At 38.0% G+C, this 57,671-nt stretch carries 61 protein-coding genes, 1 tRNA gene, 2 pseudogenes, 1 CRISPR repeat array, 1 riboswitch and 2 other annotated features; of the genes and pseudogenes, 49 read left to right on the top strand and 15 right to left on the bottom strand.

Annotated elements, in window-relative coordinates; translation table 11 throughout:
• The first annotated feature begins 13 nt into the window (after window positions 1-13).
• The gene (locus tag M2919_RS04120; RefSeq protein WP_248849384.1) at window positions 14-697 is read left to right on the top strand and encodes an O-methyltransferase; all 684 of its coding nucleotides are present in this window, start codon (window positions 14-16) and stop codon (window positions 695-697) included.
• 69 nt (window positions 698-766) lie between these two features.
• A complete protein-coding gene (locus tag M2919_RS04115; RefSeq protein WP_237662130.1) occupies window positions 767-1,198 on the top strand; it encodes a universal stress protein in 432 nt (143 codons plus the stop codon).
• 94 nt (window positions 1,199-1,292) lie between these two features.
• On the opposite strand, the gene M2919_RS04110 is transcribed toward M2919_RS04115, so the two are convergent.
• Window positions 1,293-1,366: transfer RNA gene (locus M2919_RS04110), tRNA-Arg, on the bottom strand.
• A gap of 279 nt (window positions 1,367-1,645) precedes the next feature.
• On the opposite strand from M2919_RS04110, the gene M2919_RS04105 reads away from it, so the two are divergent.
• From M2919_RS04105 to recN, 14 genes are all read left to right on the top strand, one after another.
• A complete protein-coding gene (locus M2919_RS04105) occupies window positions 1,646-2,269 on the top strand; it encodes a TetR/AcrR family transcriptional regulator (RefSeq protein WP_248849383.1) in 624 nt (207 codons plus the stop codon).
• A gap of 55 nt (window positions 2,270-2,324) precedes the next feature.
• Window positions 2,325-2,400: a sequence feature (ribosomal protein L21 leader region), on the top strand.
• A gap of 18 nt (window positions 2,401-2,418) precedes the next feature.
• Window positions 2,419-2,727, top strand: a complete 309-nt coding sequence (gene rplU, locus M2919_RS04100) for a 50S ribosomal protein L21 (protein WP_023606014.1) — start codon at window positions 2,419-2,421, stop codon at window positions 2,725-2,727.
• A gap of 14 nt (window positions 2,728-2,741) precedes the next feature.
• Complete coding sequence (locus tag M2919_RS04095; RefSeq protein ID WP_248849382.1) at window positions 2,742-3,080, top strand: ribosomal-processing cysteine protease Prp; 339 nt, start codon at window positions 2,742-2,744, stop codon at window positions 3,078-3,080.
• 21 nt (window positions 3,081-3,101) lie between these two features.
• Entirely contained in the window at window positions 3,102-3,386 is a 285-nt protein-coding gene (gene rpmA, locus M2919_RS04090) for a 50S ribosomal protein L27 (RefSeq protein ID WP_023606016.1), read from the top strand.
• Window positions 3,387-3,525: 139 nt separating this feature from the next.
• Window positions 3,526-4,590, top strand: coding sequence for a M24 family metallopeptidase (locus M2919_RS04085; RefSeq protein WP_248849477.1), 1,065 nt, complete (start codon window positions 3,526-3,528; stop codon window positions 4,588-4,590).
• 33 nt (window positions 4,591-4,623) lie between these two features.
• On the top strand, window positions 4,624-5,181 hold the full coding sequence (gene efp / locus M2919_RS04080; protein WP_023606018.1) for an elongation factor P: 558 nt from the start codon (window positions 4,624-4,626) through the stop codon (window positions 5,179-5,181).
• Between the two features lie 27 nt (window positions 5,182-5,208).
• Window positions 5,209-5,637: an Asp23/Gls24 family envelope stress response protein gene (locus M2919_RS04075; protein ID WP_126762610.1), complete on the top strand. Its 429-nt coding sequence runs from the start codon at window positions 5,209-5,211 to the stop codon at window positions 5,635-5,637.
• Window positions 5,630-6,052: a transcription antitermination factor NusB gene (nusB, locus tag M2919_RS04070; RefSeq protein WP_248849381.1), complete on the top strand. Its 423-nt coding sequence runs from the start codon at window positions 5,630-5,632 to the stop codon at window positions 6,050-6,052. Before M2919_RS04075 ends, nusB begins: the two co-directional genes overlap by 8 nt.
• A 125-nt stretch (window positions 6,053-6,177) precedes the next feature.
• Window positions 6,178-7,527, top strand: a complete 1,350-nt coding sequence (gene xseA / locus M2919_RS04065) for an exodeoxyribonuclease VII large subunit (RefSeq protein WP_248849379.1) — start codon at window positions 6,178-6,180, stop codon at window positions 7,525-7,527.
• A 3-nt stretch (window positions 7,528-7,530) separates the two neighbouring features.
• Window positions 7,531-7,764 carry an exodeoxyribonuclease VII small subunit gene (locus tag M2919_RS04060; protein WP_023606022.1) on the top strand — a complete coding sequence of 78 codons (234 nt, stop codon included), beginning with the start codon at window positions 7,531-7,533 and terminating at the stop codon, window positions 7,762-7,764.
• Entirely contained in the window at window positions 7,761-8,669 is a 909-nt protein-coding gene (locus tag M2919_RS04055; RefSeq protein ID WP_248849377.1) for a polyprenyl synthetase family protein, read from the top strand. Before M2919_RS04060 ends, M2919_RS04055 begins: the two co-directional genes overlap by 4 nt.
• 4 nt (window positions 8,670-8,673) lie before the next feature.
• Entirely contained in the window at window positions 8,674-9,504 is an 831-nt protein-coding gene (locus M2919_RS04050) for a TlyA family RNA methyltransferase (protein WP_248849376.1), read from the top strand.
• Window positions 9,505-9,518: 14 nt separating this feature from the next.
• Window positions 9,519-9,974, top strand: a complete 456-nt coding sequence (locus tag M2919_RS04045; protein ID WP_126762604.1) for an arginine repressor — start codon at window positions 9,519-9,521, stop codon at window positions 9,972-9,974.
• 8 nt (window positions 9,975-9,982) lie between these two features.
• Window positions 9,983-11,662 carry a DNA repair protein RecN gene (recN, locus tag M2919_RS04040; protein WP_248849374.1) on the top strand — a complete coding sequence of 560 codons (1,680 nt, stop codon included), beginning with the start codon at window positions 9,983-9,985 and terminating at the stop codon, window positions 11,660-11,662.
• Window positions 11,663-11,719: 57 nt separating this feature from the next.
• Here the strand turns inward: recN and M2919_RS04035 are convergent, their stop codons facing one another.
• Window positions 11,720-11,824 carry a DUF4044 domain-containing protein gene (locus M2919_RS04035; RefSeq protein ID WP_023606027.1) on the bottom strand — a complete coding sequence of 35 codons (105 nt, stop codon included), beginning with the start codon at window positions 11,822-11,824 and terminating at the stop codon, window positions 11,720-11,722.
• A 215-nt stretch (window positions 11,825-12,039) separates the two neighbouring features.
• On the opposite strand from M2919_RS04035, the gene M2919_RS04030 reads away from it, so the two are divergent.
• The 23 genes and pseudogenes from M2919_RS04030 to cas3 all read left to right on the top strand — a co-directional run bounded on the left by M2919_RS04030 (window position 12,040) and on the right by cas3 (window position 36,218).
• A complete protein-coding gene (locus tag M2919_RS04030; RefSeq protein ID WP_126762600.1) occupies window positions 12,040-12,402 on the top strand; it encodes a DUF3397 domain-containing protein in 363 nt (120 codons plus the stop codon).
• A 149-nt stretch (window positions 12,403-12,551) separates the two neighbouring features.
• Window positions 12,552-12,983 carry a division/cell wall cluster transcriptional repressor MraZ gene (gene mraZ / locus M2919_RS04025; RefSeq protein WP_023606029.1) on the top strand — a complete coding sequence of 144 codons (432 nt, stop codon included), beginning with the start codon at window positions 12,552-12,554 and terminating at the stop codon, window positions 12,981-12,983.
• A 16-nt stretch (window positions 12,984-12,999) separates the two neighbouring features.
• Entirely contained in the window at window positions 13,000-13,953 is a 954-nt protein-coding gene (rsmH, locus tag M2919_RS04020; protein ID WP_248849476.1) for a 16S rRNA (cytosine(1402)-N(4))-methyltransferase RsmH, read from the top strand.
• Window positions 13,954-13,968: 15 nt separating this feature from the next.
• Entirely contained in the window at window positions 13,969-14,337 is a 369-nt protein-coding gene (locus M2919_RS04015; protein ID WP_023606031.1) for a cell division protein FtsL, read from the top strand.
• A complete protein-coding gene (locus tag M2919_RS04010; protein WP_126762598.1) occupies window positions 14,337-16,187 on the top strand; it encodes a peptidoglycan D,D-transpeptidase FtsI family protein in 1,851 nt (616 codons plus the stop codon). The genes M2919_RS04015 and M2919_RS04010 overlap by 1 nt, the downstream gene beginning before the upstream one ends.
• A 12-nt stretch (window positions 16,188-16,199) precedes the next feature.
• Window positions 16,200-17,165, top strand: coding sequence for a phospho-N-acetylmuramoyl-pentapeptide-transferase (gene mraY, locus M2919_RS04005; protein WP_248849372.1), 966 nt, complete (start codon window positions 16,200-16,202; stop codon window positions 17,163-17,165).
• 12 nt (window positions 17,166-17,177) lie between these two features.
• Window positions 17,178-18,566, top strand: a complete 1,389-nt coding sequence (murD, locus tag M2919_RS04000) for a UDP-N-acetylmuramoyl-L-alanine--D-glutamate ligase (RefSeq protein WP_248849370.1) — start codon at window positions 17,178-17,180, stop codon at window positions 18,564-18,566.
• Window positions 18,563-19,657 carry an undecaprenyldiphospho-muramoylpentapeptide beta-N-acetylglucosaminyltransferase gene (murG, locus tag M2919_RS03995; protein ID WP_248849368.1) on the top strand — a complete coding sequence of 365 codons (1,095 nt, stop codon included), beginning with the start codon at window positions 18,563-18,565 and terminating at the stop codon, window positions 19,655-19,657. Before murD ends, murG begins: the two co-directional genes overlap by 4 nt.
• A 15-nt stretch (window positions 19,658-19,672) precedes the next feature.
• The gene (locus M2919_RS03990) at window positions 19,673-20,854 is read left to right on the top strand and encodes a cell division protein FtsQ/DivIB (RefSeq protein WP_248849366.1); all 1,182 of its coding nucleotides are present in this window, start codon (window positions 19,673-19,675) and stop codon (window positions 20,852-20,854) included.
• A 166-nt stretch (window positions 20,855-21,020) separates the two neighbouring features.
• Window positions 21,021-22,358, top strand: coding sequence for a cell division protein FtsA (ftsA, locus tag M2919_RS03985; protein ID WP_222317260.1), 1,338 nt, complete (start codon window positions 21,021-21,023; stop codon window positions 22,356-22,358).
• 24 nt (window positions 22,359-22,382) lie between these two features.
• Window positions 22,383-23,390, top strand: a pseudogene (gene ftsZ, locus M2919_RS03980) (cell division protein FtsZ); the annotation flags it as partial.
• Between the two features lie 54 nt (window positions 23,391-23,444).
• Window positions 23,445-23,627: pseudogene (locus M2919_RS10095) on the top strand (cell division protein FtsZ); the annotation flags it as partial.
• Between the two features lie 6 nt (window positions 23,628-23,633).
• Window positions 23,634-24,299 (top strand): YggS family pyridoxal phosphate-dependent enzyme, encoded by a 666-nt coding sequence (locus tag M2919_RS03975; protein WP_248849365.1) that lies wholly within the window; start codon window positions 23,634-23,636, stop codon window positions 24,297-24,299.
• Between the two features lie 33 nt (window positions 24,300-24,332).
• Window positions 24,333-24,947: a cell division protein SepF gene (locus M2919_RS03970; protein WP_051352992.1), complete on the top strand. Its 615-nt coding sequence runs from the start codon at window positions 24,333-24,335 to the stop codon at window positions 24,945-24,947.
• A 24-nt stretch (window positions 24,948-24,971) separates the two neighbouring features.
• Window positions 24,972-25,223, top strand: coding sequence for a YggT family protein (locus M2919_RS03965; protein ID WP_283163084.1), 252 nt, complete (start codon window positions 24,972-24,974; stop codon window positions 25,221-25,223).
• A 31-nt stretch (window positions 25,224-25,254) separates the two neighbouring features.
• Window positions 25,255-26,049, top strand: coding sequence for a YlmH family RNA-binding protein (locus M2919_RS03960; RefSeq protein ID WP_248849363.1), 795 nt, complete (start codon window positions 25,255-25,257; stop codon window positions 26,047-26,049).
• A 13-nt stretch (window positions 26,050-26,062) separates the two neighbouring features.
• Window positions 26,063-26,755 carry a DivIVA domain-containing protein gene (locus M2919_RS03955; protein ID WP_248849362.1) on the top strand — a complete coding sequence of 231 codons (693 nt, stop codon included), beginning with the start codon at window positions 26,063-26,065 and terminating at the stop codon, window positions 26,753-26,755.
• A 268-nt stretch (window positions 26,756-27,023) separates the two neighbouring features.
• Complete coding sequence (ileS, locus tag M2919_RS03950; RefSeq protein ID WP_248849360.1) at window positions 27,024-29,804, top strand: isoleucine--tRNA ligase; 2,781 nt, start codon at window positions 27,024-27,026, stop codon at window positions 29,802-29,804.
• Between the two features lie 181 nt (window positions 29,805-29,985).
• On the top strand, window positions 29,986-30,711 hold the full coding sequence (gene cas6, locus M2919_RS03945; protein WP_248849358.1) for a CRISPR-associated endoribonuclease Cas6: 726 nt from the start codon (window positions 29,986-29,988) through the stop codon (window positions 30,709-30,711).
• 12 nt (window positions 30,712-30,723) lie between these two features.
• On the top strand, window positions 30,724-32,394 hold the full coding sequence (gene cas8a1, locus M2919_RS03940) for a type I-B CRISPR-associated protein Cas8b1/Cst1 (RefSeq protein WP_248849357.1): 1,671 nt from the start codon (window positions 30,724-30,726) through the stop codon (window positions 32,392-32,394).
• A complete protein-coding gene (gene cas7i, locus M2919_RS03935) occupies window positions 32,391-33,266 on the top strand; it encodes a type I-B CRISPR-associated protein Cas7/Cst2/DevR (RefSeq protein WP_248849356.1) in 876 nt (291 codons plus the stop codon). The genes cas8a1 and cas7i overlap by 4 nt, the downstream gene beginning before the upstream one ends.
• 19 nt (window positions 33,267-33,285) lie before the next feature.
• Window positions 33,286-34,002, top strand: a complete 717-nt coding sequence (gene cas5, locus M2919_RS03930; RefSeq protein WP_248849355.1) for a CRISPR-associated protein Cas5 — start codon at window positions 33,286-33,288, stop codon at window positions 34,000-34,002.
• A gap of 14 nt (window positions 34,003-34,016) precedes the next feature.
• Window positions 34,017-36,218: a CRISPR-associated helicase Cas3' gene (gene cas3 / locus M2919_RS03925; RefSeq protein WP_248849354.1), complete on the top strand. Its 2,202-nt coding sequence runs from the start codon at window positions 34,017-34,019 to the stop codon at window positions 36,216-36,218.
• 232 nt (window positions 36,219-36,450) lie between these two features.
• Window positions 36,451-37,139: direct repeats of the CRISPR family, unit length 30 nt; unit sequence GTATTTAATCTAAAATAGTGGAATGTAAAT.
• Between the two features lie 168 nt (window positions 37,140-37,307).
• On the opposite strand, the gene cbpA is transcribed toward cas3, so the two are convergent.
• Window positions 37,308-37,961 (bottom strand): cyclic di-AMP binding protein CbpA, encoded by a 654-nt coding sequence (cbpA, locus tag M2919_RS03920; protein WP_023606050.1) that lies wholly within the window; start codon window positions 37,959-37,961, stop codon window positions 37,308-37,310.
• Window positions 37,962-38,111: 150 nt separating this feature from the next.
• On the opposite strand from cbpA, the gene rpmG reads away from it, so the two are divergent.
• From rpmG to nusG, 3 genes are all read left to right on the top strand, one after another.
• On the top strand, window positions 38,112-38,264 hold the full coding sequence (gene rpmG, locus M2919_RS03915) for a 50S ribosomal protein L33 (protein ID WP_023606051.1): 153 nt from the start codon (window positions 38,112-38,114) through the stop codon (window positions 38,262-38,264).
• A gap of 16 nt (window positions 38,265-38,280) precedes the next feature.
• Complete coding sequence (secE, locus tag M2919_RS03910; protein WP_248849353.1) at window positions 38,281-38,451, top strand: preprotein translocase subunit SecE; 171 nt, start codon at window positions 38,281-38,283, stop codon at window positions 38,449-38,451.
• Between the two features lie 111 nt (window positions 38,452-38,562).
• On the top strand, window positions 38,563-39,105 hold the full coding sequence (nusG, locus tag M2919_RS03905) for a transcription termination/antitermination protein NusG (RefSeq protein ID WP_126762551.1): 543 nt from the start codon (window positions 38,563-38,565) through the stop codon (window positions 39,103-39,105).
• 82 nt (window positions 39,106-39,187) lie between these two features.
• Here nusG and M2919_RS03900 read toward each other — a convergent pair whose 3' ends face one another.
• The 6 genes from M2919_RS03900 to hypD all read right to left on the bottom strand — a co-directional run bounded on the left by M2919_RS03900 (window position 39,188) and on the right by hypD (window position 46,364).
• Entirely contained in the window at window positions 39,188-40,483 is a 1,296-nt protein-coding gene (locus M2919_RS03900; RefSeq protein ID WP_248848390.1) for an ISL3 family transposase, read from the bottom strand.
• A 183-nt stretch (window positions 40,484-40,666) separates the two neighbouring features.
• Window positions 40,667-40,981, bottom strand: coding sequence for a pyrimidine/purine nucleoside phosphorylase (locus M2919_RS03895; RefSeq protein ID WP_248849352.1), 315 nt, complete (start codon window positions 40,979-40,981; stop codon window positions 40,667-40,669).
• Window positions 40,982-40,994: 13 nt separating this feature from the next.
• Window positions 40,995-41,798, bottom strand: a complete 804-nt coding sequence (gene proC, locus M2919_RS03890; protein WP_248849351.1) for a pyrroline-5-carboxylate reductase — start codon at window positions 41,796-41,798, stop codon at window positions 40,995-40,997.
• Between the two features lie 18 nt (window positions 41,799-41,816).
• Window positions 41,817-42,593: a glycyl-radical enzyme activating protein gene (locus M2919_RS03885; protein WP_248849349.1), complete on the bottom strand. Its 777-nt coding sequence runs from the start codon at window positions 42,591-42,593 to the stop codon at window positions 41,817-41,819.
• Window positions 42,594-42,657: 64 nt separating this feature from the next.
• Window positions 42,658-43,896: a CD0519/CD1768 family membrane protein gene (locus tag M2919_RS03880; RefSeq protein WP_202585160.1), complete on the bottom strand. Its 1,239-nt coding sequence runs from the start codon at window positions 43,894-43,896 to the stop codon at window positions 42,658-42,660.
• 65 nt (window positions 43,897-43,961) lie between these two features.
• Complete coding sequence (gene hypD, locus M2919_RS03875; protein WP_248849347.1) at window positions 43,962-46,364, bottom strand: trans-4-hydroxy-L-proline dehydratase; 2,403 nt, start codon at window positions 46,362-46,364, stop codon at window positions 43,962-43,964.
• 417 nt (window positions 46,365-46,781) lie between these two features.
• Between hypD and M2919_RS03870 the strand changes: the two genes are divergently transcribed.
• Window positions 46,782-47,330, top strand: a complete 549-nt coding sequence (locus M2919_RS03870; protein ID WP_023606059.1) for a helix-turn-helix domain-containing protein — start codon at window positions 46,782-46,784, stop codon at window positions 47,328-47,330.
• 45 nt (window positions 47,331-47,375) lie between these two features.
• Here M2919_RS03870 and sdaAA read toward each other — a convergent pair whose 3' ends face one another.
• Together sdaAA and sdaAB are read right to left on the bottom strand one after the other, a co-directional pair.
• A complete protein-coding gene (gene sdaAA / locus M2919_RS03865) occupies window positions 47,376-48,242 on the bottom strand; it encodes an L-serine ammonia-lyase, iron-sulfur-dependent, subunit alpha (RefSeq protein ID WP_248849346.1) in 867 nt (288 codons plus the stop codon).
• A 12-nt stretch (window positions 48,243-48,254) separates the two neighbouring features.
• Window positions 48,255-48,923 (bottom strand): L-serine ammonia-lyase, iron-sulfur-dependent subunit beta, encoded by a 669-nt coding sequence (gene sdaAB, locus M2919_RS03860; protein WP_126762541.1) that lies wholly within the window; start codon window positions 48,921-48,923, stop codon window positions 48,255-48,257.
• Between the two features lie 208 nt (window positions 48,924-49,131).
• On the opposite strand from sdaAB, the gene rplK reads away from it, so the two are divergent.
• From rplK to rplL, 4 genes are all read left to right on the top strand, one after another.
• The gene (gene rplK / locus M2919_RS03855) at window positions 49,132-49,554 is read left to right on the top strand and encodes a 50S ribosomal protein L11 (protein WP_023606062.1); all 423 of its coding nucleotides are present in this window, start codon (window positions 49,132-49,134) and stop codon (window positions 49,552-49,554) included.
• Between the two features lie 104 nt (window positions 49,555-49,658).
• Window positions 49,659-50,348: a 50S ribosomal protein L1 gene (gene rplA, locus M2919_RS03850; RefSeq protein ID WP_126762539.1), complete on the top strand. Its 690-nt coding sequence runs from the start codon at window positions 49,659-49,661 to the stop codon at window positions 50,346-50,348.
• 53 nt (window positions 50,349-50,401) lie between these two features.
• Window positions 50,402-50,528 (top strand) — a sequence feature (ribosomal protein L10 leader region).
• A gap of 43 nt (window positions 50,529-50,571) precedes the next feature.
• Window positions 50,572-51,072 (top strand): 50S ribosomal protein L10, encoded by a 501-nt coding sequence (gene rplJ / locus M2919_RS03845; protein WP_023606064.1) that lies wholly within the window; start codon window positions 50,572-50,574, stop codon window positions 51,070-51,072.
• Between the two features lie 46 nt (window positions 51,073-51,118).
• Window positions 51,119-51,490 carry a 50S ribosomal protein L7/L12 gene (gene rplL, locus M2919_RS03840; protein WP_126762537.1) on the top strand — a complete coding sequence of 124 codons (372 nt, stop codon included), beginning with the start codon at window positions 51,119-51,121 and terminating at the stop codon, window positions 51,488-51,490.
• A gap of 95 nt (window positions 51,491-51,585) precedes the next feature.
• On the opposite strand, the gene M2919_RS03835 is transcribed toward rplL, so the two are convergent.
• Window positions 51,586-52,362 (bottom strand): hypothetical protein, encoded by a 777-nt coding sequence (locus tag M2919_RS03835; RefSeq protein ID WP_248849344.1) that lies wholly within the window; start codon window positions 52,360-52,362, stop codon window positions 51,586-51,588.
• Window positions 52,363-52,490: 128 nt separating this feature from the next.
• Window positions 52,491-52,578, top strand: a riboswitch (SMK box riboswitch).
• Here M2919_RS03835 and metK point away from each other — a divergent pair.
• Together metK and M2919_RS03825 are read left to right on the top strand one after the other, a co-directional pair.
• Complete coding sequence (gene metK / locus M2919_RS03830; RefSeq protein ID WP_248849342.1) at window positions 52,576-53,760, top strand: methionine adenosyltransferase; 1,185 nt, start codon at window positions 52,576-52,578, stop codon at window positions 53,758-53,760. Its footprint overlaps the riboswitch before it by 3 nt.
• An 89-nt stretch (window positions 53,761-53,849) precedes the next feature.
• Window positions 53,850-55,331, top strand: a complete 1,482-nt coding sequence (locus M2919_RS03825; protein ID WP_023606068.1) for an MDR family MFS transporter — start codon at window positions 53,850-53,852, stop codon at window positions 55,329-55,331.
• A gap of 62 nt (window positions 55,332-55,393) precedes the next feature.
• On the opposite strand, the gene mnmM is transcribed toward M2919_RS03825, so the two are convergent.
• The 3 genes from mnmM to M2919_RS03810 are packed head-to-tail and all read right to left on the bottom strand — an operon-like array spanning window position 55,394 to window position 57,604.
• Window positions 55,394-55,957 (bottom strand): tRNA 5-(aminomethyl)-2-thiouridylate-methyltransferase MnmM, encoded by a 564-nt coding sequence (mnmM, locus tag M2919_RS03820; RefSeq protein ID WP_023606069.1) that lies wholly within the window; start codon window positions 55,955-55,957, stop codon window positions 55,394-55,396.
• A gap of 11 nt (window positions 55,958-55,968) precedes the next feature.
• Entirely contained in the window at window positions 55,969-56,925 is a 957-nt protein-coding gene (gene mnmL / locus M2919_RS03815; protein ID WP_023606070.1) for a tRNA modification radical SAM protein MnmL/YtqA, read from the bottom strand.
• A gap of 16 nt (window positions 56,926-56,941) precedes the next feature.
• Window positions 56,942-57,604, bottom strand: a complete 663-nt coding sequence (locus M2919_RS03810) for a phosphatase PAP2 family protein (protein WP_248849340.1) — start codon at window positions 57,602-57,604, stop codon at window positions 56,942-56,944.
• Between the last annotated feature and the right edge of the window lie 67 nt (window positions 57,605-57,671).

The following is a 57,671-nucleotide window of genomic DNA, read 5'->3' as shown; positions in this document are numbered from 1 at the left end:
AGGAGTGAATAATATGAGAAATCCGATGATGCGTCGACCCGTTGTGAAACAGGAAGTGGTCGATTTTATTAGATATGAACAAAAGCCGTTACCAGGCTTGCTTGGAGAAATTGAACGAACAGCGTATGAAAATAATGTGCCAATTATTCCGCATGAAACAGTTGTTTTTTTACAATTTTTACTCGGTCAGATAAAACCGCGTGAAGTACTAGAAATAGGCACAGCGATTGGTTTTTCATCTAGTTTGATGAGTCAATATGTAGGGAAAGACGGGCATGTGACAACGATTGACCGTTATGACGTCATGATAAAAAAAGCACGTGAGAATTATGAAAAGCTGGGACTGACGGAGCGTGTCACCCTTTTAGAAGGCGACGCAGCTGATGTGTTACCTACTTTAACCGGGCCTTATGATTTTATTTTTATGGACAGTGCGAAGTCGAAGTATATCGAGTTTTTACCAGAGTGTTTACGCCTTGTACCAAAAGGCGGGGTTATTATGATTGACGATGTGTTACAAGGCGGAACTGTTACACATCCACGCGAGGCGATACCTAAAAATCAACGAACGATTCATCGTAAACTTAATTTGCTATTTGAAAAGGTTTTAAATCATCCAGATTTAACGAGCTCTATCGTGCCTTTGGGAGATGGCATTTTATTAATCACTAAAGAAAGTGATGACGTCGTATTATAAGATAGGAGTGTGCTGAAATAGGCATGCTCTTTTTATTTGTGTTATAATACAGATAAGGAGGCGATGACAATGAAAGGATATCAGCATATTCTAGTCGCGATTGACGGATCTCATAGTGCAGAGAAAGCATTTCAAGAAGCGTTGTTTTTAGCCGAGTTGCATCACGCCCATTTGTATATTGCCTGTATTGTTAATGATGTCGAGATTGCCTATAGTTTGTATAACTATGCGACCATGTTAGCGGATGAAAAAGAAAACGTGGAAAAAGAAGTCCTGAAAAAACTGTACGATGCTAAAGAATATGGCGTTGAGAAGATGACTGGGATAGTCGAGTTGGGGAACCCTAAAGTATATCTTGCAAAGACCATACCAGAACAGTATCCTATTGATTTAATCGTTGTCGGTGCTTCAGGAAAAGGCGGTATCCAAAAATGGACAGTTGGCTCGACCACTGACTATATTGTTAAGCACGCGCCAGTTAATGTATTAGTTGTTAAATAAAAAAAGGCAAACGAACGTCTCTGTTCGTTTGCCTTTTTAAGAATTAAATATGAGATAACAAAAAAACCACTAGAAGTATTCTAGTGGTTTAGGACGTCACAGGAGGGATTCGAACCCCCGACCGTTCGCTTAGAAGGCGAATGCTCTATCCTGCTGAGCTACTATGACTTATGGCACAACACTAATGATTATATTGAAATTGCAAGTAAAAGTCAATGCCAAAATTTAAAAAATACTATTTAAAAATATACGTAGATTTAATAAAAATATCCCAAAAGTTAATAAAAAAGTTGATATAATAATATTTATCGAACCAAATAATCTTTTTTTGGTCGATATTATCAAGAGAAAATAAAATATCAGGGATAGACAATTAAAAAGAAAAAAGCTAAACTTACGCTTGTTATTAAATGATGAAGCTAAGCCATATATTTAGGAGGTTTTTGCATGGAAAAAGTTGATCCGCGTGTTTTAAAAACGCGTAGTAAATTAAAGGCAGCGTTTCTTACGTTGTTATCAAAAAATCAAATTCAAGAAATAAACGTTAAAAACTTAACAGAAACAGCAGAAGTCACAAGAGGGACATTCTACCTTCACTATCGTGATAAAGAGTTTTTTGTTGAAACGATGATGAGCGAAATAATAGATGAGTTCTTTTACGAAACAATGATTCCCGATACAGAAGACGAAACAGTCTATCGTTTTTCTTTAATGAAATATTTAGAATTTGCTGAGGTTCATATTTCTTTCTTTGAAACACTTATTTATGATTCTAATTCAGAATTATATCGTCAGCAACTTATGGAGCGTTTGTCAGAAGAGATCCAAACGTATCAAAAGCATTACAAAAAAGATCGTACGCGTATTCCGCAAACAATCTTAATGAACTACTTGATGTATACATTGTTAGGGTACGTCGATGGATGGGATGCCAATGGTAAGATTTATGCTACACGATACATGGCAGAGAACTTAAGTAAGATATTAGATTCTCAATTTATAGAAGAAGCTGGGATTGTAGACTTCTTTTATGGACCAGAAAATCAAGAAACTGTGAATAAAGGACAATAAAAGATTGACCTTGTGTCTATAATTTGGTACACTATTTCTGTTGTAATTGTGAGCACCACAACTACAACCGCTCAAAGTAAGTTTTAAGTATCTGTTATTGATCGCTTACAATGGCGAGTCTAAGTCTAATGAAGGAGGTGCTTTATAGCATGTACGCAATTATTAAAACTGGTGGTAAACAAGTAAAAGTAGAAGTAGGTCAAGCGATCTACATTGAAAAATTAGATGTTGCTGCGGGAGAAAAAGTTGTTTTTGATGAAGTGGTATTAGTAGGTGGCGAAGACACAAAAGTTGGAACACCATTAGTAGCAGGTGCAACTGTTGAAGGAACTGTTGAAAAACAAGGTAAACAGAAGAAAGTTGTTACGTTTAAATACAAACCTAAAAAACATACTCACCGTAAACAAGGTCACCGTCAACCATACACAAAAGTGATGATTGATGCGATTAATGCCTAAAAGAGAGGTTAGCCATGATACACTGTCGTTTTAAACGAGATAAGCAACAAACGATTACCATGCTAGAAGTATCTGGTCATGCGAACGCTGGCCCTTATGGAAGTGATATTGTTTGTGCTGCAGTATCCGCGATTGTCATCAGTACAATCAATGGTATTGAAAAGTTATCAGGTGTGGCACCTATTTTAGATATTGATAATGACAATGAAGGCTACATTTATCTGTCTGTTAGAGAAGATTTGACAACAGATGAAGCGTTAGTGACACAAATACTCTTGGAAAATGTTGTTTTAGGACTGCAAGATATTCAAGAAAACTATGGGGAATTTGTAGAGGTTTCTCATATCGACTAAGAAAATAGGAGGTGCGAACTCATGTTAAAAATGAATTTACAATTCTTTGCGACGAAAAAAGGGGGCGGTTCTACTGCCAACGGTCGTGATTCACAATCTAAACGTTTAGGTGCGAAAAGTGCTGATGGACAAACTGTAACAGGTGGTTCTATCTTATATCGTCAACGTGGAACAAAAATTTACCCAGGTGAAAACGTAGGTAAAGGTGGCGACGATACACTTTATGCGAAAATCGATGGAGTGGTTCGCTTCGAAAGAAAAGGCCGCGACAAAAAACAAGTCTCTGTCTACCCGGTAGCACAGTAATCATTTGAAACTCTCTGTTAACAGAGAGTTTTTTTGTTTCTTGAGTAGAATTCATGAATATAAAGGATTAATGTTTAATTTCAACTTTTTATTTGGTATAATGGCATTGGAATTCTATTCTAGAAAGAAGGTTGATGTTGTGAATCAACGTGTAGAAAAATTAAGAAACTGGATGAAAGAACAAGATCTCGATGCCTTTTTAGTGACAAGTACTTATAATTTACGATATGTATCAGGCTTTACTGGCACGACAGGCTTGGCTGTTATTACGTTAGAAGATGCTTATTTTGTGACGGACTTCCGTTATACTAAACAAGCTAGCACACAGTGTGTTGGATATGAAGTCGTTCAAAATGTTGGACCTATTTTTGAAGAAGTAGGAAAAATTGTTAAAGAGCAAGGGTTAAAACGTTTAGCTTTTGAGGAAATGTACGTCTCTTATCAGCAATATGGCGTGCTAGACGAAGTTATCCCATGTGAGCTTGTGCCAGTTGCTGGGGCAATTGAAGCGTTACGTGAGGTAAAAGAACCTGGTGAAATTGAAATTATTAAACAAGCGTGTGCAATTGGTGACAAAGCCTTCACTCATATTTTAGATTTTATCAAACCAGGCATGACAGAAATCCAAGTGGCGACAGAGCTTGATTTTTATATGCGTTCACTAGGTGCTTCAGGTATTTCGTTTGATACGATTGTTGCAAGTGGCTTACGCTCATCTATGCCGCATGGTGTTGCGAGTGACAAAGTTATTGAAAAAGGCGACATGATTACACTAGATTACGGATGCTATTTTAATGGCTATGTATCAGATATGACGAGAACTATTGCTTTAGGCGACCCTGGAGAAGAGTTAAAAGAGCTTTATCAATTGGTATTAGACGCACAGTTAAAAGTTAATGAAGTAGCTAAACCAGGTATGACAGGCGTTGAGTTAGATGCTGTGGCACGCGATTATTTCCGTAGTAAAGGTCATGCAGATGCATTTGGTCACTCTACCGGACATGGTATTGGTTTAGAAGTCCATGAAGGGCCAAGTGTTTCAAAACTCGCTCATAAAAAGTTTGTACCGGGTAACGTGATTACAAATGAACCTGGTTTGTACTATCCAGAAATTGGTGGCGTACGTATTGAAGACGATTTGCTTGTGACCGAAACAGGTGTTGAAATTTTAACGCACTCACCAAAAGAATTAATTATATTATAAAATGAACGATTGTATTTAATAGGAGGACAAGAGATGATTTCAGTAAACGATTTTAAAACAGGTTTAACAGTAGAGATTGACGGAGGCATTTGGCGAGTTATTGACTTCCAACACGTTAAACCTGGTAAAGGTGCCGCATTTGTGCGTACAAAATTAAAAAATTTACGTAACGGGAATATTCAAGAAAAAACATTCCGTGCAGGCGAAAAAGTAGGACGTGCCCAAATCGACAACCGTAAAATGCAATATTTATATGAAAGTGGCGGCAGCCATGTCTTCATGGATACTGAAACATACGAGCAAGTAGAATTGCCAACAGAGCAAATTGAAGAAGAATTAAACTACCTATTAGAAAACAGCGTATGTAACATTATCATGTATGGTGCTGAAACAATTGGAGTAGATTTACCACATACGGTAACATTAGAAGTAAAAGAAACAGAACCTGGTATCAAAGGAGATACAGCATCAGGTGGTTCTAAACCAGCTACTATGGAAACAGGCTTAGTTGTACAAGTGCCTTTCTTTGTGAATGCTGGCGATAAATTAATTATCAATACTGACGATGGCTCATATTCTTCACGTGCTTAGTCAAGCAAGCGAAAGGAGAACAGTGTAATGGAAGAAACAGCAGAGTTAATTTTAGAAAATGTCGACAATGGCGACTTCGGTGGCGAAATTGTAATTGCACCAGAAGTTTTAGAAGTGATTATTGGGATTAGTGCCGCTAAAATTGACGGTGTTTATGGTATGCGAGGTAACTTAGCTTCTAACGTTAATGAGTTGCTTGGTAAAGCGGATCATCGTAAAGGTGTCTCTTTAAACATTGATGAAGACGGTATTAAAGTTGATTTATACTGTTATTTAAATTATGGTGTATCTGTGCCTAAAGTAGCACTGTCAATGCAAGAAAAAGTCAAAGAACAAGTTTTATTTATGACTGATTTAGAATTAAAAGAAGTAAACATTCATGTAGTGGGTGTGATACCAGAAAAAATGGTCAACCCTACACTGGATGAATTGTTACAATTAGAAGAGGATGAATAGAGTGGAAGTAACCCGTAGAGAAATACGTGAGAGAGCCATCCAAACGTTGTATTCTTTAGATTTTCATGAGGATATTTCGCTAGAACGGGCTATTTTACTAACACTTTCGTTACATGATGAGGAGTACGATGATATTCCATCTTACTTATTTCAAGTGCTTGAAGGTGTTCAAAAGAATCAAATGGAACTGGATCAGCTTATTAGTGAACATCTTAAAGGCTGGACGTTACCACGTCTTTCAAAAGTTGACTTGATGATTTTACGATTAGCCGTTTATGAGATTTTACATGAAGATGACGTCCCGAACCGAGTAGCTTTGAATGAAGCGCTTGAATTAGCTAAGACGTACAGTGATGATTCATCTCGTAAATTTATAAATGGTGTCCTTTCCGTTATTATATCTGAACAAAAATAGAGAAGTGATGACTTCTCTATTTTTGTTTGTGAGGAATACTGTTTAAAATGAGCAATTATGATAGAATAAGGTAGATTTCAAAGGAATGTTTCCAAATTGTGAGACGGTGAAAGTGAGGCATTTAAATGTCAGAAACACAATATTTAACAGTCGCATCTTTAACGAAATATTTAAAACAAAAATTTGAACGAGATCCTTATCTGGAAAGAGTCTATTTGATTGGCGAAGTGTCGAATTATCGTAATCGTCAAAATAGTCATCAATATTTCTCTTTAAAAGATGAAAAAGCTAAAATTAATGCCGTCATGTTTAAGTCGGCTTTTCAAAAATTAAAGTTTTCTCCCGAAGAAGGGATGAAAGTCTTAGTAATCGGACGTATTTCTTTATATGAAGCGACCGGACAGTACCAAATATATGTCGAACATATGGAGCCAGATGGCGTAGGCGCTTTGTATCAAGCTTTACGCGAGCGACAAGAAAAATTAGCAGCAGAAGGATTGTTTTCTGGAGAAAAACGTGCGTTAAACAAGTATCCTGAAAAAATCGCAGTTGTGACGAGTCCTTCAGGTGCGGTTATTCGCGATATTATGACGACGATTAAACGACGTTATCCATTAGTCGAGCTAACTATTTTTCCAACGTTGGTACAAGGTAATCAAGCCGCACCGGATATTGTATCGAGTCTGAAACAAGCAGATAAAGGGGATTTCGATACGATTATTTTAGCGCGTGGAGGAGGCTCTATTGAAGATTTATGGCCTTTCAACGAGGAAATTGTCGTGCGCACAATTTATAGTTTGCAAACGCCGCTAATCTCTTCAGTCGGTCATGAAACAGATACGACTTTGGCCGATTTGGTTGCAGATGTTAGAGCGGCGACGCCAACGGCTGCAGCGGAGCTTGCGGTCCCTAATTTACAGGAAGAATGGTTGAAGTTAAAAGAGAGAGAGCAACGTCTTTTAACCAGTATGACAACAAGAATGGAAAAAGAGCGGACACGTTTAGCAACGGTTATGGAATCCTACGTGATGAAGCAACCTCATCGGCTTTATGAGAATTATAGCTTAGCCTTAGACCGCCAAGTCATAGCATTTAAACAAGCGATGAAAAATACGCTTTATGATAAAGAAGCACAGTTTCAAGATGTAACCCATCGTTTGAAACAACAACAGCCAAAAGCGCGCATTGATTTAGCGTCGCAGCAAGCTGATTATTTAGAACGGCAATTATTAGCTGCCAAAGATCACTATCAACAAAAAAAAGAGCAGCAATTTATAGAACTTGCTGCAGCACTAGATATGTTAAGTCCCTTGAAGACGATGACGCGAGGGTATTCTTATGTGACAAAAGATGAAAAAATAGTCAAGAGTGTCAAACAAGTTGCACCTCAAGACGAGATGATGATACATGTCGCAGATGGAACGATTCAGTCAACGGTCACCACTATTCAGCACACTATAGAAGGAGAAGTTTAATTAATGGCAACAAAAGAAAAAATGAGTTTTGAAGTAGCAATTTCAGAATTGGAAACCATTGTAAAAGAATTGGAACGTGGGGATATTCCACTAGAAAAAGCACTGACACAGTTTAAAAAAGGCGTTGAGTTAAGTCAAATGTGTCAGAAAAAACTGGCAGATGCCGATGAAATGCTGACTAAAATTATGAATGAAGATGGGACGACGACACTTTTTGATGAAGGAGATTCGGAATGAAAACAGTCAACAGTACCGAGTTTATGACAGCGTATCGTAATCGAGTAGATGAAACGATGTCTCAACATATTCAATCAGTGACATCCGAGCCTTCTTTAAAAGAAGCGATGATGTACTCGGTATCGGCTGGTGGAAAACGGATTCGTCCGCTATTGTTACTTGCAACGGTGGCTTTTTTTGATGAAGAAATAACCCAAGCGCAAGTAGATGTGGCAGCTGCTATTGAGATGGTTCATACTTACTCGTTGATTCATGATGATTTACCCGCAATGGATGATGATGATTTACGTCGGGGAAAACCGACCAATCATAAAGTGTATGGGGAAGCACTCGCAATTTTAGCTGGCGATGCTTTGTTGACAGAGGCATTTCATCTTATTGGTTGTAGCGCGCTACCGGCCGACTTACGTGTTGAAGCGATGACCCAGTTGGCTTGGAGTTCTGGTGCAAACGGTATGGTAGCTGGTCAGGTAGCAGATATGGAAGGGGAACAACAACAGCTTCCTTTAGAACAATTATCTGCTGTTCATCAACGAAAAACAGGTCGTTTATTGGCGTTACCGTTGACGTTAGGCGCCATGTTAACGCAACAGCCTTTTGAAACAGTTAGTCGATTTACAGAAATGGGGAATCAACTAGGGCTAGCTTTTCAAATTCGCGATGATATTTTAGACGTGGTAGGAAGTACTGATGAATTAGGTAAGCAAACGGGTGTGGATGTAGAGCGAGAAAAAAGTACGTACACTTCCTTGTTAGGACTTGATGAGGCAATTAATGTTTTTGAGCGCACGATTAGCTCCGTTCTAAATGACCTTCAACGCTATCGTAAAATGGAAGGGTCGATTTCCGCACTAGAAGCGATTATTCAAGGGTTAGCAGAGATACCAGTAGAGAGGAAACGATAGGGCGATGAAGAAAGAACGAGCAGATATACTGGCGTATCAACAAGGTTTAGCAGAGACGAGAGAACAAGCCAAACGTTTGATTATGGCTGGGAAAGTCTATGATGAGTTAAATGAACGGATTGATAAACCGGGTACGAAGTTAGCCAGTGACACCATGTTGCAGTTGAAAGGCGAAGGGCCAAAATATGTTTCTCGTGGTGGATTGAAATTAGAAAAAGCACTGAAAGTTTTTTCTATTGACATGCAAGACAAGATTGTCTTAGACATTGGTGCTTCGACAGGTGGGTTTACCGACGTTGCTTTACAAGCGGGTGCGGTCAAAAGCTATGCTTTAGATGTCGGCTATAATCAGCTTTCATGGAAGTTGCGACAAGATGATCGTGTAATTGTGATGGAAAGAATGAATTTTCGTTATGCTAAGCCTGAAGATTTTACTGAGGGAGTCCCACAAGTTGCGACGATTGATGTCTCATTTATTTCTTTAAAACTTATATTACCAGTTTTAAAAACGATACTAGCTGTTGATGGAGAAGTCGTTTGCCTTGTCAAACCGCAGTTTGAAGCAGGGAAAGAAAATGTTGGTAAAAAAGGTATCATTAAAGACCCTGCGGTTCATCAAATGGTCTTAGAGGAAATGCTTGATTTTATGTTAAATGAAGGCTATTTGGTTAAAGGTGTTTCTTATTCTCCAGTAAAGGGTGGTGAGGGGAATATTGAGTTTCTCGTTCACTTAGTTTGGCCTAAGTCATCTGAACCACAGAGATTGCAGGATAATGAGCGTGCAACGATTGTAAAAGTAGTGGAAGAGGCTCATCAACAATTAACTGACGCGTAAAGGAGTTGATAAAGATGAAAAAACGAACACGACAAACTCTTATTGCAGATATTTTAAAACGTGAAACGATAGGCAATCAAAGTGAATTAGTCGAGGCGTTACGTGATAAAGGTATTGAAGTGACACAAGCGACTATTTCACGTGATATTAAAGAGATGAAATTAATTAAAACGAAGTCGAAAAAAGGAACTTTTCACTATCGGTTACCGGAAACAAGTCCGTCGTATATACCAGAAGAACTAGGCCGTTTATTAAGTGGGAGTCTTGTTCATGTCTCTTATCAACGTGATAAGGTGTTGCTCAAAACCACTCCGGGAAGTGCCACCGCCATCGCGAGGATTATCGAGGAGGAATATCTCGACTATTTATTTACTGTCATGACCGATGATGATAAGGTTTTATTGTTTTGTTTGGATAAAAAAGAAGCGTATCAACTCTATCAATCGTTTAGCACATATGTGACAAAGTAGGTGAAAAAATGTTACAAGAATTAACTATTAAAGATTTTGCGATTATTTCACAATTGGATTTATCATTTTCGGAAGGCATGACCGTTTTAACAGGGGAAACAGGTGCGGGAAAATCCATTATTATTGATGCCGTAGGCTTGTTGGTAGGTGGACGAGGTTCTACTGATTTTATCCGAGAAGGCGCAAAAAAAGCTCAGTTGCAAGGGCAGTTTGAAGTGTCATCACACGTTTTCGAACGAATGACGCCTTACTTGCAATCGCTAGGAATTGAAGCCACTGAGCGTACGATGATTCTATCACGTGATATTTCATTATCGGGGAAGAATGTCTGTCGAATTAATGGTCATCTCGTGAACACGCAAGCCTTAAAGAAAGTCGGCCAATTATTAGTAGATATTCACGGACAACATGAACACCAAGAATTAATGGATAGCGAACGTCATCTTTCTTTTTTAGATCAATATGGAGGCGAATCGCTCGCGCTGCTTAAAGCACGCTATCAAGAATTGTTTGAATCCTATCAAGCAAATGTGCGCCTTTTGAGAAATTATCAGCAAAATGAACGCGAACATGCGCAAAGAATGGATATGTTGCAATTTCAACATGATGAAATTGCAGAAGCGAATCTAAAAATAGGCGAAGAGGAGGCGTTAAAACAAGAGCGTGATTTTTTAGCCAATTATCAAGAAATTGTACAACAACTATCTAAAAGTTATGATATCATTCAAGGAAATATGAATATCGGGGCGTTGGAACAAATTGGCGAAGCCATGGCTGCAATGGAGGCGATTGAGCATTTGGACAGTGCTTATCAGACGATAGCAGAAGGGGTACGTGACAGTTATTACCAGTTAGAAGAAGTAGCACGTGACATTAGTCAACAACTTACACATACGGAAATGGATGATAATCGTTTAGAAGAAGTCGAAGAACGCTTGACGACGATTATCCGATTAAAGAAAAAGTATGGGGATAGCATTGAGAAAATACTGGAATATTTCGATGAAATTGCGAGTGAATTAGCGGAAAGCCAAAATGTCGAAGGGTCGTTAACGTCTCTTCAAAAAACGATTAACGAACAGCACGAACAGCTAGAGGAATTAGCTCAACAATTAACACAAGCAAGAGAGACGCTCAGTGTGTCATTAGAGAAAGCGATTATAGAGCAACTTGGAGATTTGTATCTTGAAAAAACACGTTTCGAAGTCCGACGTGAAAAGAAAGAACTGAGTGACGACGGTTGGGATATGATTAGTTTTTATATTTCGACCAATCCGGGAGAACCTTTAAAGCCGTTAGAAAAAGTGGCGTCTGGAGGCGAGCTATCGAGAATTATTTTAGGGATGAAGACTATTTTTTCTAAAACGCATGGCGTTACCAGTATTGTTTTTGATGAAGTGGATACAGGGGTTAGTGGACGTGTAGCCCAAGCGATTGCAGAGAAAATTCATGATATTGCAGTGGACTCGCAAGTTCTTTGTATCACTCATCTACCTCAAGTGGCGGCACATGCCGATCAACAATACTATATCCGCAAAAAAGTAGTAGACGGACGGACGTTAACAGATGTGACGATTTTAAATAATGACGAGCGCGAAATAGAAATCGCTAGAATGTTAGCGGGAGAGACGATTACCGATTTATCTCGTGAGCATGCACGTGAATTATTAAAACAAGCACACAAATAAAAACTCGCAGTGAAACTGCCTTTTTTACTTTGGCAATTTCGCTACGAGTTTTTTTGCTTACAGAATACTTGCGACAGCTGCTAAAACGGCAGAGCCGACAATCGCAATTAACATAATCCAAATGACGATTTTTTTTATCGTGTTAAATTTTTTTGAGTTCATTGATTTCATCCTTTATTGATAGACTAGTTACATTATACCTGTTTTAGTGATGGTTGCAAGTTACAAATCGTAGAGAATCTGAAAAGATACTACGCAAATGTAAATAAATTTGGTATATTAGTAATGTTGTCATATAAAAATGACATTGGAAAGTTATCTAGGTTAAATAGTTTTGTAAAATCTATATGTTATCTTATGGAAGAGGTTTTTAAAATATGAGTACATTTAATGTCGTAAGACTGTTATGGTATTTATTTCCAATATTAGTGATTTTTGCATGTAATTATCTTGTGCAGCGCTTATCTTTATATGAAAAAATCGGTTTGAAATCGCCAGATTTAGCTACGTTCTTTCTATTTATAGGATTGCACTTTTTATCGAAAGAATTATTTGAAATATCGGTTCTTCCTTATGTATTAATATTAGTGTTATTTATAGGGATGGGAGTAGCAATAGGTCATGCTCGGTATTTTGGTGATATTCAGTATCGCCGCTTTTTCAAAATGTTTTGGCGCATTACATTTTTAGTGCTAATCGTCGTCTATATCGGATTAGCCATTTATGGAATCTTTACTTAAAATACTTACGACACATCGGCAGTGTGTTGTAAGTATTTTTTGTTTTTTAAAGATAGGTAAAAAAAGGAAAAAAATCTCGACTGATAGTGGTAGAAAGTGGGGGGATGTGGTAGACTAAAGGTACTATGTGGGGAAAGAGGTCCAATATCATGTTTATGGGAGAGTTTACACATAATATTGACTCAAAAGGTCGTCTCATCATGCCCTCTAAATTTAGAGAAAACTTAGGTTACAAATTTGTTGTAACACGAGGGATGGACGGCTGTTTATTTGTGTACCCACAATTAGAATGGCAACAATTGGAAGAAAAACTTCAAGAATTGCCACTATCAAAAAAAGATGCACGAACATTCGTCCGTTTCTTTTACTCTGCAGCAACAGAATGTGATATTGATAAGCAAGGACGTATTAATATCCCACCTACCTTACGCGCGCACGCACAACTGGAAAAAGCCTGTGTCGTAATCGGAGTTGCAAACCGTATTGAAATTTGGAGTGAAGAGAGATGGCAACAATATGCATTAGAAGCAGAAGAAAATTATGATGAACTTGCCGAAACAATGATTGATTTTGGATTTTAGAAAGGGAATAGATATGATGCCAGAAGAATTTCACCACGTAACCGTTCTTTTAAATGAGGCTGTGGATAATTTAAATATAAAAAAAGATGGTGTGTATGTAGACTGTACGTTAGGTGGAGCAGGGCATAGTGAAGCGATTCTTTCCCAACTGTCAGAGGAAGGTCATTTATACGCATTCGACCAAGATGAAGTGGCGATAAAAAATGCGCAGCAAAAATTAGCGTCCTACATTGAAAAAGGTCAAGTAACTTTCATCAATACTAATTTTCGTCATCTAAAAGAAGAACTTGAAGCTCGTGGAGTTATTCATGTGGATGGGATAGTTTACGACTTAGGTGTCTCGTCACCACAATTAGATGAAATCGAACGTGGGTTTAGCTATCATGGTGATGCACCGCTAGATATGCGTATGAATCAAAAAGCTGATTTCAGTGCGTATCAAGTCGTTAACGAGTATGACTATCATGAGCTAGTAAAGATTTTTTATCGCTATGGTGAAGAAAAGTTTTCAAAACAAATTGCAAGAAAGATAGAGCAAGCACGTCAAGAAAAGCCGATTGAAACGACTGGTGAATTGGTAGAGTTGATTAAAGCAGGGATTCCAGCGCCAGCACGTCGTAAGGGAGGACACCCAGCTAAGCGTGTCTTTCAAGCGATTCGGATAGAAGTAAATGATGAATTGCATGCTATCGAAGAATCTATCGAGCAAGCGATTGACTGTTTGTCAGTCGGTGGTCGACTATCGGTTATTACGTTTCATTCATTAGAAGACCGATTGATAAAAACGATATTCCGTGAATATAGTAAACCGAAAGAAACACCGGCTGGTTTGCCTGTTCTTTTAGAAGAGGACGAGCCACTCTTATCATTGGTTAATCGTAAACCGATTTTACCGAGTGAAGAAGAAGTCGCTGCGAATAATCGCGCGCGTAGTGCTAAGTTACGTGTGGCGAGTAAAAACAGATTATGAAAGGATGTGGAAAAAATGGCAGAACTACGAGAATTTGACCCAGTAGAAACTGTGACAGAAGACATAACAAGCACTGTTCGTCAAGATGTGTTGGCACAACCACGCGAACACTTAAAAAAGATTAGTCGTTTTGAAAAAATCGTTTTTTTCGCATTGATTAGTTTTTTCCTTCTCATATCTGGCGCCACTATCCAAGTTTCTTCTAAATTAGCCAAAGCAGAAGCGACCGTTTCAGAAGGTCAGGCGGCTATTTCTAAGCAAGAGGCGAGTATTGCGGAGTTAGAACAAGAAAAATCTGAGTTGTTAAGAGCAGATCGCATTAAAAAAGCGGCACAAAAAGCAGGATTGAAAGTAAATGAAGAACAAATAAGGAATGTGAAATAATGAAACTAAATAGATGGAAGTCTTTTATAGCGTCAAAGGGATTGAACCCTAAAAAAAATCGGCGAACGTTTGCTTCCTTTCTATTTGGATTAACAATTTTAGTTTTTCTCATATTTTTTATGCGTTTTATCTATATCGTGTTAGTCGGTAAAGTAGGGCATGAATCTTTAGACGATAAAACACAACAATTATACCGAGGTAGTAGCGTTGTGAAAGCAAAACGAGGCACCATTTACGATCGTAATGGGGAGCCGATTGCTGAAGACGCTACTTCTTATTCGTTATATGCGGTTTTAGATGAAACGTATCTTGGTATGAGTCCTGACGGTAAACAAGAACGTGAAAAATTGTATGTCCAATCGAAAGATAAAGAAGAAATAGCGAAAGTATTAGCTGATAATACGAACCTTGAAGCTGATTTTGTCATGGAACAACTGTCACGTAATCAAAAGCAAGTTGAGTTTGGTTCGGGTGGTAAAAATTTAACGTATGAACAAAAAACAAAAATTGAAGAGGCACTTGAAAAAAAAGAAATTAAAGGGATTTACTTTGAAAAACATCAAGCGAGAATGTATCCAAATGGTGTCTTTGCTTCTCACTTTATCGGTTACGCTCAATTAGCAGATGCGGATGATGAATCTAAAGGCTTGGTTGGTCGAATGGGAATCGAGGAAGCACAAAATGATATTTTGTCGGGTGAGGATGGCGAGATTTATTTCCAAAAAGATAGTATGCAACGTCCGATTCCAGGAACGACCTCTGTTTTGAAAGAGGCTAAAGACGGTCAGGATATCTATACAACGTTTGACAGTCGTCTTCAATTGTATTTAGAAGAGTTACTAGACGAGACGATGAAAAAATATGGACCTGAAAATATTACTGCGACACTGGTCGAAGCAAAATCAGGGGATATTATCGCCGCTGGGCAACGTCCAAGTTTTAATCCAGAAACAAAAGAAGGGCTGGAAGATACAGAGGAGCGTCCAGCAATGTGGCGCAACTTACTTGTGGAAGAGCCGATTGAACCAGGATCTACGATGAAAGTCTTTACAATGTCTTCTGCTTTGGATTTACAAGTGGTCAATCCAGACGAGTATTTTCAAACGGGGCATATTGAAGTAGATGATGCTCGGATTAATGATTGGAATCCTCAAGGGGTAGGAACAGTCACCTTTAGACAAGGATTTGCTTGGTCGAGTAACGTGGGCATGGTTCTGCTTCAACAACGCATGGGTGATGAATGGCAACGATATGTAAAGCGATTTGGTTTTACCAAGCCAACTAATATTAATTTACCCGGTGAAAATAAAGGAAGTATTCAAAAAGGAACGACTGTCGACCGTGCGATGACAGCGTTTGGTCAGGCCATTTATGTGACACCTATGCAAATGGTTCAAGCGTATACTGCGATTGCCAATGACGGTAAAATGATGAAACTTAACTATATTGACAAAATTGTTAAACAGGATGGCGAAGAAGTCTATACGGAACCTGAAATGTTAGCTAAGCCAATAAAACCTCAGAGTGCGCATCAAACGCTACAAATGATGCAAGGGGTTGTGGATGATAAGCAGTATGGAACAGGAAATAACTTTGCAATCGAAGGGTATCCGATTGCGGCTAAGACGGGAACAGCGCAGTTCTTTGCGGATGGTAGTTACTCAACGTCTGAGTTTTTATACTCGGTCGTAGAAATTGCTCCAACCGATAATCCAGAATACATCTTATACGTGACGATTAAACGTCCTAAGGAAGGTACTGGAACAGCAGGTGGCGTTATGGTTTCAGAAATTAGTAACCCGCTTTTAAAATTAGCGCTAGACCTTAATATAAAAAATTCAGAAGAGTAGGAGATAAAAAATATGAACTGGACGCGACTTTTTTTTCCAATAGCCATTAGTTTTGCGATGACTGTGTCGTTGATGCCGTTCTTTATCGGTTATTTTCAAATGAAGAAACATGGACAACCGATTCGTGAAGAAGGACCTAAATGGCATAATGTTAAAGCTGGAACACCGACAATGGGTGGCGCTGTATTTTTAGTTGCTATTACCGTAACTAGCCTTATTTTCAGTCTGTTTCAACGTGTTTTAACAGCTGAGATGTGGATTATGTTGGCGATTTTATTATTGTACGGCACGCTTGGTTTCTTAGATGACTTTATCAAAATATTTAAACAACGTAATATGGGACTTACTTCTTTACAAAAATTAGTTGGTCAGATTGTAGGAGGTATTCTTCTCTATACTGTCTTTAAGGCTAAAGGCTATCCTACAACCTTATCGCTTCCGTTTGATGTCACATTAGACTTAGGTGTTTTATACGGCGTTTTCGTAGTGATTTGGTTAGTCGGTTTTTCTAACGCTGTCAATTTAACTGACGGCTTAGATGGACTAGTAGCTGGTTTGGGAACTATCTCATTTGGTACGTATGCCATTATTGCATGGAATCAACATCAATATGATGTGCTGTTAGTTTGCTTAGCAGTAATGGGCGGGTTACTAGGATTCTTCCTATTCAATAAAAAACCAGCTAAAATATTCATGGGAGATGTAGGGTCACTTGCCTTAGGTGGCTTACTCGCAAGTATCTCGATTATATTAAAACAAGAGTGGACACTGCTCTTAGTCGGTCTTGTCTATGTGATTGAAACACTCAGTGTGATTATGCAAGTCACTTCATTTAAATTAACAGGGAAACGTATTTTTAAAATGAGTCCAATCCATCATCATTTTGAAATGGGGGGTTGGTCTGAATGGAAAATTAATTTTGTTTTTTGGTCAGTAGGATTAATCATGTCAATCTTGACACTAACAATTCTTTATTAGGAGGCTATTAGGATGAGAACGGTAACGCATTACCAACATAAGAAAGTTTTAATTTTAGGATTAGCAAAAAGTGGTATGAGTGCGGCGAAATTATTACATCAATTAGGTGCGATTGTGACAGTTAACGACGGTCGCCCATTTGAAGAAAATAGTGAAGCACAAGACTTACTCACTATGGGAATGCGAGTGATTACAGGTTCTCATCCTGTTGACCTTTTAGATGAAGAGTTTGAATTGATTGTTAAGAATCCAGGGATTCCATATGATAATCCTATTATCGAGAAAGCAATAGAAAAAGAAATTCCTATTATTACTGAAGTTGAACTGGCGTATGAAATTAGTGAGGCTCAGATTATCGGGATTACGGGGACAAACGGCAAAACCACGACGACCACGATGATTGGGGCTGTTCTAAATGGTGGGAGTACGTCACCTCGTGCTTACTTAGCAGGAAATATTGGCGAAGTGGCAAGTACCGTCGCACAAGGTTTGTCAGAAAAAGACTGGATGGTTACCGAACTGTCTAGTTTTCAACTAATGGGCACACGAAAATTTCATCCGCATATCGCTGTCATAACGAATTTATATGAAGCGCATTTAGATTATCACGGTTCACGTGAAGCGTATGTTCACGCGAAGTGGGAAATTCAAAAAAACATGACGGCAGGGGATAGATTAGTTTTAAATTATCATCAAGCTGAATTGCGTCAGCTAGCAGAAAAAACGAAAGCGACTGTTGTGCCATTTAGTCTGGAAGCAGCTGATACAAATGGACAAGGTGCATACCTTAAAGATGATGTGTTATACTTTGAGGATGAAAAGATAATGACTGCTGCGGAGATTGGTGTACCAGGCTTACATAATATTGAAAATGCATTGGCAACTATTGCAGTTGCAAAAACGATTGGCGTAGAAACATCTGTGATTAAACAAGTATTGAGTGAATTTGGTGGCGTTGAACACCGCATGGAGTACATAGGAGAATTTTTCAATAGTAAGGTTTATAACGATTCTAAAGCGACCAATACACTGGCGACGATAAAAGCGTTAGAAGGATTTAAAGATTTATCAAAAGTCGTGTTAATTGCCGGAGGGCTAGATCGTGGGAATGATTTTGATGAGTTAATTCCAGCGTTTAAATCTATAAAACATGCAGTGTTTTATGGTGAAACGAAAGAAAAATTGACTACCTCCGCGATAAAAGCAGGTCTGTCGACAACTGAAATAGTAGCAACTTTACCAGAAGCAGTATTAGCAGCGAGTCATCAGCTTGCTCAAGGAGATGTGTTACTATTTTCCCCTGCATGTGCTAGTTGGGATCAGTTCAAAAACTTTGAAATTAGAGGCCGGGTCTTTAAAGAAACGGTGAAACAAATAGAAAAAGAGTGGAAAAATAAATGAAGATGATTGTATCAGGCGGCGGGACGGGCGGACATATCTATCCAGCTTTATCCTTAGTCGATTATATGGAAAAAAATATACCCTCCCATGAGGCGTTATATGTTGGTACGGAAGAAGGGCTCGAGAGTCAAATTGTAACAAAAAAAGGAGTACCATTTAAATCAATACGTGTACAGGGGTTTAAGCGTAGTTTAAGTCTAGATAATGTTAAAACCGTATATTACTTTATGAAAGCTGTTCAAGATTCTAAAAAGTTAATTGAGGAATTTCAACCAGATGTTGTGGTCGGCACAGGTGGCTATGTTTGTGCTCCTATTGTATATGCAGCGCATAAAAAAGGCGTACCGACTATGATACATGAACAAAATAGCGTTCCCGGACTGGCTAATAAGTTTTTAGCTCGTTATGTGGATAAAGTGGCTATTTGTTTTCCAGAAGCCGCAGAGTATTTTGATAAAAATAAAACTGTATTGACGGGTAACCCACGTGGTCAAGAAGTAGCAAGTATCCAACCGACAGATAGTTTAAGTCAATTTGGCTTTACAGAAGAACTGCCGACGATATTAGTCTTTGGAGGTAGTCGTGGGGCATTAACGATGACACGAGCGATGATGGAAGCTATGCCTCAAATGACGGGGAAAGATTATCAAGTGTTATTCGTGACGGGTAAAATATATTATGAAGATGTTATGGCGGCTGTAAGTGAAACAGTTAAGGCTAATGACAAGATAAAAATTGTACCCTATATTGAAGAAATGGAAAAAATCTTAACTAATGTGACGTTAGTAGTCGGACGCGCAGGCGCCACGTCGTTAGCTGAAATTACAGCGTTAGGACTTCCTTCAATTTTGATACCAAGTCCAAATGTTACGAATGACCATCAAACTAAAAATGCTCAATCTGTTGTGAATCATGGAGGAGCAGTATTATTACGTGACGACGAATTAAACGGTCCGAGATTAGTGACGGAAATAGAACGTATTATCTTGAATCCTGAATTATGCCGGAAAATGGCAGAAGCGTCAAAAGAAATGGGAATTCCAGATGCGACTAAACGTTTATTTGATGAGGTTTATCAACTAATTCATTGATAAGGAGGCGATAGTATGTCTAATAAGAAGTCCAAAAAAAATACATCACGAGCGTCAAAAGATGACCATGTAAAAAAGGGAAAAGCTACCAATATGCATGAAGAAACGGACGGTATGACGGAACTGCCTTCTGATAGATTGGCGAAACGGCATCAATCTAATCAAAATGTAACGTATATCACTATCGAAGAAACTGACACGGGTGAAACGATTATTAAATCAGAAGAATCAGATGAAGAGATTTTGGTAGAAAAGGAAGAAGTTAAGGAAACGAAAGAACCTAAAGAACCTAAAGAACTTCCAAAGTCGCAATCTTATGCTGATAAATTACCTAAGATGAAACAAAAACGACGAAAAAAATTAAATCGACGTTTAGCGACAATTTTAACCATATTTGGTGTGTCAGCATTGGCATTAATATACTATGTATCGCCATTTAGTAAACTTGGTGCAGTCAAAGTACAAGGGGTCAAGACGATTCCGCCTGAACGCATTGTTGAAACCTCTGGCTATAAGCTAGGTGATAGCATATGGTCGCAATACTATACGGAGCAACCTTTGAAAAATATCGTTAAGCGTAATCCTCGCGTTGCAAGTGTTACGAAGTCTTTTTCAGGTGTTAATCATATCGTCTTGCATGTGAAAGAACAAGATGAGATTGCTTATGAGAAACGTTCAGACGGGTATTACCCGCTATTTAAAGATGGACGAGTAGCCAATGAAAAAACTGATAACCCGGATAGTCATTATCCTGTCCTAATCGATTTTTCAGATAAAAAGTATGTACAGAAAATGATGACGAGCTATGATACATTTTCGGATGAAGTAAAAGAAAACATGAAAGAAATCTACTATGCACCGAGCAAGGCGAATGAATATCGTATCTCGATTATTATGCATGATGGTAACGAAATCATTGGTAGTATGACCGATATTGAAAATAAAATTAATTACTATCCACAAGTTGCACAACAAATGGCTGAAATGGGCATTGTTGATATGGAAGCGGGGATTTATTCTTATTCCTATGAAACACGCGATGAGTACGAGAAGCAACAACAAAAAATAAAAGAAGCACGGGAACGTGGAGATGCTGATTTAGATTTAGAAGGTAGCGAAGAGATTAACTTTGATGAAATTTTGAATTTAGACGGTAATCAAGAGGCAAATGAGAATGAAAATGCAGATGTGGAGTAAAAAAGTCGAGAAAAACGAATTATCCACATCAGTCATGTCTATTTTATAATATTCTTGTTTTGTAAAGTCTCTCTTTTGTGGTAGAATTAATAAGAGTAAGATAATTTAAATAATATACGAAATATTGAAAAGATATGGAAGAAAAAGTCTAGGAGGGAACCTATAAATGGCAAACACAGGGATACATGTGGGCCTGGATATAGGCACAACATCTGTTAAAGTCGTTGTCGCTGAATATATCGAAGGACAAATAAATATTATTGGCGTTGGCAATGCCAAATCCGAAGGTTTGAATCGAGGTATTGTAATAGATATCGATAAGGCAGCGAATACTATTAAACGTGCTATTGCACAGGCAGAAGAAAAATCGGGCGTTCAAATCCGAAAAGTAAATGTCGGTTTGCCAGCGAACTTACTAGAAATTGAACATTGTGAAGGAATGATAGCAGTCAGTGCTGAATCCAAAGAAATCACAGATGAAGATGTACAAAATGTTGCCTCTGCAGCAATCGTACGTTCAACACCTCCAGAACGTCAAGTGATTACGTTAATTCCACGAGAGTACAAAGTTGATGGGTTTGATGGGATTAAAGATCCACGAGGTATGTTAGGTGTACGTTTGGATATGCAAGGACTTGTATTTACAGGACCAAAAACAATTATCCATAACGTGAAAAAATGTGTGGAAAAAGCTGGTTTGGAACTAGGTGAGTTAGTTATTACCCCACTTGCTTTAGCTGAGACAGTTTTAACAGACGGTGAAAAAGATTTTGGTACAACACTTATTGATATGGGTGGCGGTCAGACGACTGCGGCTGTTTATTATGATAATCAGTTACAATTTACCCATGTTGAACAAGAAGGTGGCGAGTTCGTCACGAAAGATATTTCCGTTGTATTAAATACATCCATTCATAATGCTGAAGCATTAAAAATTAACTATGGTGACGCTTATACTGAACGTACATCAGAAGATGAAGTATTTCCGGTTGAAGTGATTGGAAAACCAGAACCAATTAAAGTTGATGAACGTTATTTATCCGAAATTATAGAAGCAAGAATGGAACAAATTTTTACAAAAGTAAAACATTCATTAGCCAATACAGATGCATTGAACTTACCGGGTGGTGTGATTATCACAGGTGGTAATGCGGGAATGCCGGGTGTGACGGAGTTGGCATCTGAGATACTCGGAACGAATGTCCACTTACACGTGCCAAATCATATGGGCTTACGTAACCCAATATTTTCAAATGCAATTAGTATCGTTGAGTATGCTGCAACTTTAAGTGATATCTATCATATTTCACAATTTGCAGTAACAGGGGAACGTTTTGCACAGACCGCTTCATCAACAATGCCGCGCGTTCAATTCCAAGAACCAAATGAAGTTGAAATGACGCATTATGAAGAGCCGGTTGCTAATGTGAGTGACGCACCAAAAGGAACAAACGAAAAACTATCTGATAAAATAAAAGGTTTCTTTTCAAATATGTTTGATTAGACGACAAGAGCAGGAGGAATAAAAATGGAATTTTCGATAGATAACCAAGTAGAGCACGGCGCTGTCATTAAAGTGATAGGTGTCGGTGGTGGTGGCGGTAACGCTGTCAACCGTATGATTGAAGAAAATGTAAAAGGGATCGAATTTATCGTTGCCAATACTGATGTTCAAGCTTTGCGTGATAGCAAGGCTGAAACAGTGATTCAATTAGGACCAAAATATACACGCGGACTAGGTGCAGGTTCTCAACCAGAAGTTGGGAAAAAAGCAGCTGAAGAAAGTGAAGAGCAATTAGCGAAAGCGTTGGAAGGCGCAGATATGATTTTCATCACCGCTGGTATGGGTGGGGGAACAGGTACTGGTGCTGCTCCTGAAGTAGCTCGTATTGCGAAAGACTTAGGTGCTTTGACAGTTGGTGTGGTTACACGTCCATTCGGTTTTGAAGGACCAAAACGTGGCCGTTTTGCAGCCGAAGGTATCTCAGCATTGAAAGAACATGTTGATACATTATTAATTATCTCAAATAATCGCCTATTAGAAGTAGTTGATAAGAAAACACCAATCTTAGAAGCTTTCCGTGAAGCTGACAATGTTTTACGTCAAGGGGTTCAAGGTATCTCTGATTTAATTACGGCACCTGGCTATGTCAACTTAGACTTTGCCGATGTTAAAACAGTCATGGAAAATCAAGGAACTGCTTTAATGGGTATCGGTTCAGCTACAGGTGAAGATCGTGTCATTCAAGCGACAAAACAAGCTATCTCATCACCATTATTAGAAACATCTATCGATGGTGCAGAACAAGTCTTGTTAAATATTACTGGTGGCTTAGATATGACATTGTTCGAAGCACAAGATGCTTCTGATATTGTAGCAGCTGCAGCTGATGGCGATGTGAACATCATTCTAGGAACATCAATTAACGAAGCATTAACAGATGAAATTATTGTGACTGTTATCGCGACAGGAATTGACCCTACAAAAAAGGAAAAAAAAAAGACTCGCGTAGCTTCTAAAGCACCTCGTCAAACTTTTCAACCAACAGAGCGTCCAGCAGTAACGGAAGCAACTGTTAGTGCAAAAGAAGAGGAAGAAGAAAGTGCATTCGGTGACTGGGATATCCGTCGTGAGCCAAATGAACGTCATTCGGTAGACACGACAGAATTTGAACCGATTGAAAAGAAGGAAATCGATACTTTTAAAAAAGAAGTAGAGAAAAAAGAGGACGATGAGTTAGATACCCCTCCATTTTTCCGTCGCAAAAGGTAAGAAGTTATGAAAAAGTTAGCTAACAATTTAAATAAAATTCAGCAGGAGCTATCAACCTATCATTTAACGTCACCTACTGCGAAATTAATCGCGGTGACAAAGTATGTTGAAAGCGACGTGATGAGAGAACTCTATCATTTAGGTCAATATGATATTGCTGAAAATCGTACGGACTTGCTGTTAAAAAAGAAAATTGAATTAGCTGATTGTTCAAAGTTTGTTTGGCATTTTATCGGACCTTTACAAACGCGTAAAGTCAAAGATGTGATTAACAACATTGACTATTTTCATGCCCTTGATCGATTAAAAACAGCTCAAGAGATTCAAAAGCGAGCTGAACATGAAATTAAATGTTTTATTCAAGTGAATGTATCAGGTGAAACCACAAAACAAGGGATTTCACCTGATGCATTAGTGTCTTTTATTGACGAGCTTGAAAAATATGATAAAATCAGAGTGGTTGGTTTGATGACAATGGCACCAAATACGTCTGATAAACAACTTATTCGAAATTGTTTTAAACAACTCAAGGATTTACGTCAAGATGTGCAGCGTTTAAATAAAGGTTATGCACCTTGTACAGAGTTGAGTATGGGAATGAGTCAAGACTATCAAATCGCTTTGGAAGAAGGAGCGACGTTTATTAGGATTGGCACAGATTTATTTCAATAGATTAATTAGAAAAGGAAAAGGGTGTGCAAAAATATGGATTTTACAGCAGCAACTGAAAAAATTCAACGTTTTTTTGGTTTAGATGGAGCAGATGATGAGGTGGTAGTAAACGACACTCAAAATACGTATCAAGCACCAGAAGAACCGAAAGCGAGTGCGCCCCGCCAACCTTTACGTTCGCAAATGTCTGAGCCAGTTAAAAAGCAAGAGGCGTATACTAATACGCCACCTATCGAGAACCGTCGTCAGTCGTCGCATGAAGCGCGACCTCAAATGCAAAATGAACGCGTTCAACCAAAACAAGATAACGTGTTAAGGATGAAGCAATCTGCACAGTCGTCAGCAGGACCAAAGGTGAAGGATGATAGTCAAGTGAAAAAAGTGTTGATATTAGAACCGAGAACATATACAGAAGCTAAAACAATTGCCAAAGCTATTTTCAGAAGTGAAGTAGTGATTATTAATTTTCGAGTGATGGAAGAAGCGCAAGCCCGTCGTATTGTCGATTTCTTAACAGGGGTAGTATATGCTTTGGATGGCGATATTCAGCGTTTAGGGGATGAGCTTTTCATCTGCACACCGCCAAACATGGAGATTGATAGTGATGTGGCAAAAAGTCTATTGAAAACTCAATTTACTGAGTTTTAAAAAGGAAGTGTCGGTTTGTTTTTAATTACATTTATTAGAACATTTACGAATGTGTATTCAACATGTTTAATCATTTATGCCCTTTTATCATGGTTTCCAGGTGGTTATGACACCGCCATTGGCGAGTTTTTAACACGAATTTGTGAACCATATTTAAAATTATTTGATCGTTTAAATTTAAACATTGGATTTATGAGTTTTACGATTATGGTGGCATTAATTGTATTAAATGTTGCATCTTCATTATTAATCCGCTTAGTTTGGATGTTTCTATAAGCAAATATAATAGGTGAAAGGGTGATTATCTATGAATGCAAATGTTTATCAACATTTTCGTAAAGATGAACACCCTTTTGTTGATTTAATTGAAGACTGGGTGGAACAAGTTGATCGTTACTATGCACCAGTCTTGACGAATTTTTTAGACCCTCGTCAGCAGTTTATTCTCGAGAGCATTGTCGGACAGTATCAAGATGACTATGCGTTCATGTTTTTTGGTGGCTATGAAAAGGCAGAAAGAAAACGTGCTTTAATCTACCCCATATATTATGTCCCGTCACAAGAAGATTTTGATGTCACGTACTGCGAAATAACGTATCCCACGAAATTCGCAACGCTAACTCACGGGAAAATTTTGGGAACATTGATGAGTGTGGGGCTTGGTCGTGAATACTTTGGCGATATTATCACGAATGAAACGGGTGCGTGGCATTTTATCTGTAATAAGGCAAAATGGCCATTTGTGATGACGCAAGTAGATAAAATTGCAAACTTTCCAGTTAAATTGACGGAAATATCTGTGGATGACTTAATTCAAGCAGAAGAAGAGTGGGAAGAACGTAGTATTACGGCTAGCTCTATGCGCGTGGATACCGTTATATCGGAAAGTTTAGCTATATCTAGACAGCGCGCTAAGCAGTTGATAGAGTCGAAAAAAGTAAAATTAAATTGGACGGAAATCACACGCCCAGACAGTGTGTTAGAACCATTAGATATTATCTCGATTAGAGGTTTTGGAAGAATTCAAGTAAAAGCAGTGGATGGTATGACAAAAAAGCAAAAATATCGTATCATTATAGGTATCATGACAAATAATAACTAAGAGGTGACAGGAAATGGCATTAACTCCATTAGATATCAAGAATAAATCATTCGCAAACAAAATGCGCGGATATAATCCGGACGAAGTCGATGAATTTTTAGACCAAGTAATTGAAGACTATGAAGAAGCAATTAGAAAAAATCGTGAATTAGAGAAATCATTAAAACACGCAGAAGAAAAGTTAACGTACTTTAACGAATTAAAAGACGCTTTAAATCAATCTATCATTGTGGCGCAAGACACTGCTGATAAATTGAAAGACAGTGCGACTCGTGAATCAGAAGTAACGGTAACGTCTGCAAAAGCAGAAGCGAATACGATTCTGACAGAAGCAAAAGCAACAGCTGAAAAAACTGTTTTAGAAGCTAACCAAAAAGCTGAAAGTATTTTAAAACATGCAGAAGATCAAACTTCACAATTAGCGTATGAAACAGATGCATTGAAAAAGAAAACACGTGAATTCCATCGTAATTTATCATTACTTTTAGAATCACAATTAGAAGCGATAAAAAGTGGTGAATGGGATGAGCTATTAAAACCATTTTCATCTTACATGGATGATAGTCATTCAAACGTTCAACGCATTTTAAGCAAAAACAATGCGGAAGAAACAGAAGAAACAAATAAAGAAAATTCGGAAGAAGTAGTTGACACATCGGTTGAAGATGGGCATACTAAAGCTATCGAATTAGATGAAATAAAATAAAGGTTGCCATGAAACACATTGTTATCCACATACCTAAAGCGAGTCAGTGATAGTGTGAGACTGATAGTCCCTGTTGATAATAATATCATTCATGTCCTGCTATTATGAAACCAGTAGTAATAGACGAGTCATTCACGATACGAATTGAGAGATACTGAATCGTTGTCACAAGAGAAAACTTTTCAGTGAAATTTGGGTGGTAACGCGAGCACTTCGTCCCTTTTAGGGGTGGAGTGCTTTTTTGTATGTTGACAAAGGAGAGATGAGAATGAAAATGAAAGAAACACTACAATTAGGAAAAACAGGTTTTCCAATGCGTGGTAACTTGCCAGTGCGTGAAGCAGAATGGCAAAAAGAGTGGGAAGAAAACAAGGTATATGAAAAACGTCAAGAGATTAATGAAGGGAAGCCAACCTTTGTCTTGCATGACGGACCGCCGTATGCCAATGGAAATATCCACTTAGGCCATGCTTTAAATAAAATTAGTAAAGATATTATCGTGCGTTCAAAATCAATGATGGGCTTCCGTGCACCGTATGTTCCTGGTTGGGATACACATGGTCTGCCAATTGAACAAGTTTTAACGAATAAAGGCGTCGATCGTAAAAAAATGACACGCAGTGAATATTTAGCAGAGTGTGAACGTTACGCACTATCTCAAGTAGATAAACAACGTGAAGACTTTAAACGCTTAGGAGTTGCAGGTGATTGGGATAATCCTTATATTACGTTAACCCCTGATTATGAAGCTGCTCAAATCCGCGTCTTTGGTAAAATGGCTGAAAAAGGCTATATTTATAAAGGGTTAAAACCAATTTACTGGTCACCTTCAAGTGAATCTTCTCTAGCAGAAGCTGAGATTGAATATAAAGACGTGAAGTCACCTTCTATCTATGTAGCCTTCCAAGTGAAGAATGGTGGCGATGTTTTAGACGCAGCGGATACTTATTTTGTCATTTGGACGACAACACCTTGGACGCTTCCAGCTAACTTAGGTATTTCTGTTCATCCAGAGTTTATCTATCAAGTATTGCAAGTTGGCGATAGAAAATATGTGATTGCTAAAGAATTAGTAGAAAAAGTAGCAGGCGAGTTAGAATGGTCAGACTATGACGTTGTAAAAGAAATAAAAGGGGCTGACCTTGAAAAATTAACAGCCCAACATCCATTCTACGACCGTGAATCACTTGTGATGACAGGGGATCATGTTACATTGGACGCAGGGACTGGATTAGTTCATACGGCACCGGGACATGGTGAAGATGACTACTTAATCGGCCAACGTTATGGCTTGGATGTATTATCTCCAGTCAATAATCGCGGTGTCTTTACAGAGGAAGCACCTGGTTTTGAAGGAGTTTTCTACGATAAAGCTAACCCAATGGTAACAGAGCTATTAAAAGAAAAAGGCGCACTCTTAAAAATGGAATTCTTTACGCATAGTTATCCACATGATTGGCGTACGAAGAAACCAGTTATTTTCCGCGCGACGCCTCAATGGTTTGCGTCAATTGATAAATTTAGAGAAGATATTTTATCTGAAATTGAAAAAGTTGATTGGGTGATTCCTTGGGGAATGACGCGTCTATATAACATGGTGCGTGACCGTGGTGATTGGGTAATTTCTCGTCAACGTGCATGGGGAGTTCCTCTACCTATTTTCTATGCGGAAAATGAAGAAGCGATTATTACACCAGAAACGACGGAACATGTAGCTGAGCTATTTGCTAAACATGGCTCACATATTTGGTATGACTGGGATCCGGTTGATTTATTACCAGAAGGATTTACCCATGAAGGTAGTCCAAATGGCGTATTCCGCATTGAAACAGATATTATGGACGTATGGTTTGATTCAGGTTCTTCTCATGAAGCGGTGTTACGTCAACGTGATGATTTAACTTTCCCAGCCGACTTGTACTTAGAAGGTTCTGACCAATATCGTGGTTGGTTTAACTCAAGTATTACAACGAGTGTGGCAATCAATGGCGTGGCTCCATATAAAGCGGTCTTGTCACAAGGCTTCACTCTCGATGCCAAAGGACGTAAACAAAGTAAATCACTAGGTAATACGATTGAACCTGGTAAGGTTATTAATCAAATGGGTGCTGATATTCTACGTCTATGGGTCGCAAGTGTTGACTATGAATCTGACGTGCGTGTGGATATGAACACCTTAAAACAAGTATCAGAGACTTATCGTAAAATTCGTAATACAATGCGTTTCTTATTAGCTAATACATCAGACTTTGAACCTAAGACTGACCGAGTAGCGTTTGCTGACTTACGTTCTGTTGACCAGTATATGATGATTCGTTTAAATCATATTGTGGCAGATGTATTGAAAGGCTATGACTCTTATTCATTCTCTAGCGTGTATAAAGCGATTGTTAACTTCTGTATTTCTGACTTGTCTTCATTCTATTTAGATTTTGCTAAAGATGTAGTATACATTGAAGCTGAAGATAATTACGAGCGTCGTTGCATGCAAACAGTCTTTTACGATGTCGCAGTAGCGCTATCTAAATTATTGACACCTATTTTACCTCATACAGCTGAAGAGGTATGGTCATTCTTGAAAGAGGAAGAAAGCTATGTACAATTAGCTGAAATGCCTGAAGTACAAGATGTACCAAATGAAAACGACATTTTAGAAAAATGGATAGTCTTTATGACATTGCGTGACGCAAGCTTGAAAGCCTTAGAAGAAGCTCGTAATTCTAAATTGATTGGAAAATCGTTTGAAGCAAAATTAACATTCTATCCAGAAGGCGAAATGAAAGAATTTTTAACTAACTTTGATGGTAATTTAGCACAGTTATTAATCGTGTCACAATTAGAAATCAAAGAAGGAGAAGCGCCAGAAGCTGCTCATCAATTTGAAGACTTAGCCGTCTTAGTGGAAAAAGCAGAAGGACAAGTGTGCGATCGTTGTCGTGCTGTTAAAGAAGACGTAGGTAGTCATGAAGCATTGCCAACATTATGTGACCGCTGTGCAGAGATTGTGGAAAAGAATTTTCCAGAAGCAGTTGCAGAAGGATTTGAATAAAATAATCTCTTTCTATAAATAAGAGACACTAAGTGAGACACTCATAATAAAATTCAGTCTTTATGAATTTTATTGTGAGTGTTTTTTTACTGTTTTATAATTAACGGACGTATTATAGAAAATGCTACGAGGATATGCTAGTATAAAAGTAGAATAAAATCTAATAGAAAAAGGTGAGGATATGCGGTTAAAAATAGTATGCGAGTCATCTCAACATGAGCTACCTATGAATTATCGTAGTAAAATCATGATGATGATTAAAACATATTTAGCGAAGCAAAACAAAGAACTCTATGGTCGCTTGTTTAACGATAACACGATGAAGCCTTACACATTTTCAGTTTACTTACCTCAAGCAAAATTTGAAAAGGTTTACATGACGCTGGGAGAAAGTCGGGAATTTGTGATAAATTTTTCCACGAGTGATGCAGAGATTGCGATTAACTTTTACAATGCTTTTCTTGCGATGAAAAATGAAACTATCCTTTGGCGGAATGACTTGACGACGACTGTCAAAAAGGTCGACATCGTTACGTTGCCACCTATTGTAACTGAAAAAATACAAGTGCGTACACTCTCGCCAATTATTTGTCGTCATCACAATCAAGAAACGATAAAAGATTGGTTTTACACGTACGATGATAAAGAGTTCCTCCCCATTTTAAAACGAAATATGACATTTAAGCTGGTCGACCGATTGGGTGAGACTGCTCGCTACGATTTAGAAAAGTTAACGCTAACACCCATCAAGATGAAAAAAACAGTGATAAAACATTATGAAAAACAAATCGCAGGCTCGATAGGAACGTTGGAAGTGACGGGCAAATCCTATTTGTTAAACGAATTCGTCGATAGTGGTGTCGGGAGCTTGACAGGTAGTGGTTTTGGTATGGTTGAAAAAGTGTAGGAGGTGATGAAGATGACTGACATACGAGTGAGACTCGATGATTGGCAAAAAAATGCTGGATGTGTGGGATTTATTAACATTGTGGGAAAAGAGAACGTGCAGCTGACTGAGAATGGTTTTGGCTTTGATTCTACTGTATTGGAAGATTTTGCTACTAAGTATTTTGATTATTTAATTGAAACATATAAGCCGACATTATCTTGGTATAAAATCATTGCTTACAAAGATACATTAGAAAAACATGAAAGAGAAAATTTTGAAAACTTTGATGAGAAAGATTTGGAAAGATTAAATACGTATATTATAGATGTTTGCAAACGTTATTTAACCAGTGCGAGTTATAAGGCAAGTTATCCTTTGATTAAATATGACTTTGATATGTTAGAAGCGGGCAAACAAAGTAAAGCAATCGGTCGATTAAAGAAAAGGGAAACATTTGAAGAGAAGAAAACAGAAATACTGGAAGAAGTCAGAGAGGCGTATGAAAGAATTAAACAAATCATTGCTTATTGTGAGAGTCCAGAAGGCCGTAAATATTTAGCGGCTAAAAATGTCATCTATACGATTGTCAAACACGCATGGGATAGTGTTAGTTTTTTAAATCCTCAAACGAAAGAAAAAGATGTCTATAAAGATTTCGAACAGTATTTTATAGATCCTGTTTTAGAGTATTTAGAATCAGATAAGAGTCGATATAAATTAACATGCTGTTCCTGTGAAAATCCTGTTAAAAACGCGAGTGAAACGCTATCTTTTCTAAATAAAACAGGCTTTGACGTGAATCGAAAAAATTCGCACGCATGGGACTTTGTTAATGATTTAATTATTTGTCCGGTATGTAAACTCATCTATGCGTGTATCCCAGCTGGTTTTACGTACGTATACAGTCAAGGCATGTTTGTCAATGCCAACAGCAGTATCGAAGAACTACTTCGCACGAATAATTTGATAAAAATGGAAGTTTTAACTTTAAACCGTGCTTCCGTTCGTGAAGTGAATACTTATAGTGCACTAGTACACGCTTTTCAAAAACAAGATCGCGACCAGTTTCGCTTGCAAACAGAGGATGTCCAAGTTGTCCGGTATCAAAATGAAACGTATCGTTTTAATATCCTTTCAAAAAATACGTTACGCATTTTGAATCAGTCGGAAGCAGAATTAAGCCAGCTATTGCATACTTGGGTAAAAGAAAATGGTGAAACGTATTCCCTATATCAAAAAGTCGTAGAAAAACTATTTAACAACGAAAATATGCTGACGCTCATACATAAACTGCTAGTTTATAAGGCAACGAAAACGGAAAATCCTGGCTATCAGATACGGCATATTGACGCGCTAATAAAAATCAATCAACATTTTCTAGGAGGGATTTTAACAATGAACGAGGTAACGCAAGATGAAATCAAAAAGATTAAAGGAGCCGCGTGGTATTTTAAGAAAGGCTACGATAACCCTAATAAAGTAAATGGTGTTTCTCATAAACTGCTAAATGCTCTAAAGATTGGTAACCGAGATGAGTTTATGAATGTTATTCTTAATTGTTACGCCTATTTAAATCAGCAAGTACCACAATTTTTTAATCGTGTGTTTGAAAATGAAGAAACCTTTAAAACAATTGGGTATAGCTTTGTTGCAGGGATTATTGGACCAGTGGAAATGAATGAATACGGAGGGAAAGCATGATGAAAACAAAAGGATTAGCATTGACCATTATTTTTCAAGCAGAGAGTGCCAACTATGGTGAGAGTTTAGGAAACGTAGCAGCTTTAAAGAAAATTTCTCGCAATAACGGCGAGCAGTATACGTATATTTCACGTCAGGCAATTCGGTATAATATAGCGGAACAGTTAGGAGAAACATTAGCTCCTGTGAGTGCAGAAGGAAGTGGCGATAAAAAAGTTGTCCAATTTAAAGCAGATGCAACAATTGCCGATTATCCAGAGTTAGACTTTTTCGGCTATTTAAAAACGGAGAAAAAATCTTCAGGTAAAAAACGTTCCGCTAAAGTTCGCTTATCTAATGCCATTTCCTTAGAAACATTTAAGGGAGACGCCGACTTTTTAACGAATAAAGGGCAAGCTGATAAATTAGGCGTTAACATGAATATCGCACAAGCTGAAATACATCAGTCCTATTATCGCTACACGGTAACGGTTGACTTAGATCAAATCGGCATTGATAGCGTAGATGACATTAAATTAGAGGCGGAAGAAAAAAATCGTCGTGTTGCCAAGTTATTAGACACGATAGCCTTTTTATATCGTGATATTAGAGGACGTAGAGAAGATTTAAAACCTTTATTTATTATTGGGGGTGTTTACGACGTTAAAAATCCGATTTTTCAAAACAATGTAGATGTTAAAGATAATAAAATTACCGTTTCAAAAATCGAAGGGGTTTTATACGATACGATTGTAGATGATACTTATTGTGGGGTTGTAGAAGAGCAATTTGATAATACGGAAGAAATTAAAGAAAAGTTACAGGCGACCGATATGCCAACATTCTTTAACTCTGTGAAACAAAAGGTAGCTGAATATTATGAAAGCTATTAAACTCTTACTGACACAAGACATGGTAAATTATAAAAAAGCCACAAGTAGTCAGCTAAAAGAAACCTATCCTTTGCCTCCTTATTCGACCGTAATCGGCATGATTCATGCACTCTGTGGTTTTACAACGTATCAGCCAATGGATGTCAGTATACAAGGAAAATACTTTTCAAAAGTGAATGACCTCTATACGCGTTATGAGTTTAACAATGGTATGAAGTATGATAAAGGCCGTCATCAAATCCAAGTAGGCGAATATGGGGTCGGTCGCGGTGTTGCTACGGCAGAATTATTAGTCGATGTAGAATTGCTGTTACATATTATTCCAGAAGACCAAGCATTAGTCGAAGTGATACATGACGCACTTTTATTTCCAAAAGAATATCCCAGTCTGGGTCGTCGAGAGGATTTAGCAACGATTGAGTCGGTCAACGTAGTCGATATTAAAATGCAAGAACTAGAAACGGATGCAGCGATTAAACAAGGTTACGCAGCCTATGTGCCCGTTCACTATCAGGATGATATCGATTTAGATGCAAGTAAAGTCACGAGTTTGAGAGGGACGCGATACTTTTTAACAAAAGATTACGAGCTAGTAAATGTGAGCACTGTTAAAAATCCTAAGATATTTCGACAATGGAAACCTAAAAAAGAAGTCATCTATGTCAGTGACTTGACGGTATTTGAAGACACAGAGATTTTACAGGACAGTGACGGTGCATTAGTTTTCGCAAATTAAGAAAAGAGGGTGCAATGAAACACTATTTAGCAAAGTCGGACGGTGAAACCATCGTAGAACATACCTGTCAATTAATTGCCAATTTGAATGAGCTACACGCATTATATCCGGCAATCAACGTTAATTGGGAGTTATTAAGCTTAGCTTGTTTACATCACGATTTAGGAAAAATGAATCCAAAGTTTCAGGTAAAAGTGCATGAAAATAGACGTACGATAGAAGGGGAACTACCTCATGGTTTATTAAGTACGGGAACCATTCCTAATAAAAAACTCCGAGCACGTGGTTATTCAGAAGCAGAAGTAAAGATTTTAAACTACGCTGTGGCCCTTCACCATGAACGAGATATGAGCGACATTACGACGGAAGACTATCACCGTGCTTTAGAGGAGATGAAAGAAGTAGCAGCTGACTTTCCTTATGCTGCACTCGAAATGGAAATCTGCACGATTAAACCTGTTTCTAAAAGATATTTTAAAATCAATACCACACTAAAACCCTCGACAATTGAAAACTATCACGATTATGTCATGTTAAAGGGATTATTAAACCGTTTGGATTATGCAGCGAGCGCTCATATATCTGTTGAAAATCCTAATGATTTCTTAGAAGATTCTTTAGCACAACTTCACTATGAGTGGAATGATTTACAACAATATATGACGCGTCATCAAGAGCAAAACGTTGTGGTTGTCGCACAGACGGGATTAGGTAAGACAGAAGCAGGGTTACTATGGCTTGGAAAAGCTAAAGGATTTTTTACACTGCCCTTAAGGACGGCTATCAACGCAATATATCAGCGAGTCACAGAACAAATAGTCACAACGTCTCATGATAATCGAGTAGGACTACTTCATTCCGATACTTATCAGCAATACCTTTTGTTTGAAGAAAAAAGCGAGCAAATGATGGACATCGATGAATATGAAACTAAGACACGTCAACTCTCTTTGCCACTTACGATTTGCACGTTGGATCAGCTTTTTGATATTGCTTTTAGATATCCCGGCTATGAACAAAAACTCGCTACGTTATCCTATTCAAAAGTCATTATTGATGAAATTCAAATGTATTCTGCTGATTTACTTGCCTATTTAATCTATGGTTTAAAATTAATAACGGACTACGGAGGACAATTTGCTATACTCACAGCGACGCTATCGCCATATATTTTAGACTTATTAGTTAGAGAAGGTCTTTCATTTGAAATGCCTTCATCCCCTTTTTTAGATGAAATGCTTTTACACCGTCATGAAGTCGAGGTGGTTTCAGAAGAGATATCTATTGAGCGTATTGTAGCGCATTATAATAAAAATAAGTTATTAGTCATTTGTAATACCGTTCGCAAAGCACGAGAGATATATGACGAACTGAGCGATATTATTAACTCAGAAGAGCTGTACTTATTTCATAGTCACTTTATCAAAAAAGACCGTACGGCAAAAGAACAAGCGATTTTAAAGTTTGGGCAGGTTGATAACACAAGAAGTGGCATCTGGGTGACCACGCAAGTAGTGGAAGCGTCTTTGGATGTTGATTTTGATATTTTATTTACTGAACTATCAGACTTGAACAGCTTATTTCAACGAATGGGACGATGTTATCGTAAAAGAGCTTGGCAGACGGATGTAGGAACAAATGTCTATGTGTATACGGGTGGGAAAAAGCGATGTAGCGGCGTTGGTTTTGTAGTAGATAAAGATATTCATCAGCTTTCTAAAGAGGCACTAAACAGTGTTAAGGGACGTTTAGATGAACGAATGAAAGTGGCATTGATTAATCAAACTTACACGCTTGAAAAAGTAGAAAAGACTAGTTTTTACCATGATGTAGCTAATAATCTAGCCTATTTAAAGTTGTTGATAGAAGGACAAAAAGATAAGAAAGACGTCCAAAAGCAGTTTCGAAATATTCATAGTTATAAGGTAATGCCAAAGCCTGTTTATGAAGCAAATCGGCTCCATGTTGAGAAACTGATTGCGACACTGAAACGTCGTCATCATAAAGAGTTATCGGCCACTGAAAAGAAAAAGCTAACAAAAGAAAAGCGTCAAGCACGACTAATGCTGGAACAGTATCAAGTAGATATACCTGCATATCTTTTTCAAAAAGGAGAGTGGACAGGGATAGAAATCACTCCTTATGAAACCTTGTTACTCTTTGAATGTGAGTATGATGCTGAAAAAGGACTTTACCTGATAATTGATGACACTTAGTAATAAAATAGAAAGTAAAAATAATTTAGATATGCACAAAAATCTGTCGATAGCTAAAACTTCATTTTTATGGGAAGATTGACAGAAATTATGATAAACTAGTCGTATCAAGAGTTTATATCAAGTAAGATAAAATTACTCAAGCTCAAAAAAGATATCTAAATAGAAATTTACGATGACCAACAGAAAGGGTGTTTTCAGACCTGATATGTCAAGCCTTTTATGAGTCGCTGTATTTAATCTAAAATAGTGGAATGTAAATTTAAGAGAAATCGAGAAGTTGACTGGCGTTAGTTATGTATTTAATCTAAAATAGTGGAATGTAAATAAAGATTTTGGTAATGCTTTTACAGCTTCAATTTATGTATTTAATCTAAAATAGTGGAATGTAAATATCACTGTTACGAGTGAATTCGGCTACCGTACTTCTGTATTTAATCTAAAATAGTGGAATGTAAATATACGGTTAAAACGCTTCACAGTTACGTCTACAACGGTATTTAATCTAAAATAGTGGAATGTAAATCTGCGAATTGGCACCAATCAGGCTTCAAAATTAGCGTATTTAATCTAAAATAGTGGAATGTAAATGAAGAAATCAAATTCTTCAACGAAGTATCAACTGATGTATTTAATCTAAAATAGTGGAATGTAAATGAAGAAATCAAATTCTTCAACGAAGTATCAACTGATGTATTTAATCTAAAATAGTGGAATGTAAATTCGCTAGAATGGAACGTTATAGCAGCGTGCGTGTCGTGTATTTAATCTAAAATAGTGGAATGTAAATAAGATAGCAAAAACGTTTTTGTTTAAATTGTGATTGGTATTTAATCTAAAATAGTTGAATGTAAATAAACTTAACACTCCGTCAATCGTCCAAGCGGTCTTGTATTTAATCTAAAATAGTGGAATGTAAATCTTTTATATAGCATATATAGGCAGTATTTTAATCTAAAATAATGGAATGATTTTACCAAGTTGTTAAATACAGCTGAAAAAAATAGGCTATCTACTTCTGAATTATCAGAAAAGATAGCCTATTAATTTTATCAAGACACATTTCTTTGAAAACATCCTACAAAACGATTAATTCGTTTCAGCGTTTTCCTTTTGCAAGTCCTCTATTTCAATAACGCCATAGTTTTTACGTTCAAGTTGCTCGACAATCGTGTCAAGCGTTTCTTGAGTAGTATCGATAGGTAGCGTGAAGAGTGTTCGACGGATAAATTCATCTTGTCCGACATCAAGCGTGATACAGCTTGCGATATTGGAATATTTAGAGATGATTTTAGAAATAGCCGCTAAGTCACCACGGTTTCCAGTAGAAGCGACTGTTAACACATAGCGTCCTTCATTCACATTCCATGATTGAGCTAAAATGTTTAATAATTTACTATGAGTCAAAATTCCGTAAAATTGTTGTTTGTCATCCAATACAGCGATGTATGGAAGTTCTTTAATCGTAAAGAATATTTTGAAGAAGGAAGAATTAAGATAAATGAACTTTGTCGCATTTTTTAATAAGTGTGTCACTGGCAAGCTCATATCACCGCCATTCGCTTTATGGCGATAGATGTGCATTTTATAAATATTTCCTCTGAATATTTTTTCAGAATCATCTAGGATAGGTACACAGCGGTACCCAGATTCTTCAAGTATTTCAAGTGCTCGTTCTAGTGTGCACGTTTCATTAACCGTTGTTAACTGACGTTTTTTGAGGCAGACTTGTTTGATCAGCATGGTAATCCCTCCAATTATTAATGTTCTATCATTATTCTATCATAAATCATTCGTAAGGTATATCATTTATAAAACGGTCAATTGACAGTTGCTTATAATAATGGTAATGTTATTAAGTAGAGTTTTAATAGAACGGAGGAAACAAACAGTATGGCAGCTAGAAAAACTTCCCTAGCGTGTTCTGTCTGTGGTTCACGTAACTATTCTAAAACAATTAATGATGGACAACGAACTGAGCGCTTAGAAATTAAAAAGTTCTGTAAGTATTGTAAAAAGCATACAATGCATAAAGAAACCAAGTAAGGACTGGAGGATAAACATGTCGTTTTTAAAAAGTGTTAAAGAAGAAATGCGTAATGTGACATGGCCAACAGGCGAAAAACTACGTAAAGATGTTATCATCGTAATTCAAACGACGATTTTGTTTGCGATATTTTTCGGAATCGTTGACCTTGGGTTACAGTCATTATTACAGCTTTTAGCAAAGTAGTGAGATGAACGCACAAAGACTAGCCGTTAGGCCGGATAAATGGTATAATGGAGAGAGACAAAACTTCGGGTAACTGAAGTTTTTTTATTTGACGAGAAAGTGGGTAAAAAAATGGAAACGTATGAAAGACAGTGGTATGTATTACACACGTATTCTGGCTATGAAAACAAGGTAAAGGCAAATATCGAATCTCGTGCTCAAAGTATGGGAATGGAAGAGTTTATTTTCCGTGTTGTTGTCCCTGAAGAAGAAGAGAGAGAAGTGAAGAACGGCAAAGAAAAAATCACTTCAAAGAAAACATTTCCAGGTTATGTATTAGTGGAAATGGTGATGACCGATGACTCATGGTATGTAGTACGTAATACACCAGGTGTGACAGGTTTTGTTGGCTCTCATGGCGCAGGAAGTAAACCAGCACCACTGTTACCTGAAGAAATCAATCACATCTTATTGAAGCTAGGTATCAGCAAGCGAGATAAAGAGCTAGAAGTTGAAGTAGGCGAAGTCGTGATGATTATTGAAGGAGCTTTTGCTACTTTAACAGGTGAAATCACTGAAATCGATTATGAACGTCAAAAATTAAAAGTAAATATTGATATGTTCGGTCGTGAAACATCGACAGAGTTAGACTTTGATCAAATTGATAAAATATAATAAAAAACGGCTCTTTGTCAAATAGGACTGATGAATCAAAATGAAGTCGAAAGATGAGTGGAACTTGTTCCATTCATCTTTTTTATTTTACTTCAATGAGGCGATTCATCATGAATATTCTTAATTTCATGTTCTCAAATGATTTAAATCCATAGGATACCCGTTTTAAAGTTTTAATATGTGTGTTTTTAGCTTCAATCTTACCGTTTGAATAAGGATATAGAAGAGAGTTACGAATCCCTTCTTCATAGTTTAAAAGGTTGTGAAGTTTCTTACGAAATTCTGAATCCAATGTTTCAGGTAGTCCTTTTAGTTGTTGGATAAATGACACGTGATTTTTACTTCTGAAAGCATCCATCATATCATGAAAACAGTGATAGGCTTCTTTTAATGGTTCAGAATAAGACAAAAGACGGTCAATCATCATGGCTTCTGTTTGATAAGGATAATGGGGTGCACGGAAACTGCGCCATGTTTTATATTCTGAATGATTGATAGACATTCGGTCCTTCGTTAAGCGACGCCAGTTGGCTTTTAATTTTAGGTAACCTAAGTGGTTATGCTGTTGTTTCAATCGCTTCATTTCCTTAATACGAAAGTCCTGAAAGGCTTTATTACAATGTTTAACCACGTGAAATCGATCAATAATAATCTTGGCTGACGTAAAAACACTCTTCGTCAATTGAAAGTAAGCGGCATTCATATCTGTGACTAATAATTTGACGTCGTTAGGATTCGGATACTTTTTGAAATGAGCAGTCAAATGCGTTAACTTCCGTGAAGGAAGTATATTAATAAGTTTTCCTGTTATACCATCTGCACAAATAAAACTCATGGTGTCTTCTGAAGAACAATGGGAACGAAATTCATCTACCATTAAGACCTCCGGCAAGTACGTTTGATAGGGAGTTGGTAAATAACTTTTTATTGAGCGTAATACCCTAATGACGGTAGTAATAGAAACATGGCATAACTTCGCAATTAAAGTGAATGAGATTTTTTCTTTTAATAAATCTATTATTTTAAGTATCACATGTCTTGAAATAGAGTGTCCTTTCTCGACAAAATAAGGGGTAGCGGTCCAATGATGAGCACAATTTTTACAGGTATAGCGTTGTTTTGCGACGTTCATAATTAAAGGTAAATGATTAAATTGATCAAAACGCACGACCGCTTTTTTCTTACCATTTCTTACGACTACTTGCTTTCCACTTTCGTTATACACCGTTGAACCACAATGATGACAAGGCATTAGTGGGGGTGAAAAAGTAGCGTTGACCACACATGTTTGTTGTCCTTTTACCATTTCGTAAGAAATGTCAGATGTGATTAAATTTGGCTCTATGATTCGAAGTAATTTTTTGATATCATTAGACATGAGCATATCGCCTCCCGTTTGTTTTTTTGTGGTAAATTAATCATATAGGAGAACGGTATGCTTTTTAATACCTAAAATCAAGAAAATTAAAAAAGGGCTGATGAATCACTTTCTGATTCATCAGTCCTTTAAATTATAGAGCCTAAAAAACATCTAATCGACTTTTGCCGATTAGATGTTTTTTTACGCCAAGTAGTAACACGTGTAGTCAGCGTAAGTATCTGTTTTAGCGTGAAACTGACTGTTAGCTGGGACGTCAAAAGATTGACCAGCTGTGTATGTTTGCCAATCTTCTTCATCAGGTAATTGGACGGTCAAGCTTCCGCCAACGATTTCCATGCGTTCTTTTGCCGCTGTATTAAAGGTATATTCACCAGGGGTCATAAATCCTAGTGTTAAGCGTTCACCATTTTCCAATATAACGGTACGACTGGAAACTTTTCCCTCAAAATAGATGTTGGCTTGTTGTTCGATAGTTGCGTGATTAAATGTTGTCATATAGAACTCCTTCTTATGATAATTCTTGATTTTTTTTAGCGGCTGCTAAAACAGCGTTCATCACAGATCCTCTAAAGTTGCCTTCTTCTAAGGCGTGAACAGCTGCAATAGTTGTACCTCCGGGTGAGCAAACCATATCTTTCAATGCGCCGGGATGTTGCCCTGTTTCTAAGACCATTTTAGCTGAGCCGTAAACAGTCTGTGCAGCAAATTCATAAGCCTGTACGCGTGTTAATCCTGCTAAAACAGCGCCGTCTGCAAGAGCCTCGATAAACATATAGACATACGCAGGGGCGGAACCGCTCACACCTACCACGGCATCTATGAGATATTCTGGCACGATTTGAGCTTTTCCAAAACTTTTAAATAGCGCAACGACGTCAGCTTGTTCTTCTTCTGTTACAAAAGTATTTGGAGATAGAGAAGACATACCTGCGTTCACAAGAGCTGGTGTATTAGGCATGACGCGAACGACTTTCGCTTGTTCCATTAAAGCTCCTTCAATCGTTGCTAAAGTGACACCTGCTGCAATCGAGATGAGGACTTTTTCTGTGCTGATAGCTTGTTTCATTTCGCTTAAAACAGCGGTAATCATATTTGGTTTAACGGCTAAAATAATCATGTCAGCTTGTTGAGCTACATCTTGATTTGAAGTCGCAACACGTATTCCGAGCTCGTCGTGTAGCGGTGCAAGAATGGGTTCATAAGCATCGTAAACAACGATTTGTTCAGGGGTGGTGAGTTGCGCAGACAATAACCCTTTCATAATAGCTTTGCCCATGTTACCGGCTCCAATAAATCCGATTGTTTTTTTCATCGTGACATCCTTTCTTTTTTATCCTCCGATATAGACGGGGGAGTAGTGTGTTGTTAATAGTTCTTGAATGGCAACAAGTCGTTCTTCTGACGGCGGTGTAAACTTATGCCATTCTCGTTGTAAACCTGCATATTTGTCTTTTCCAAACTCATGATAAGGTAGTAAATGAACAGAGTAAAGATTGATTTTTTCTTGTTTTAACCAATCAATTGTTTCTAATAGAGTAGTGTCATCAGCATTGATACCTTCTAATAGGATTAGACGTAAACTGATATTAGCATGATGCTCGTTAAGTCGGACTAAGTTGTTTAGAACTAAATCATTCGGACGACCTGTATACTTAGCGTGTAAGTCAGAGTGAATGAATTTTAAATCGTATAAAAATAAATCAACATAGGGGAGAATACGTTCGTAATTTTTAAACGGTGCAACACCGCAAGTGTCAATGGCAACCGAGATGCCGACGCGATGAAGTTCTTTGACTAACTCTTCAATAAAGTCGATATTTTGTGTCATGACTTCTCCGCCTGATAAGGTGACACCACCGCCAGACTGTTCGTAGAACAATTGATCTTTCTGTGCTTCTTTAACTAATTCTCGTACGGTGTATTCTCTTCCGACAGTTTCTTGTTTATTGTTTTTTTTGGTCATCGTTTCGATTTGATAACTTTGGCTTTCAGGGTTATGGCACCAAGCACAACGCAATGGGCATCCTTTGAAAAAAATGGTTGTTCGAATACCGGGACCGTCATGGATGGAAAATTTTTGAATATTAAAAACAATAGGGGTCTTCATAATAAGTGTACCTCCAATCTGTACGTAGATAGGTAGTGTGGAACACTACCTATTCTGAAATGATTTACATTAATACGGTAAAGATAAATGTGTGGAGGTAGTTTGCGATAACACCTGCAATGACGCCTCCTATTAAATGAGAAAGCATGGCTTTAGTGGTGATTTCACGCATGCCTAAGCTATCTGAAATACTAGCATGTGTGGAAAGGAAGCCAGCCCAGCAGTAACCAATCGCAAAGTAAACAGTCATATCATGACTTGTCAATAAGCCAGCATCGGCCAATGTTTTCGCCCCTGCGATAGACGCTCCTGCAGCCCCTAGACTTGTAAGTGGGAGCGAGAGTACTTCTGGATTGTCGAATCCAAATAAAGGCACGAGTAAGAATGATAACTTTTCGCCAATCCAAGGCAATAGCCCAACGCCTTCATAAGCCACGCCTAGATAGACTTCTTTTCCATCTACGATACTAGGACCATTTGTTAACATCATCACAAATGTACAGAAAATTAAAATGCCGGGAATGATACTTAACCCTAGCTGCACGCCGGCTTTTCCACCGTCAAATGTGGCATTTAGTCCACGTTGAAAAGGAGTTCCTTCACGTGTTTTTCGATAGCCGGGTTTGACGTCGGCAATTTCTGATGAAAGATATTCTTGTGTGACTTCTTCTTCTGTTCCAAATAGTTTTTTAGTGAAACGCATGAGAATACGTACGCTAAAGACACCACCGATAATAGCGCAAATGGTTCCAATAAGGACGCTAGTGGCGTATTTTCCAGAGGCGATACCCATAATGCCGCCTGTCATGATAATCCCCATACCAAAGGTTGTACCGAAGTTAACCATGGTTGCCCATTCGAACTTTTTGAAGTATTTTGCATAGGCGGGGTCTTGTGCGATAGGGACGATAGCCGGATTGTCAGAAAAATATTCTGTAACGGCTCCGAGTGCAGCTGCTCCAGGTAGTTTGAAAATAGGACGCATGATCGGTGAAATCAATTTATTAATAAGAGCGGTCACCCCAAATTCTGAGAAGACGGAAGAAAGGGCACCGGCGATAACCGCTACACCCATAATGTAAAAAGCAGTATTTAATAATAAATCATGAGCGGTTTTCATAATAACGCTGAACATAACGCCCACACCCATTTTACTACCAAAGTATACAGCAAGTAAGATAACAAATCCTAGACAGAGAAAAGTCCCTTTACTAATTTCTTTACGGATAGTTGGATCATCATTCAATGATGCCGATTTTTTTGAAGGACAAGATAAAGATGATGATTTTTTAGTAATTTCCATGGTAATCTCCTTTAATTAATAGAGTGGTCAGACACCTTTTGATAGGTGTCTGACAATGTCTAATGTTAGCCAAAACTTTGTTCTGTACGGTTGATAATTTCATCTTGGAGTGCTTTGTCCAGATTGTTAAAGTAATCACTATAACCTGCGACACGAACAATCAAGTTTTCGTATTGTTCTGGATTCTTCTGAGCTTTTATCAAGGTTTCTCTTTCAAAGACGTTAAATTGTAAGTGATGTCCGTCCATTGCAAAATAAGAACGAATCAAGCTAGACATATGAGAAAGTCCTGCTTCACCAGCCACGACTTGTGGTGTGAATTTCTGATTTAAAAGAGCGCCACCTGTTTTAAGTTGATCAAGTTTTGCAGCTGATTTAATAACAGCCGTTGGTCCTAAACGGTCAGCGCCTTTTTCAGGTGAGATACCGTCTGGTAATGGAATACCAGCTTTGCGCCCGTTTGGACTTGCCTCCATAACCTGTCCGAAGTAAACGTGACAAGTTGTTGGTAAGTATTCCACAATAGTAGTGGAGCCTTTAGGCGTTGTCCGTCCGCCAATGACCTCTTGCAAGGTAACATTAACATCTTTTAATAAGTCATCTGCATAGTCATCGTCATTTCCGTATTTTGGTGTTTCATTATGAACTAAATCAAAGATGTCATCATACCCCTCGAAGTTGTCTTTACAAGCGACAAGTAGTTCATCCATAGTCATCGTTTGGTCTTCAAAGATTTGTTTTTTCATTACCGCTAGAGAGTCAGTAATGGTAGCAATCCCTACACATTGAATGTAGCTAGTGTTGTAGCGAGCACCACCACAGTTATAGTCGACTCCTTTTTTAATACAGTCATCTGTAATCACAGAAAGAAGAGGAACAGGCATATATTGCATATACATTTTTTCGATCACATTATTACCTGCTACTTTAACATCGACCACATATTGCAATTGTTTTTCAAAGGCAGCATAGACTTCTTCGTATGATTTGAAATCTCGAGGGTTACCTAAGTCAAGTCCGACTTGTTTATTCGTGTAAGCATCAAAACCACGATTTAAAACGAGTTCGAATACTTTTGGTACGTTTAAGTAACCAGTCAACACGTAAGCTTCCTTACCAGCTGTTCCTGTTTCAACACAGCCACTTGCAACGCCGCTTTCACGCGCATCGTCTAATGTTTTACCCATATTTAGTAATTCTTGGATAATCGCTTCTGAGTTGTAAAACGCTGGTTGTCCCCAGCCTTTACGAGAAATTTTAGCTGCTTCACGTAAGAATTTCTCTGGTGATTTACGAGAAATTTGGACGTTTGAACTTGGTTGCAATAGTTTCATCTCATCCATGACTTCTAAAATAAGATAGCTTACATCACTTACTCCAGACGTGCCATCTGGGCGTAAAGCACCCGTATTGATATTACAGAAATCTGTATAGGTAGCACTTTCTTTTAAAGTAATGCCAACTTTAGGTGGAGCAGGTTGGTTGTTAAATTGAATCCATAAGTTTTCTAATAGTTCGAACGCTTCTTCGCGTGTTAACGTACCTTCAGCTAATTCTTTTTCATAAAAAGGTTCTAAGTGTTGATCGAGCTTACCAGGAGAATAAGCATCCCAGTTGTTCATTTCAATCGTGACACCAATGTGCGTAAACCAGTACATTTGAATAGCTTGACGGAACGTTTGCGGTTTGTTTGCTGGCACAACATCACAGACTTCAGCTAATTCTAAAAGTTCTTTCTTCCATTGTGGGTCTGTTTCAGTTTCTGCTAATTCTCGTGCAAGAGCAGCATAACGTTCACCCATGATAATCATCCCTTCGCAGACGAGAATCATGCCTTCTAATTCTTCTTTTTTGCTGAGTGCGTCGACGTCTTGATTAAAATCAAGTGCGTTGATTTCAGCTTGAATTTCTTTAATACAATCTTTATAACCGCGTTTATATATCTTACCATCTGCCACAGTATGTCCAGGACCACGTTGCATTAAAAACTCTGTATACAGTCCTGCATCAAATAATAAATGCCATTCTTCAGGTAATAGTTTATTCATCCGTGTCATGAGCGCGCGGTCTTTCCAATAAGGGATAATGACATCTTCTTGAATCTTACGGTCTTCTGGTGATACTTTAAAAAAGACTTTTTCACGTTTATCCATATTGTCAAAATCTTCTAACGTATGACAGCATAGTTCCGGGAAAGTAGGAGCCGCCCATGGTTTGTGTCCTTTTTCTCCGACAATCAAGGCACCTTTTTCTAAATAAAGTGTTCGGTTTTCCATAATATGTTTGAAAGCTTTCCCACGTAAAATAGGGGTAGGGCAAGTTCCTTCATATTTTTTATAGGCTTCTGTTAATAATACGGCGCGTTCCATAGAAATTGATGGTGTACACTTTTGATCGCTAATCTCTCTTAAACGCTTAATTCTTTCGGTAGACCCTCTGCGAGTTGGTTCAACTGTTAATGTTGTCATGATAATCCTCCTAATATTGGGTAATATAGTGACTAAAAACGATATAGCCTCCTTATTGTGAAAAGATTAACATTGGTATTTAAAAAAATAAGTGAAAATCCGGCCGATATTTTCACCTTGATGAAATCTTTTTTACTTCTCACATATAGGAAGTGCTTACAGATTCTATTATATTCAATTATTAAAGAAAATCAAGTGTTATTTTCATTTTTATGAAATAAAATTATATTTTTATCAAAATGAAGAAATTATGACGTTGTTATTTTAAAGCGTGAGATATTGAGCAATCGAAATTTGAATTGACTTTTATCAAATCTGACTTATAGTAAAAGAGTAGAATATCTGAAAAATACCTGATAAATAAAAAGGCATCTATTTAAGGAAATAATGAAAGCTGCCAAAAGGAGCAGAAGACGAATGGAAAATATAGGAGAAGCAGTCAAAAAATTACGAAAGGAAAGAGGGTATACGCTCAAAGATGTCAGTGAGCAAGTGAATTTATCGATTGGTTATTTATCGCAGTTTGAAAGAGGTATTACCACGATTGCTGTTGAACAATTAGTTAAAATTGCGGATATGTTAGGAGTGTCGGCTAATTATTTCTTTAGTGACCATATTTCTAGAGAAGAAGTCGTGACACGTAGTTATGACCAAAAAGTGATTCGGGTGATTAATCAAAATATTTATAAGTCGTTAAGCACGCATCCTGAAGGAAAAGAGATGTTACCTAAAATTGTGGAGATGTTACCGGCAACGAATAATGAACATGTTGCCGTCTATCCGCATGAAGGGGAAGAGTTCATCTATATTTTAGAAGGTGTTTTAACCCTGATTATTGATGGTAGCGAACAACAGTTATTCCCAGGAGATTCGGCTCATTATTCATCGTCACGTCCGCATAACTGGGCAAACTATACAAATAAAATGGTTAAATTTATTGCCGTACATACACCTATCGATCTATAAAAAAACTTGTGGCTCTCTTTTATAAAAGAGATAACCACAAGTTTTTTAGTTTTTGTATAGTTGTTGAGAAATTTTACGTCCAGTCGGTGTATCAGCTAAACCGCCTTCTGCCGTTTCTTTAAAAATCGTTGGCATTTGCATGCCGACTTGGTGCATAGCTTCGACAACTTCATCTGGTGGAATAACGCTTTTAATTCCCGCCAATGCCATATCAGCCGAAATATAAGCTTGAGAAGACCCCAATGCGTTTCGTTTGACACATGGGACCTCAACCAGTCCAGCAACAGGGTCACAAATTAATCCCAGCATATTTTTGATGGTAATAGCCACGGCTTGCGCAGATTGTTCGGCTGTTCCGCCTGCAATTGCAACTAGTGCGGCACTTGCCATCGCACTGGCCGACCCGATTTCTGCTTGGCAACCGCCGGCAGCACCACTAATCGAAGCATTATTGGCGATAACTAAGCCAAAAGCGCCTGCTGTAAAGAGAAAATCAAGTTGTTGTGCTTCTGTTAAATTTTTTTCTTCAGTAATAGCTGCCAAAACACCTGCGACAACACCGGCACTTCCAGCTGTAGGGTTGGCACAGATTAAGCCCATTTGCGCATTGACTTCGTTGACGGCTATCGCATTTCTTACGGCTTTTAGGATAGTGGGTTGACTGAGTGTTTCGCCTTTTTCAATGTACTCGTGCATACGTTTCGCATCGCCCCCTGTTAAACCGGTAACCGAGGTAACACCTGCCGTTCCTTTAGCGATAGATTGTAACATCACATTTTTATTTTTAGTCATATGCTCGATAATCATTTGACGGTCTGCACCCGATGTCTCCATTTCGACAGCAATCATCATCTCTGCGACGGAAGGATATTCTTGACTCAGTTGTACTAATTCTTCAATAGTATTAAACATAGGTGACCTCCTTTAGTTAAAAAATGACACGGAATAAATATCTGGTATTTGCTTGATTTGTTCAAGAGCAGAGCCTAAATCACGTTCATCTATCTCGAGAATCATAAACGCTTTCTCACCTTTGGCAGAGCGCGTAACAGACATGGTGCCAATATTGATATTTGCCTCTTGAAGAATATGGCTAGCTTTTGCGATGACACCTGGCACGTCTTTTTGAACGACAATCAAAGTAGGGGTTCCCATGCTAAGATTTATCTTGAATCCGTCAACCTCTGAAATTTGGATATTACCGCCACCAATCGAAATACCTGTAACACGCATGGAGCGATCCCCTTTTTTCACGACCATTGTCACTTGGTTTGGATGATCGGCTTTTTCCTTTTTTGGAACGAATAAGACTTCCATATTTGCTTCATACGCGATTTTTAAAGAATCCGCTAAACGTTCATCATCTGGCTCCATACCAAGTAATCCCCCGACTAAGGCGATATCAGTTCCGTGACCTCGATAAGTTTTAGCAAAAGATTCATATAGTAAAATATCGACACTATCTGGTTGTTCGCCGAAAATATGACGGACGACTTTTCCAATACGCGCGGCACCAGCAGTATGTGAGCTGCTAGGCCCAATCATGACTGGCCCAATAATATCAAAAACGCTGTTAAACTGTTTTGTAGACATGAGTGACCCTCCCTTAATAAGTTTTCTACTATATAATAGCATAAATTAGAAAAGATTTTATGATTGTTTACAATATTAGTTGCAATCTTTGTTAAAATACGTATAATAGATAGATGTGTGATGTACACACTTCTTTGCGAAAAGAATAAGTGGGAGGAGAAATCTTAGCTCCATATAACCACATCACGGACTTAAGGAGGTATGTCTCGTGGCAAAAAAAGTAGAAAAAATTGTTAAGTTACAAATTCCAGCTGGTAAAGCAACTCCAGCACCACCAGTAGGACCTGCATTGGGACAAGCTGGTATCAACATCATGGGATTCACAAAAGAGTTTAACGCTCGTACTCAAGATCAAATTGGGTTAGTCATTCCTGTGGTTATTTCTGTGTATGAAGACCGTTCATTCACTTTCATCACTAAGACACCACCAGCAGCTGTATTACTTAAAAAAGCAGCGAAAGTGGACAAAGGATCTGGTGAACCAAACAAAACAAAAGTTGCTAAAGTTACAAGTGACCAAGTTCGCGAAATCGCTGAATTAAAACTTGAAGACTTAAATGCAGCAGACGTTGAAGCAGCAATGCGCATGGTTGAAGGTACTGCACGAAGCATGGGTATCACAGTCGAATAATACTGGATATCACACACAGACGTAGTGTCTCGGTTGATTCATACAATGCGTATGAATGACGTGGGAGGTTCTACCGTTATAACCACAATCAAGGAGGAAACAAAATGGCTAAAAAGAGCAAAAAAATGCAAGAAGCATTGAAAAAAATTGATAATACAAAAACATACGATCTTGCTGAAGCAATCGCTTTAGCAAAAGAAACAAACATTGCAAAATTTGATGCAACAGTAGAGGTTGCTTACCGCTTGAATGTTGACCCTAAAAAAGCTGATCAACAAATTCGTGGTGCAGCAGTTTTACCTAACGGAACTGGTAAAACGCAATCTGTTTTAGTTTTTGCAAAAGGTGAAAAAGCGAAAGAAGCTCAAGCAGCAGGTGCTGACTATGTTGGCGAAGGCGAATTAGTTGAAAAAATCCAAGGTGGATGGTTTGACTTTGACGTTGTTGTTGCAACACCTGACATGATGGCAGAAGTAGGGAAATTAGGACGTGTATTAGGACCTAAAGGTTTAATGCCTAACCCTAAAACTGGAACAGTTACAATGGACGTAACAAAAGCTGTTGAAGAAATCAAAGCTGGTAAGGTAACTTACCGTGTTGATAAAGCAGGTAACGTTCACGTACCAGTCGGAAAAGTATCTTTCGAAGATGACAAATTAATCGAAAACTTCCGTACAATCCATGACATCATGGTTAAAGCAAAACCAGCATCTGCAAAAGGCACTTACATTAAAAACCTTGTTGTAACAACAACATTTGGTCCAAGTGTTAAAGTAGACGTACATTCAATCTAAATTTTAAAACTTTTTCTTGACCAGACTGCGTTATCTATGATAAAGTAGTCTAGGTTAAGAAATTAATAGTACCGAAGACAGTAGGAGGCTTACGCCTTAATATTTCCTACCGAGGACAACATTGAGATAATCAATAGTCCCTCTATGTCAACGGTGGCATGGAGTTTTTTCGTTTTATATGGAAAAACTTCACCATCTAAATATCCGGAGGTGAATTTAATCAATGACAAAAGCAGTAATTACTAAAAAAGCTCAATTAGTAGACGAAGTTGCAGAAAAGTTAACAGCTTCAGTTAGTACAGTAGTCGTTGACTACCGTGGTTTAACAGTTGATGAAGTGACAGCATTACGTAAACAATTACGTGACGCAGGCGTAGAAATGCGTGTTATCAAAAACTCAATCTTACGTCGTGCAGCTGAAAAAGCAAACTTAGAAGGTTTAGACGAAGTATTCGCTGGACCAACAGCAGTTGCTTTCAGTAATGAAGACGTGGTAGCACCTGCAAAAATTATGGCGGATTTTGCTAAAGAAGCAAAAGCGTTAGAAATTAAAGGTGGTATCATCGAAGGTGGCGTGGTTTCTGTTGAAGAAATCAATGCACTTGCAAAACTTCCAAACCGCGAAGGCTTACTATCTATGTTACTATCAGTGCTACAAGCACCTGTACGAAACGTGGCATACGCAGTCAAAGCAGTGGCAGAAGCAAAAGAAGAAGCAGCTTAATTGCAGCGTAGCTTAAAAAAACAAACATAATATGGAGGAATATAAAATGGCATTAAACATTGAACAAATCATTGCTGATTTAAAAGAATCTAGCATTTTAGAATTAAGCGAATTAGTTTCAGCTATCGAAGAAGAATTTGGTGTATCAGCAGCAGCTCCTGTAGCAGTAGCTGGTGGCGCAGCAGCAGACGGTGGCGCTGAAGAACAAACAGAATTCACTGTTGAATTAACAGCAGCTGGAGACCAAAAAGTTAAAGTTATCAAAGCAGTTCGTGAAGCAACTGGCTTAGGCTTGAAAGAAGCTAAAGGTTTAGTTGACGCAGCTCCAAGCCCAATCAAAGAAGGCGTATCTAAAGAAGATGCTGAAGCATTAAAAGCAGCTTTAGAAGAAGTTGGCGCACAAGTAACATTAAAATAATCACGATTTTAAAACATCGAAGTCTTGACTTCGATGTTTTTTTTTATAAAAAAATCTCCTTGTTTTCAAAAGAAGAAAACAAAGAGATTTATTTTTTAAAATTGTATGTAGAAGACAATTTCAATAATAATCGTCATAATCGTCATACTGAAAAGCTGTTGAACATTATCTTGAAAATACGTTAAGATGACGTATAGACCAATAATAAAAAGCAATACAATGAAAAAGACGAGTAAAGAAAAAGCCCCAGTCATATAAAAAGCAAAGCTAATAATAACAGCGATGAGTGACGCGCCTACACTGTATAGGCCGAATCGTCCTTTATTACCATTTAACAAATAAAAACCTTGAGCTAAAAATTCAACGCTTAACCAAAGGGCAACACTAAATGAAAGTGGTAATAAAGCAGTTAGCTTTAACTCATAGTTTGGGTGAATGATTAAAAAGGAATTGAAAATTCCTCCTTGAAATAAAGCAATCATCAGCGGAAAAAAGAACATTTCCTGATAAACTTCAGATTTTAAATAGGCGATAAGTTGAATGACTTCATATATTAATAAAAGTAATCCAAATTGCAACGTCGTTTTATTGATGAAGTTTAAAATGAAAATAGCACTCACTACCAGTTTTAGTCCGTAAATAGGAATTGAGATGTGTTTGTGGCGACGATGTCCCTCTCTTAATAGAGTTAAGGAAATATTACTTAAGACGAGATAAAAAATAAGTAAAATAAAAGGGGGAGAAAAAAGTTGTTTTCCTGATTGTAAAAATAATCCAGGTAATAGACTGGCGATAGCTTGTGTAAAAGCCATGAGCATCATCGGCCCAATACTCAAGCGATTCGCTTCGTTAAGTTTGAAAGTATAGTTCAATTTGAGATACCTCACAATTTATATTAAATTCACTAAGTCTATCGTATAGAATGGACTTTGATTCGTCAAGCAAGTATCGAATATTTTAAACGAAAAGGTGCATTTCGTTCTATTTTTTGATATACTAGGAACGTTGCAAGATTCCCGATAGGATTTAAAGATGTGTATCTTTGAAGATTCCTTGTAACCGACTATTATTTAGGGGGAATATAAATGAAAGAACGAAAATTATTTACGTCAGAATCTGTTTCTGAAGGGCATCCCGATAAGATTGCCGACCAAATTAGCGATGCTATTTTAGATGCTTTGCTAGAGAAAGATCCGATGGCGCGTGTGGCGTGCGAAACGTCTGTTACGACTGGGCTAGTTTTAGTGTTTGGTGAAATTTCAACCAATGCCTATGTAGACATACAAAAAGTTGTCCGTCAGACGATTAAAGATATCGGCTACACACGAGCAAAATTTGGCTTTGATGGGGATACTTGTGCGGTAATGACAGCGATTGATGAGCAGTCAGCCGATATTGCACAAGGTGTCGACGATGCATTGGAAACACGTTCTGAAAAAGACAATGCGGATATTGGTGCTGGAGATCAAGGATTGATGTTTGGTTACGCTTGTAATGAAACACCCGAGTTGATGCCACTACCAATTGCGATTAGTCATCGTTTAGTAAAACGTTTGGCAAAACTGCGTAAAGCAAATGTCTTACCTTATTTAAGACCTGATGCTAAAGCGCAAGTAACGGTAGAGTATGATGAGGCAGGCTTACCACTTCGTGTTGATACAGTGGTTATTAGTACGCAACACGATGAAGAAGTAACATTGGAAATGATTCAAGAAGATATTAAAGCACAAGTTATCAAAGAAGTTATTCCGCACGATTTATTAGATGAAAATACGCATTATTATATAAATCCAACAGGGCGGTTCGTAATCGGTGGGCCACAAGGAGATGCCGGTCTAACCGGTCGTAAAATTATTGTGGATACTTATGGCGGCTACGCTCGTCACGGTGGGGGTGCATTTTCTGGTAAAGATGCGACGAAAGTTGACCGTTCAGCCAGTTATGCCGCACGCTATATTGCTAAAAATATTGTCGCAGCTGAATTAGCAACGCATTGTGAAGTACAGCTAGCTTATGCGATTGGCGTGGCACAGCCTGTTTCGATTTCTGTGGAAACATTTGGAACGGGTAAAGTTTCAGAATCACGATTAGTCGAAGCAATTCGTCAACATTTTGACTTGCGTCCGGCTGGTATTATTGAGATGTTAGACTTACGACGTCCAATTTATAAAAAAACAGCTGCATACGGACATTTTGGTCGTACAGATGCTGACTTTACTTGGGAAAAAACAGACAAAGCGTCCGTTTTAAAACAAGCGTTAGCAGAGTAATAGAGGCGATCCTAATCATTTTTTGGTTAGGATCCCTTTTTTACGTCAACTTTATTTAACAGGAGTTAAAAAAACAAAGGAGTGTTGAAATGAAACAAAGAGAAACAAACGTTAAAATTGTAACATTAACGGTTTTTATAGCGACCTTTATGACGGCGATTGAGGCGACGATTTTAGCGACAGCTATGCCAACTATCTCAGCGACTTTAAAGGGTGGCGAGATTATGAGTTGGGTCTTTTCAATTTATTTATTGACGAATGCGATGATGACCCCTATTTATGGAAAGTTAACCGACAGTATCGGTCGAAAGCCAGTCTTTCAGTTCGGGATATTCATGTTTATTTTAGGTTCTGCGCTGTGTGGGATTTCAGATAATATGATTCAGCTAATTTTATTCCGAGCGATCCAAGGGATTGGGGCAGGTGCGATTATGCCCGTGGCGTTAACGATTATTGGAGATATTTATACGGTAGAAAAACGTGCGAAAGTGTTAGGTTATAATAGTGCTGCTTGGGGAATTGCCAGTGTGGTTGGCCCGCTAGCAGGTGGGTTTATTGTAGATAGTATTGGCTGGCACTGGATTTTCTTCGTCAATATTCCTATTGGTATTATCTTGATGATTCTATTGCAATTATTTTTAGTAGAACCGAAGAAGGACACGGAGAAACTACCTGTCGATTATGCTGGAAGTTTAACTCTTATGATTTTATTATTATCGCTTATGTACGGTTTCCAAACGATAAGTGATGCTGGCAGAGTGACAACTCAAACGTGGTTGTGTTTTGGCTTAACAGCTATTGCAACAGTTATGTTTGTACGAGTAGAGGGTAAAGCGAAAGATCCGGTTATATCTTTAACATTATTAAAAAATTGGCCCTTTATGGTCGTTAATATTATTGCAGCCCTTGTAAGTGGTTTTTTAATGGGGCTAGATGTGTACATTCCTATGTGGATGCAAGGACTATTGGGAATGAAAGCCGCTTATGGTGGTTTAGCCTTAACACCTTTATCAGTCACTTGGATAGGTGGGTCATTTATTGCGGGTCGTTTACTCGATAAAACCACGACTAAACGGGCGTTGACGGTAGGGTTAACGATTATTATGCTAGGAGCTGTGGCACTGGCTATCGCTCCCGCGCAATTATCTTTTTGGGCTTTTTGCCTGATTACAGCTTGGACTGGTATTGGTTTAGGTATTACGATTACCTGTGCGACGGTTAAAGCGCAAAGTAGTGTACCGAAAGAAAATATGGGAGTTGCAACATCTTTTAATACGCTATCTCGAACGTTAGGTCAAACCATTATGGTGTCTATTTTTGGTGTGGTACTAAATCATCAAATTAATCATCAATTAAGTTTACCGCAACATCAATCATTAACACGTGAAATGGTTGATGAAGTAGCAAATCCTCATTTCTTAGTTAATTTACCAGCTGAATTAATCGATACGCTGCGTGATATTTTGTATAGTGGGTTGCATAGCATTTATGTAGTGGGTGTGTTACTTTTAATTTTAGCTCAAGTCTTAAATCAGTTTCAAAAAGGTGAGAGTTTAAATCACACTTTGTAAGACATAAAAAAGAAGCAGTAAAATGACGTTGGCATTGCCAATGGTCATTTTGTCTGCTTCTTTTATTTTTTTTCAATCGCAATTAAAAGAGGGGGATTGTTTTTTTGATTGAGAAACTGATAGCTAGCAACTGACACAATTTTTTGGTCTAGTTTTTTAACATAGTCAAGGACAGCGTCACGTTCAAGTGCACCTTCTGTATGGCCGTGATAGACGACGAGTAAAATACGACCGCCTTTCACTAAGCGAGGAATGAGTTGCGTGATTGCTTCAATCGTGCGTTCTGGTAACGTAACGATTTCTTTGTTTCCTTGTGGTAAATAGCCTAGATTAAAAAGAGCAACTCGGATATCATCAGCTGTTTCACAGTACGATGATAATAGGTGATGACTAGCATGAATTAACTCTACGCGGTCGATTAGTTTCTCTTTTTCCAAGCGTTCAGTCGTGTTCTTAATAGCTTGTTCTTGTATATCAAAGCCGATTACTTTGCCTGTTTCTCCCACTAGCTGTGCTAGGAAGACCGTATCATGACCGTTTCCAACTGTCGCATCCACGACAACATCTCCGGGTAAAATGACTTCTTCAGCCAGTGTATGGCTCATCTTTAAAGCAGTTTTTAACATCGTTCTCTCCTTTAATTTAGTCGGGCGTTCAATCGTCCTTGATAACTATCTCGGCGTTTTAGCTCGTTATCAATCGCATTTAGTACTTCCCATTTTTTTAAACTCCATTGTGGCCCAATTAACGTTTCACGTGGGGCGTCACCTGTTAGACGATGTATTACGATTTCTGGTGGAATCAATTCTAATTGGTCGCAAACGAGTTGAACATAAGGTTCCATTTCCATTAAGGTCAATCTTCCTTCGTAATAATCACGCACCATTTTAGTGTTTTTCATGAGATGAAGCAAGTGAATTTTGATTCCTTGAATATCGGAGTCGACGACTGTACGACGAACATTTTCGAGCATCATGTCATAATCTTCGCCAGGAAGGCCGTTAATCAAATGGGTACAAACACGAATTTGATGTTTACGTAGTTTTTCTACGCCTTCCAAGTAGGTTTGGTAGTCGTGAGCACGGTTAATCGCTCGACTGGTTTCTTCATAGGTGGTTTGCAAACCGAGTTCTACCCATAAATAAAAACGTTGGTTGAGTTCAGCTAAATAGTCGACGACGTCATCTGGTAAACAATCAGGCCGCGTCCCGATAGAGATACCTACGACATTTTTTTCTCCTAAGACTTGTTCGAATCGATGACGAATAACGTCAACAGGAGCATGAGTATTCGTGAAATTTTGAAAATAGACGATATATTTTGTAACGTTCGGCCATTTTTCATGCATACGTCTAACTTCTTTTTGAAATTGAATTGGGAGTGGGTCTTTTGGTGCGATGATTAAATCACCAGAACCTGACACACTACAAAAAGTACAGCCACCGTGAGCGACGGTTCCGTCACGATTGGGACAATCGAAACCTCCGTCTAAAGTTACTTTAAAAACTTTTTCGCCAAATTCTTGTCGAAAAGCATAGTTCAAAGTATGGAATCGTTTGTTTGGATCGTTAGCATATAAAAATGGTTGAGACATAAAAAAACTCCTTTAATCAGTTTTGATGAGATGAACGAAATGTAGCTTTTAATTTATAAGAAATAAAGTAAGGATAAGTAAAGCATAACCAAGCACCACCTAGCATGAAGCCGCCAATAATATCCGATAGGTAATGGACGCCTAGATAGATACGACTTACACCGATTAGTACGATAAGGCTAGCAAGTCCGACTTGAACGAGTAAGCGTAAGTTTCTTTTTTTTATGAGTAAGGGAGTTAGTAATATTAACGTCCCATAAAAAAGACTGCTTGCCATGGCATGACCGCTTGGAAAGCTAAAGTGCGGTGCGAAAACGAGATGAGTCACATCAGGTCGTGTTCGATGGAATAAGAATTTAATTAAATAATTACCAAGGCCTGCAATCAAGGCAGTATTGATAAAAAGCCAAATGCTTTCTATACGGTAGCGATATTTGTAAAGTAGACTGAGACTAATCACGAGTAACAACGTAATCGTGACGGTATTGCCGAATTTTGTTAACCATAAGAAAATGTCCGTCAAGGCTTTAGATCGGTGGTTAACAAAGAAGTCTCGGACAGGTATATCTATTTTAAATAAAGTCTCTTCATAAAATTTGACCAAGTAGCCGATAATCATAAAGATGACTAAACCGACACTCCCGGAAAATTGCCAATATAACTTTTTCGAATGTGTCATGAAATCCCTTCTTTCAAAAAAATGAAGGATTAGCAAAACGTGCTAATCCTTCATCAGTATAACATGA

The organism is Vagococcus lutrae (genome assembly GCF_023299185.1).
In the GTDB taxonomy this organism is placed as follows: domain Bacteria; phylum Bacillota; class Bacilli; order Lactobacillales; family Vagococcaceae; genus Vagococcus_A; species Vagococcus_A lutrae.
This window is presented reverse-complemented; position numbering and strand designations above follow the sequence as displayed.

Coding starts and splice junctions, on each gene's coding strand:
- M2919_RS04120 (WP_248849384.1), top strand. CDS start 14: ATGAGAAATCCGATGATGCGTCGACCCGTTGTGAAACAGGAAGTGGTC.
- M2919_RS04115 (WP_237662130.1), top strand. CDS start 767: ATGAAAGGATATCAGCATATTCTAGTCGCGATTGACGGATCTCATAGT.
- M2919_RS04105 (WP_248849383.1), top strand. CDS start 1,646: ATGGAAAAAGTTGATCCGCGTGTTTTAAAAACGCGTAGTAAATTAAAG.
- rplU (WP_023606014.1), top strand. CDS start 2,419: ATGTACGCAATTATTAAAACTGGTGGTAAACAAGTAAAAGTAGAAGTA.
- M2919_RS04095 (WP_248849382.1), top strand. CDS start 2,742: ATGATACACTGTCGTTTTAAACGAGATAAGCAACAAACGATTACCATG.
- rpmA (WP_023606016.1), top strand. CDS start 3,102: ATGTTAAAAATGAATTTACAATTCTTTGCGACGAAAAAAGGGGGCGGT.
- efp (WP_023606018.1), top strand. CDS start 4,624: ATGATTTCAGTAAACGATTTTAAAACAGGTTTAACAGTAGAGATTGAC.
- M2919_RS04075 (WP_126762610.1), top strand. CDS start 5,209: ATGGAAGAAACAGCAGAGTTAATTTTAGAAAATGTCGACAATGGCGAC.
- nusB (WP_248849381.1), top strand. CDS start 5,630: ATGAATAGAGTGGAAGTAACCCGTAGAGAAATACGTGAGAGAGCCATC.
- xseA (WP_248849379.1), top strand. CDS start 6,178: ATGTCAGAAACACAATATTTAACAGTCGCATCTTTAACGAAATATTTA.
- M2919_RS04060 (WP_023606022.1), top strand. CDS start 7,531: ATGGCAACAAAAGAAAAAATGAGTTTTGAAGTAGCAATTTCAGAATTG.
- M2919_RS04055 (WP_248849377.1), top strand. CDS start 7,761: ATGAAAACAGTCAACAGTACCGAGTTTATGACAGCGTATCGTAATCGA.
- M2919_RS04050 (WP_248849376.1), top strand. CDS start 8,674: ATGAAGAAAGAACGAGCAGATATACTGGCGTATCAACAAGGTTTAGCA.
- M2919_RS04045 (WP_126762604.1), top strand. CDS start 9,519: ATGAAAAAACGAACACGACAAACTCTTATTGCAGATATTTTAAAACGT.
- recN (WP_248849374.1), top strand. CDS start 9,983: ATGTTACAAGAATTAACTATTAAAGATTTTGCGATTATTTCACAATTG.
- M2919_RS04035 (WP_023606027.1), bottom strand. CDS start 11,824: ATGAACTCAAAAAAATTTAACACGATAAAAAAAATCGTCATTTGGATT.
- M2919_RS04030 (WP_126762600.1), top strand. CDS start 12,040: ATGAGTACATTTAATGTCGTAAGACTGTTATGGTATTTATTTCCAATA.
- mraZ (WP_023606029.1), top strand. CDS start 12,552: ATGTTTATGGGAGAGTTTACACATAATATTGACTCAAAAGGTCGTCTC.
- rsmH (WP_248849476.1), top strand. CDS start 13,000: ATGCCAGAAGAATTTCACCACGTAACCGTTCTTTTAAATGAGGCTGTG.
- M2919_RS04015 (WP_023606031.1), top strand. CDS start 13,969: ATGGCAGAACTACGAGAATTTGACCCAGTAGAAACTGTGACAGAAGAC.
- M2919_RS04010 (WP_126762598.1), top strand. CDS start 14,337: ATGAAACTAAATAGATGGAAGTCTTTTATAGCGTCAAAGGGATTGAAC.
- mraY (WP_248849372.1), top strand. CDS start 16,200: ATGAACTGGACGCGACTTTTTTTTCCAATAGCCATTAGTTTTGCGATG.
- murD (WP_248849370.1), top strand. CDS start 17,178: ATGAGAACGGTAACGCATTACCAACATAAGAAAGTTTTAATTTTAGGA.
- murG (WP_248849368.1), top strand. CDS start 18,563: ATGAAGATGATTGTATCAGGCGGCGGGACGGGCGGACATATCTATCCA.
- M2919_RS03990 (WP_248849366.1), top strand. CDS start 19,673: ATGTCTAATAAGAAGTCCAAAAAAAATACATCACGAGCGTCAAAAGAT.
- ftsA (WP_222317260.1), top strand. CDS start 21,021: ATGGCAAACACAGGGATACATGTGGGCCTGGATATAGGCACAACATCT.
- M2919_RS03975 (WP_248849365.1), top strand. CDS start 23,634: ATGAAAAAGTTAGCTAACAATTTAAATAAAATTCAGCAGGAGCTATCA.
- M2919_RS03970 (WP_051352992.1), top strand. CDS start 24,333: ATGGATTTTACAGCAGCAACTGAAAAAATTCAACGTTTTTTTGGTTTA.
- M2919_RS03960 (WP_248849363.1), top strand. CDS start 25,255: ATGAATGCAAATGTTTATCAACATTTTCGTAAAGATGAACACCCTTTT.
- M2919_RS03955 (WP_248849362.1), top strand. CDS start 26,063: ATGGCATTAACTCCATTAGATATCAAGAATAAATCATTCGCAAACAAA.
- ileS (WP_248849360.1), top strand. CDS start 27,024: ATGAAAATGAAAGAAACACTACAATTAGGAAAAACAGGTTTTCCAATG.
- cas6 (WP_248849358.1), top strand. CDS start 29,986: ATGCGGTTAAAAATAGTATGCGAGTCATCTCAACATGAGCTACCTATG.
- cas8a1 (WP_248849357.1), top strand. CDS start 30,724: ATGACTGACATACGAGTGAGACTCGATGATTGGCAAAAAAATGCTGGA.
- cas7i (WP_248849356.1), top strand. CDS start 32,391: ATGATGAAAACAAAAGGATTAGCATTGACCATTATTTTTCAAGCAGAG.
- cas5 (WP_248849355.1), top strand. CDS start 33,286: ATGGTAAATTATAAAAAAGCCACAAGTAGTCAGCTAAAAGAAACCTAT.
- cas3 (WP_248849354.1), top strand. CDS start 34,017: ATGAAACACTATTTAGCAAAGTCGGACGGTGAAACCATCGTAGAACAT.
- cbpA (WP_023606050.1), bottom strand. CDS start 37,961: ATGCTGATCAAACAAGTCTGCCTCAAAAAACGTCAGTTAACAACGGTT.
- rpmG (WP_023606051.1), top strand. CDS start 38,112: ATGGCAGCTAGAAAAACTTCCCTAGCGTGTTCTGTCTGTGGTTCACGT.
- secE (WP_248849353.1), top strand. CDS start 38,281: ATGTCGTTTTTAAAAAGTGTTAAAGAAGAAATGCGTAATGTGACATGG.
- nusG (WP_126762551.1), top strand. CDS start 38,563: ATGGAAACGTATGAAAGACAGTGGTATGTATTACACACGTATTCTGGC.
- M2919_RS03900 (WP_248848390.1), bottom strand. CDS start 40,483: ATGTCTAATGATATCAAAAAATTACTTCGAATCATAGAGCCAAATTTA.
- M2919_RS03895 (WP_248849352.1), bottom strand. CDS start 40,981: ATGACAACATTTAATCACGCAACTATCGAACAACAAGCCAACATCTAT.
- proC (WP_248849351.1), bottom strand. CDS start 41,798: ATGAAAAAAACAATCGGATTTATTGGAGCCGGTAACATGGGCAAAGCT.
- M2919_RS03885 (WP_248849349.1), bottom strand. CDS start 42,593: ATGAAGACCCCTATTGTTTTTAATATTCAAAAATTTTCCATCCATGAC.
- M2919_RS03880 (WP_202585160.1), bottom strand. CDS start 43,896: ATGGAAATTACTAAAAAATCATCATCTTTATCTTGTCCTTCAAAAAAA.
- hypD (WP_248849347.1), bottom strand. CDS start 46,364: ATGACAACATTAACAGTTGAACCAACTCGCAGAGGGTCTACCGAAAGA.
- M2919_RS03870 (WP_023606059.1), top strand. CDS start 46,782: ATGGAAAATATAGGAGAAGCAGTCAAAAAATTACGAAAGGAAAGAGGG.
- sdaAA (WP_248849346.1), bottom strand. CDS start 48,242: ATGTTTAATACTATTGAAGAATTAGTACAACTGAGTCAAGAATATCCT.
- sdaAB (WP_126762541.1), bottom strand. CDS start 48,923: ATGTCTACAAAACAGTTTAACAGCGTTTTTGATATTATTGGGCCAGTC.
- rplA (WP_126762539.1), top strand. CDS start 49,659: ATGGCTAAAAAGAGCAAAAAAATGCAAGAAGCATTGAAAAAAATTGAT.
- rplJ (WP_023606064.1), top strand. CDS start 50,572: ATGACAAAAGCAGTAATTACTAAAAAAGCTCAATTAGTAGACGAAGTT.
- rplL (WP_126762537.1), top strand. CDS start 51,119: ATGGCATTAAACATTGAACAAATCATTGCTGATTTAAAAGAATCTAGC.
- metK (WP_248849342.1), top strand. CDS start 52,576: ATGAAAGAACGAAAATTATTTACGTCAGAATCTGTTTCTGAAGGGCAT.
- M2919_RS03825 (WP_023606068.1), top strand. CDS start 53,850: ATGAAACAAAGAGAAACAAACGTTAAAATTGTAACATTAACGGTTTTT.
- mnmM (WP_023606069.1), bottom strand. CDS start 55,957: ATGTTAAAAACTGCTTTAAAGATGAGCCATACACTGGCTGAAGAAGTC.
- mnmL (WP_023606070.1), bottom strand. CDS start 56,925: ATGTCTCAACCATTTTTATATGCTAACGATCCAAACAAACGATTCCAT.
- M2919_RS03810 (WP_248849340.1), bottom strand. CDS start 57,604: ATGACACATTCGAAAAAGTTATATTGGCAATTTTCCGGGAGTGTCGGT.